General features: G+C 67.3%; 57 protein-coding genes and 4 tRNA genes. 36 read left to right on the top strand and 25 right to left on the bottom strand.

Features of this window, described 5'->3' with window-relative positions; all coding sequences use genetic code 11:
- Positions 1-195: 195 nt before the first annotated feature.
- From VFG40_RS02605 to VFG40_RS02575, 7 genes are all read right to left on the bottom strand, one after another.
- Entirely contained in the window at positions 196-387 is a 192-nt protein-coding gene (locus VFG40_RS02605) for a hypothetical protein (protein WP_324894589.1), read from the bottom strand.
- Positions 388-1,148: 761 nt separating this feature from the next.
- Complete coding sequence (locus VFG40_RS02600) at positions 1,149-1,793, bottom strand: hypothetical protein (protein ID WP_324894587.1); 645 nt, start codon at positions 1,791-1,793, stop codon at positions 1,149-1,151.
- 479 nt (positions 1,794-2,272) lie between these two features.
- The gene (locus VFG40_RS02595) at positions 2,273-2,545 is read right to left on the bottom strand and encodes a hypothetical protein (RefSeq protein WP_324894585.1); all 273 of its coding nucleotides are present in this window, start codon (positions 2,543-2,545) and stop codon (positions 2,273-2,275) included.
- Positions 2,546-2,614: 69 nt separating this feature from the next.
- Entirely contained in the window at positions 2,615-3,097 is a 483-nt protein-coding gene (locus VFG40_RS02590) for a hypothetical protein (RefSeq protein ID WP_324894583.1), read from the bottom strand.
- 392 nt (positions 3,098-3,489) lie between these two features.
- Positions 3,490-3,906, bottom strand: a complete 417-nt coding sequence (locus VFG40_RS02585; RefSeq protein ID WP_324894581.1) for a PH domain-containing protein — start codon at positions 3,904-3,906, stop codon at positions 3,490-3,492.
- Between the two features lie 419 nt (positions 3,907-4,325).
- Positions 4,326-4,775: a hypothetical protein gene (locus tag VFG40_RS02580; protein WP_324894579.1), complete on the bottom strand. Its 450-nt coding sequence runs from the start codon at positions 4,773-4,775 to the stop codon at positions 4,326-4,328.
- 67 nt (positions 4,776-4,842) lie between these two features.
- A complete protein-coding gene (locus VFG40_RS02575) occupies positions 4,843-5,163 on the bottom strand; it encodes a hypothetical protein (RefSeq protein ID WP_324894577.1) in 321 nt (106 codons plus the stop codon).
- Between the two features lie 1,400 nt (positions 5,164-6,563).
- Here VFG40_RS02575 and VFG40_RS02570 point away from each other — a divergent pair.
- Positions 6,564-7,571, top strand: a complete 1,008-nt coding sequence (locus VFG40_RS02570; protein WP_324894575.1) for an integron integrase — start codon at positions 6,564-6,566, stop codon at positions 7,569-7,571.
- 135 nt (positions 7,572-7,706) lie between these two features.
- Here the strand turns inward: VFG40_RS02570 and VFG40_RS02565 are convergent, their stop codons facing one another.
- Positions 7,707-7,982, bottom strand: coding sequence for a flagellar biosynthesis protein (locus VFG40_RS02565; protein WP_324894573.1), 276 nt, complete (start codon positions 7,980-7,982; stop codon positions 7,707-7,709).
- Positions 7,979-9,211, bottom strand: a complete 1,233-nt coding sequence (locus tag VFG40_RS02560) for a flagellar hook-length control protein FliK (protein ID WP_324894571.1) — start codon at positions 9,209-9,211, stop codon at positions 7,979-7,981. The genes VFG40_RS02565 and VFG40_RS02560 overlap by 4 nt, the downstream gene beginning before the upstream one ends.
- Before the next feature lie 92 nt (positions 9,212-9,303).
- Between VFG40_RS02560 and VFG40_RS02555 the strand changes: the two genes are divergently transcribed.
- The 13 genes from VFG40_RS02555 to VFG40_RS02495 all read left to right on the top strand — a co-directional run bounded on the left by VFG40_RS02555 (position 9,304) and on the right by VFG40_RS02495 (position 22,467).
- Entirely contained in the window at positions 9,304-9,723 is a 420-nt protein-coding gene (locus VFG40_RS02555) for an STAS domain-containing protein (protein WP_324894569.1), read from the top strand.
- A gap of 13 nt (positions 9,724-9,736) precedes the next feature.
- Complete coding sequence (locus VFG40_RS02550) at positions 9,737-10,099, top strand: response regulator (RefSeq protein ID WP_324894566.1); 363 nt, start codon at positions 9,737-9,739, stop codon at positions 10,097-10,099.
- A 17-nt stretch (positions 10,100-10,116) separates the two neighbouring features.
- A complete protein-coding gene (locus VFG40_RS02545) occupies positions 10,117-12,108 on the top strand; it encodes a chemotaxis protein CheA (RefSeq protein WP_324894564.1) in 1,992 nt (663 codons plus the stop codon).
- A gap of 141 nt (positions 12,109-12,249) precedes the next feature.
- Positions 12,250-13,947: a methyl-accepting chemotaxis protein gene (locus tag VFG40_RS02540; RefSeq protein ID WP_324894562.1), complete on the top strand. Its 1,698-nt coding sequence runs from the start codon at positions 12,250-12,252 to the stop codon at positions 13,945-13,947.
- A 115-nt stretch (positions 13,948-14,062) separates the two neighbouring features.
- Entirely contained in the window at positions 14,063-14,569 is a 507-nt protein-coding gene (locus tag VFG40_RS02535) for a chemotaxis protein CheW (RefSeq protein ID WP_324894560.1), read from the top strand.
- A 271-nt stretch (positions 14,570-14,840) separates the two neighbouring features.
- Entirely contained in the window at positions 14,841-15,347 is a 507-nt protein-coding gene (locus VFG40_RS02530; RefSeq protein ID WP_324894558.1) for a chemotaxis protein CheW, read from the top strand.
- A gap of 12 nt (positions 15,348-15,359) precedes the next feature.
- Positions 15,360-17,093, top strand: coding sequence for a methyl-accepting chemotaxis protein (locus VFG40_RS02525; RefSeq protein ID WP_324894556.1), 1,734 nt, complete (start codon positions 15,360-15,362; stop codon positions 17,091-17,093).
- Positions 17,094-17,096: 3 nt separating this feature from the next.
- Positions 17,097-18,002, top strand: a complete 906-nt coding sequence (locus tag VFG40_RS02520) for a CheR family methyltransferase (RefSeq protein ID WP_324894554.1) — start codon at positions 17,097-17,099, stop codon at positions 18,000-18,002.
- Entirely contained in the window at positions 17,999-18,667 is a 669-nt protein-coding gene (cheD, locus tag VFG40_RS02515) for a chemoreceptor glutamine deamidase CheD (protein WP_414649230.1), read from the top strand. Before VFG40_RS02520 ends, cheD begins: the two co-directional genes overlap by 4 nt.
- Positions 18,668-18,924: 257 nt before the next feature.
- The gene (gene cheB, locus VFG40_RS02510) at positions 18,925-20,016 is read left to right on the top strand and encodes a protein-glutamate methylesterase/protein-glutamine glutaminase (protein WP_324894552.1); all 1,092 of its coding nucleotides are present in this window, start codon (positions 18,925-18,927) and stop codon (positions 20,014-20,016) included.
- Positions 20,017-20,030: 14 nt separating this feature from the next.
- Positions 20,031-21,203: a methyl-accepting chemotaxis protein gene (locus VFG40_RS02505; protein WP_324894550.1), complete on the top strand. Its 1,173-nt coding sequence runs from the start codon at positions 20,031-20,033 to the stop codon at positions 21,201-21,203.
- A 10-nt stretch (positions 21,204-21,213) separates the two neighbouring features.
- Positions 21,214-21,519 (top strand): STAS domain-containing protein, encoded by a 306-nt coding sequence (locus VFG40_RS02500; protein ID WP_324894548.1) that lies wholly within the window; start codon positions 21,214-21,216, stop codon positions 21,517-21,519.
- A gap of 123 nt (positions 21,520-21,642) precedes the next feature.
- Positions 21,643-22,467 (top strand): hypothetical protein, encoded by an 825-nt coding sequence (locus tag VFG40_RS02495; protein WP_324894546.1) that lies wholly within the window; start codon positions 21,643-21,645, stop codon positions 22,465-22,467.
- 74 nt (positions 22,468-22,541) lie between these two features.
- Here the strand turns inward: VFG40_RS02495 and VFG40_RS02490 are convergent, their stop codons facing one another.
- The 5 genes from VFG40_RS02490 to cdd all read right to left on the bottom strand — a co-directional run bounded on the left by VFG40_RS02490 (position 22,542) and on the right by cdd (position 25,623).
- Positions 22,542-22,889 (bottom strand): hypothetical protein, encoded by a 348-nt coding sequence (locus VFG40_RS02490; RefSeq protein WP_324894544.1) that lies wholly within the window; start codon positions 22,887-22,889, stop codon positions 22,542-22,544.
- Positions 22,890-23,003: 114 nt separating this feature from the next.
- The gene (locus VFG40_RS02485) at positions 23,004-23,582 is read right to left on the bottom strand and encodes an NUDIX hydrolase (RefSeq protein ID WP_324894542.1); all 579 of its coding nucleotides are present in this window, start codon (positions 23,580-23,582) and stop codon (positions 23,004-23,006) included.
- A gap of 82 nt (positions 23,583-23,664) precedes the next feature.
- On the bottom strand, positions 23,665-24,564 hold the full coding sequence (locus VFG40_RS02480; RefSeq protein ID WP_414649229.1) for a 5'-3' exonuclease: 900 nt from the start codon (positions 24,562-24,564) through the stop codon (positions 23,665-23,667).
- Positions 24,561-25,148: a nitroreductase family protein gene (locus tag VFG40_RS02475; protein ID WP_324894539.1), complete on the bottom strand. Its 588-nt coding sequence runs from the start codon at positions 25,146-25,148 to the stop codon at positions 24,561-24,563. The genes VFG40_RS02480 and VFG40_RS02475 overlap by 4 nt, the downstream gene beginning before the upstream one ends.
- Positions 25,149-25,206: 58 nt before the next feature.
- Positions 25,207-25,623 (bottom strand): cytidine deaminase, encoded by a 417-nt coding sequence (cdd, locus tag VFG40_RS02470; protein ID WP_324894537.1) that lies wholly within the window; start codon positions 25,621-25,623, stop codon positions 25,207-25,209.
- Positions 25,624-25,801: 178 nt separating this feature from the next.
- Here cdd and VFG40_RS02465 point away from each other — a divergent pair, with 178 nt between their 5' ends.
- A complete protein-coding gene (locus VFG40_RS02465) occupies positions 25,802-26,902 on the top strand; it encodes an NAD(P) transhydrogenase subunit alpha (protein ID WP_324894654.1) in 1,101 nt (366 codons plus the stop codon).
- A gap of 60 nt (positions 26,903-26,962) precedes the next feature.
- Here VFG40_RS02465 and VFG40_RS02460 read toward each other — a convergent pair whose 3' ends face one another.
- The 3 genes from VFG40_RS02460 to VFG40_RS02450 are packed head-to-tail and all read right to left on the bottom strand — an operon-like array spanning position 26,963 to position 28,487.
- Positions 26,963-27,472 carry a DUF3106 domain-containing protein gene (locus tag VFG40_RS02460; protein ID WP_324894535.1) on the bottom strand — a complete coding sequence of 170 codons (510 nt, stop codon included), beginning with the start codon at positions 27,470-27,472 and terminating at the stop codon, positions 26,963-26,965.
- Complete coding sequence (locus VFG40_RS02455; protein ID WP_324894533.1) at positions 27,469-27,852, bottom strand: hypothetical protein; 384 nt, start codon at positions 27,850-27,852, stop codon at positions 27,469-27,471. Before VFG40_RS02455 ends, VFG40_RS02460 begins: the two co-directional genes overlap by 4 nt.
- Entirely contained in the window at positions 27,849-28,487 is a 639-nt protein-coding gene (locus tag VFG40_RS02450) for an RNA polymerase sigma factor (RefSeq protein ID WP_324894531.1), read from the bottom strand. Before VFG40_RS02450 ends, VFG40_RS02455 begins: the two co-directional genes overlap by 4 nt.
- Positions 28,488-28,580: 93 nt before the next feature.
- Here VFG40_RS02450 and VFG40_RS02445 point away from each other — a divergent pair, with 93 nt between their 5' ends.
- Positions 28,581-28,892 carry an NAD(P) transhydrogenase subunit alpha part 2 gene (locus VFG40_RS02445; protein ID WP_324894529.1) on the top strand — a complete coding sequence of 104 codons (312 nt, stop codon included), beginning with the start codon at positions 28,581-28,583 and terminating at the stop codon, positions 28,890-28,892.
- Positions 28,892-30,325 (top strand): NAD(P)(+) transhydrogenase (Re/Si-specific) subunit beta, encoded by a 1,434-nt coding sequence (locus VFG40_RS02440; RefSeq protein ID WP_324894527.1) that lies wholly within the window; start codon positions 28,892-28,894, stop codon positions 30,323-30,325. Before VFG40_RS02445 ends, VFG40_RS02440 begins: the two co-directional genes overlap by 1 nt.
- Position 30,326: 1 nt before the next feature.
- Here VFG40_RS02440 and VFG40_RS02435 read toward each other — a convergent pair whose 3' ends face one another.
- Positions 30,327-30,767, bottom strand: a complete 441-nt coding sequence (locus VFG40_RS02435) for a hypothetical protein (RefSeq protein ID WP_324894525.1) — start codon at positions 30,765-30,767, stop codon at positions 30,327-30,329.
- Between the two features lie 201 nt (positions 30,768-30,968).
- Between VFG40_RS02435 and sufT the strand changes: the two genes are divergently transcribed.
- The 3 genes from sufT to VFG40_RS02420 all read left to right on the top strand — a co-directional run bounded on the left by sufT (position 30,969) and on the right by VFG40_RS02420 (position 34,265).
- Positions 30,969-31,526 (top strand): putative Fe-S cluster assembly protein SufT, encoded by a 558-nt coding sequence (gene sufT / locus VFG40_RS02430; RefSeq protein WP_324894523.1) that lies wholly within the window; start codon positions 30,969-30,971, stop codon positions 31,524-31,526.
- 29 nt (positions 31,527-31,555) lie between these two features.
- Entirely contained in the window at positions 31,556-31,795 is a 240-nt protein-coding gene (locus tag VFG40_RS02425; protein ID WP_324894521.1) for a hypothetical protein, read from the top strand.
- Between the two features lie 304 nt (positions 31,796-32,099).
- Entirely contained in the window at positions 32,100-34,265 is a 2,166-nt protein-coding gene (locus tag VFG40_RS02420) for a M4 family metallopeptidase (RefSeq protein WP_324894519.1), read from the top strand.
- A gap of 130 nt (positions 34,266-34,395) precedes the next feature.
- On the opposite strand, the gene VFG40_RS02415 is transcribed toward VFG40_RS02420, so the two are convergent.
- The 4 genes from VFG40_RS02415 to wrbA form a co-directional block, all read right to left on the bottom strand.
- Positions 34,396-34,884, bottom strand: a complete 489-nt coding sequence (locus VFG40_RS02415) for an asparaginase domain-containing protein (RefSeq protein ID WP_324894517.1) — start codon at positions 34,882-34,884, stop codon at positions 34,396-34,398.
- Between the two features lie 91 nt (positions 34,885-34,975).
- Positions 34,976-36,616 (bottom strand): acyl-CoA dehydrogenase family protein, encoded by a 1,641-nt coding sequence (locus VFG40_RS02410; protein WP_324894515.1) that lies wholly within the window; start codon positions 36,614-36,616, stop codon positions 34,976-34,978.
- A gap of 205 nt (positions 36,617-36,821) precedes the next feature.
- Entirely contained in the window at positions 36,822-37,175 is a 354-nt protein-coding gene (locus VFG40_RS02405) for a DUF2069 domain-containing protein (RefSeq protein WP_324894513.1), read from the bottom strand.
- Positions 37,172-37,774 carry an NAD(P)H:quinone oxidoreductase gene (gene wrbA, locus VFG40_RS02400; protein ID WP_324894511.1) on the bottom strand — a complete coding sequence of 201 codons (603 nt, stop codon included), beginning with the start codon at positions 37,772-37,774 and terminating at the stop codon, positions 37,172-37,174. The genes VFG40_RS02405 and wrbA overlap by 4 nt, the downstream gene beginning before the upstream one ends.
- Before the next feature lie 102 nt (positions 37,775-37,876).
- Between wrbA and VFG40_RS02395 the strand changes: the two genes are divergently transcribed.
- Genes VFG40_RS02395 through VFG40_RS02385 form a run of 3 tightly spaced genes read left to right on the top strand, consistent with a single transcriptional unit; the run spans position 37,877 to position 39,896 of the window.
- Positions 37,877-39,157 carry a YihY family inner membrane protein gene (locus VFG40_RS02395; RefSeq protein ID WP_324894509.1) on the top strand — a complete coding sequence of 427 codons (1,281 nt, stop codon included), beginning with the start codon at positions 37,877-37,879 and terminating at the stop codon, positions 39,155-39,157.
- Entirely contained in the window at positions 39,154-39,630 is a 477-nt protein-coding gene (locus VFG40_RS02390; protein WP_324894506.1) for a TlpA family protein disulfide reductase, read from the top strand. The genes VFG40_RS02395 and VFG40_RS02390 overlap by 4 nt, the downstream gene beginning before the upstream one ends.
- Positions 39,630-39,896, top strand: a complete 267-nt coding sequence (locus VFG40_RS02385; protein WP_324894504.1) for an acylphosphatase — start codon at positions 39,630-39,632, stop codon at positions 39,894-39,896. Before VFG40_RS02390 ends, VFG40_RS02385 begins: the two co-directional genes overlap by 1 nt.
- 3 nt (positions 39,897-39,899) lie before the next feature.
- Here the strand turns inward: VFG40_RS02385 and ppk2 are convergent, their stop codons facing one another.
- The 3 genes from ppk2 to hemA form a co-directional block, all read right to left on the bottom strand.
- On the bottom strand, positions 39,900-40,667 hold the full coding sequence (ppk2, locus tag VFG40_RS02380; RefSeq protein ID WP_324894502.1) for a polyphosphate kinase 2: 768 nt from the start codon (positions 40,665-40,667) through the stop codon (positions 39,900-39,902).
- Between the two features lie 61 nt (positions 40,668-40,728).
- Positions 40,729-41,811 carry a peptide chain release factor 1 gene (gene prfA / locus VFG40_RS02375; RefSeq protein WP_324894499.1) on the bottom strand — a complete coding sequence of 361 codons (1,083 nt, stop codon included), beginning with the start codon at positions 41,809-41,811 and terminating at the stop codon, positions 40,729-40,731.
- Between the two features lie 87 nt (positions 41,812-41,898).
- Positions 41,899-43,191 (bottom strand): glutamyl-tRNA reductase, encoded by a 1,293-nt coding sequence (hemA, locus tag VFG40_RS02370; RefSeq protein WP_324894497.1) that lies wholly within the window; start codon positions 43,189-43,191, stop codon positions 41,899-41,901.
- 97 nt (positions 43,192-43,288) lie between these two features.
- Between hemA and VFG40_RS02365 the strand changes: the two genes are divergently transcribed.
- The 13 genes from VFG40_RS02365 to tuf form a co-directional block, all read left to right on the top strand.
- Complete coding sequence (locus VFG40_RS02365) at positions 43,289-45,043, top strand: tetratricopeptide repeat protein (protein WP_324894495.1); 1,755 nt, start codon at positions 43,289-43,291, stop codon at positions 45,041-45,043.
- On the top strand, positions 45,040-45,663 hold the full coding sequence (gene lolB / locus VFG40_RS02360; protein ID WP_324894493.1) for a lipoprotein insertase outer membrane protein LolB: 624 nt from the start codon (positions 45,040-45,042) through the stop codon (positions 45,661-45,663). The genes VFG40_RS02365 and lolB overlap by 4 nt, the downstream gene beginning before the upstream one ends.
- Positions 45,664-45,738: 75 nt before the next feature.
- Positions 45,739-47,145 (top strand): 4-(cytidine 5'-diphospho)-2-C-methyl-D-erythritol kinase, encoded by a 1,407-nt coding sequence (gene ispE / locus VFG40_RS02355; RefSeq protein WP_324894491.1) that lies wholly within the window; start codon positions 45,739-45,741, stop codon positions 47,143-47,145.
- Between the two features lie 3 nt (positions 47,146-47,148).
- Positions 47,149-47,225, top strand: a tRNA-Gln gene (locus tag VFG40_RS02350).
- Between the two features lie 34 nt (positions 47,226-47,259).
- Positions 47,260-48,216, top strand: coding sequence for a ribose-phosphate diphosphokinase (locus VFG40_RS02345; protein WP_324894489.1), 957 nt, complete (start codon positions 47,260-47,262; stop codon positions 48,214-48,216).
- A 145-nt stretch (positions 48,217-48,361) separates the two neighbouring features.
- Entirely contained in the window at positions 48,362-49,006 is a 645-nt protein-coding gene (locus VFG40_RS02340; protein ID WP_324894487.1) for a 50S ribosomal protein L25/general stress protein Ctc, read from the top strand.
- 54 nt (positions 49,007-49,060) lie between these two features.
- On the top strand, positions 49,061-49,642 hold the full coding sequence (gene pth, locus VFG40_RS02335; protein WP_324894485.1) for an aminoacyl-tRNA hydrolase: 582 nt from the start codon (positions 49,061-49,063) through the stop codon (positions 49,640-49,642).
- Between the two features lie 96 nt (positions 49,643-49,738).
- A complete protein-coding gene (gene ychF / locus VFG40_RS02330) occupies positions 49,739-50,830 on the top strand; it encodes a redox-regulated ATPase YchF (RefSeq protein WP_324894483.1) in 1,092 nt (363 codons plus the stop codon).
- Positions 50,831-51,053: 223 nt separating this feature from the next.
- On the top strand, positions 51,054-51,548 hold the full coding sequence (locus tag VFG40_RS02325) for an acyl-CoA thioesterase (RefSeq protein WP_324894481.1): 495 nt from the start codon (positions 51,054-51,056) through the stop codon (positions 51,546-51,548).
- A 185-nt stretch (positions 51,549-51,733) separates the two neighbouring features.
- Positions 51,734-51,819, top strand: a tRNA-Tyr gene (locus VFG40_RS02320).
- A 30-nt stretch (positions 51,820-51,849) separates the two neighbouring features.
- A tRNA-Gly gene (locus VFG40_RS02315) sits at positions 51,850-51,923 on the top strand.
- Between the two features lie 25 nt (positions 51,924-51,948).
- A tRNA-Thr gene (locus tag VFG40_RS02310) sits at positions 51,949-52,024 on the top strand.
- An 84-nt stretch (positions 52,025-52,108) separates the two neighbouring features.
- On the top strand, positions 52,109-53,238 hold a 1,130-nt coding region (tuf, locus tag VFG40_RS02305), incomplete at its 3' end, for an elongation factor Tu (protein WP_324894479.1).

The following is a 53,238-nucleotide window of genomic DNA, read 5'->3' as shown; positions in this document are numbered from 1 at the left end:
GACGATGAGTCCACAGGCGACTAGTGCAAACGCCACAAAAAAACGAAAGCCGACGACGCGCCACCAAAAGCCGCGGACGGCCTGGTGGAGAAGTGGTTTGTCGTAACGGAGTATTGTGCGATGCATTGGCTAACGCTGGAGTTGAGCGGCGGCGTGGCTGTCTGCATCAAACGAATTGTTAGCGCACATCGGTAATCATCCCAGCTTGTCGAGAAGCTCAACGATAGCCTTCGATTCAGGGTCATCGCAAACCTGCGGGTTCCCAACCCGGACCGCGAAATACTTGTGCTGACGTACGCCCTCAATAAACACCACGCCGCCATCAAATGCGGGACAATTCCATTCTTCACGGCTGAACGACGGCAGCGCGCGGATAGCCTTGTCCACTGCCGCCGACCCGGGAGATGGACTGCATCTGACGCGCCCCACAGTGATCGAACCCTCCGGGTAGCTGGAAGAAGCGCTGCATGATTTTGCGGCAGTCTTGGTAATGATGTACCCGTGGACTTGCCCGAGCATGGAGTCACGCGTCCACACCCGCAACGCGTCTTCGTCCGATGGGCCAAGTGGCGACAGATGCGCCACACGAGCGTAGGTCCGAAGCACCACCTGAGGCCCAGCACTCGTCGAATAGTGGTCACTAGCCGCAGCTGCGAAGGGTATGAGCATGAGGAAGTAGATATGTCTCATCATGGGCGCTAACGCTGGAGTTAAGCCGCGCCGCGAAGCGGCGTCGGCTTGGACGAATTGTTAGGCCCCAACCTGCGACATAGCGCGTGCGTTAGCAACGCCACGATGCTCCCAGCAACGAGGGCCCAGAAGGCAAGGTTGAGGTCTGCCAATAGGAATATCAATGCCGGCCCTGCGCCTATGGCAAGCGCGTAGTTCCAGCGGGCCAGACCCTTTTGAAGCAGCAGCCAGTAACTTGGTGCCCCGAACAGCACCACCGGCATGAGGCCAAGGATGCAGGTATAGGCGAACGTGACCCAGGCAGCAGAGCCTGGGCCGAGAATGGCGGCCGAGTTCGTAGCAGAGTCCGATGCTGCCACCGCTGCCATCGCGGCCGCGAATAGGGCTAGAGCGGCTAGCGCCGTGGCTTGCACGATTAGGAGCTGCCGGAACTTACCCATTGGGGCCTAACGCTTGAGTTAAGCGGCGCGCGGCGTTTCGCGCGTCCGCTTGGACGATTGGTTAGGTGCTTCGCTTTTCGGAGCGCACATATCCCCTTTTACGCTCGTCGAAGCACCAGACGACCAAGTGATTTCCTTACCCACGTACGGTGCGAGGCTCTGTATAGAGTCGTAGATGGCTTGGAAACCATCCACATTATCGACAGCGTGACACTCATCGAACAGTGTAGTGGAAGATGATGACCCGCTGTTAAATTTGATCGAATAGCGCCCAAAGTCATAAGCAATATAGCCTTTCCTAAGGACGGTATGAATGCATTCCGGAGGCCATTTCGCGAGCGTTTTGGCGACCCGTTTCATCTCGGCTTGAGGAATAGTTACGGTTTTGGTGGTTGGCTTTTTCTTGTGCTGCTCGACCGTCACTACGGCTTTGCCGTTACTGGACAACAAGAGAATAATCGTCCCAGTTCCCGGCATGATTCCACCACCAAAGCTGTACTCAAGAATCCAAGGTTGACCAGCAGCTATCGATGTTGCAGTACAAGCCGAACTCTTTTCCCCCTCAGCTTGCGTCATCTGCTTTGCACGCGCTCCCTCCGCACAGGTGATGCCGAGAAGAATGGCTAGGATCGAAGTCACGTAAAGCATGAGCTGCGATGTCATGGTCGATTCCAAAGTCTAGCTGCCTTTTCAGATACGCCGAGGTCAGAAGCACCTAACGCTGGAGTTAAGCGGCGCGCGGTACGCGCGTCCGCCTTGAATGAGAGGTTAGGCTACTGACCATAGTGCTCCTGTAGCAACGCACCTTGAGACGAAAAGACATAGATCCTGTCGGCTCCTGAGACGGCCACACCTGTGCCTTGAGCATCTTTGTAGATGGAGTGAACTATGACGCCCCACGTCTTGCCGTCGAAATCTGCCGAGTACTCACAACCGACCTTGGTGTAAGGCCCGAGCATGGTCCGACTGCAGTAACTGACGGCCCGGTCTTTTGCCAGCTTGATGATCTCTGCCTTAGTAAGCGGCGCCACTGCAGAGGAGAGCTGCGCGAGGGCGAGAGCAGCGAAAAGAATGATTATCTTTCTCCAAGGGCCTAACGCTTGAGTTGAGCGGCGGCGCAGCCGTCCGCCTCGAACGACATGTTAGGCGCCAGAGTAGCCGAAGACACGGAGCCACAAGTGACACCCGAACTGGTGCTTTGCAAATACGGCCGTGTCGGCACAGCGCCAAGAATTAACCTTGCCAATGTCCTCGATGCCCTGGCCAGCCTTGCGTGGAGTCGGGCCAAGCCAACCAGCACTTGGCGAGTTAACCGGATAGCCAAATAGCTCGAAGGTAAGCGCAAAACGCGCCGGGAAGTAGAGTAGTGCAACAAGCACGATGGGACCAAGAATTGAAAGATATTTGGATTGCATGGCGTGCCTGCTTCTGGAGCCTAACGCTGGAGTTAAGCGGCGGCGAAGCCGTCCGCCTTGAACGAGATGTCAGGCTGCACCGGAGTCACCGTACGGCGACCGGAGTGGCTCCACGAATAGACCTAGGCTACTAGCCAATTGCTCCGCTCTGGAGCAACGTACTGGCACGCCAACGTACATATAGTAGTCGTACCCAATGTGGATGAACGAATTGGGCCCCTCGAACTTGCACCAGAACTCTTCTCGCAGCACGCCGGGAAGCATGATCTTGAGCTGCTCAAGCGAGAGGTTGGATCCCTCGCCAACTGTCAGCAGCGCCCCGCGATGATTCTCAAGCATGCGAACGGCAAGCGCTGACACTGCGGACTCACGAAGAAATTCAAGAGCTGAAGCGCTATAGGCGTTTTCAACCTGAAGATATTCAGCTTCAGACAGCGGTGATCCATTGAACGTGCAGCCAACGTCGCTAAACGAGGTCCACTCGGAACAAGTGTAAGCACCCTGGGCATCACGCAAGGTCGGGGAATACTTGGTTACGCGATACTCGACCATGGGTTTTTTGCGGCCTAACGCTTGAGTTAAGCGACGGCGTAGCCGTCCGCCTTGAACGAATTGTTAGGTGCTACCCGTGCGCCAGCCATGCACCGCGAGCCCCAGCATAAACAAGCCCCCTGCCAGCCAAAGCGCGACAGCTACACAAAACGCGACTGGCTGCGAGGCGAGTGTAATAGTGCCATGGTTGAAGCGGCTGAAAGTTTCGACTTCGCGTGATGCGATACCCGAGCCGCCGAGGTAAACCGAATAGGCACCCAGCCCAGCCACTAGCGCGTACGCCGTAGACCACACGACACCTAGGCCTTTCCTGCGATGCTTGCCTCGGTGCTGCATCTCTCACCTAACGCTGGAATTGAGCGGCGGCGCAGCCGTCCGCCTCGAATGAAATGTTAGACCGCACCGGCGCGTGCAGCTTCAATGTCTTTAACGAACTGCTCTTTGTCGCGCGGAGAGATCATGACCGAATTGCCAACGCCATAGTCTATACGTAGCCGATCCAATGAGAGCGCCGGGCTGGAAATTGGACTGGACGCAGGCGCGATAGTCGTGATCTTTGCGACAGGTATGCACCACTTGAACGGGCCGCTCAGAATACGTAACTGGCCTTGGCCGAGTATGTACCGAGTGGAAAGTAGCAGCCATACCGGCAACCCCACCCCAACGATGGCAATGAACGCGGCAACCACCCAAGCTGCCGACGGCCCCATTGACAACACTACGAACGCGCCTGAAAGGGACGCGATCATGGCGAGTGCCAAGAGCGCGACAAGCCATAGATCGGTTTTTGAGCGGTACACAGTTTCCATAACGGTTCCTTGGCGGCCTAACGCTTGAGTTAAGCGGCGCGCGCTTTTTGCGCGTCCGCTTGGACGAGTGGTTAGGCGCCAGGTGTTGCGCCCGAAGAGGATTCACTGCTCATTTTGCGCTTCATGCGAGGGATTGGGACTTGCCCGCCGGCCACTTGCCTAAAGGTAACAACGTCGTCGGAAGCCACGCGGTGCTGGAGCCAGTCATAGAAATAGTTTGCCCCATCCTCGGAGCACACCGCACTAGCGAAGACCTCCGGACCATCCGGTGTGACCATGACCGAGAGATGCATGTTCTTGACGCCAGGGTGACCAAAGACGCCAAGCGATACTCCATTGACACAAATTTCGTAATACATCGCGGGTAAGCCTAACGCTGGAATTGAGCGGCGGCGTAGCCGTCCGCCTCGAATGACTGGTTAGCGCCCGCTGCCAATTAGCTGGCAATTACTAGATGAAAATTTGTTGGACGCTGCCAACTCCTGCTCTTTCTCGGAGTTGAAGTGATCTCCAACATTGTAGATGTTTTTGAGTGCGTTGCTTTGGGCGGACTCATAGATGCGCCCAAGAATAAAATCTGGGGTTGGACCCTCCATTAGCCACATAACCCCAGCGGGAACGTTATTTGATAGATCCGTGCGCTCGATTTTCCCGGATTTTAGGGCGGCAATGAAAGCCTTGCCCTGGCTATATCCGAACTCGAACAGTCGCTCTTGGTCTGCTGGCTTTTTTAGCTTAGAGGCGAGCGCGGAACACTCAAATGCGCTCCAAGTTGCCTTGCCCATCTGGGCATAGGCAGAAGAATCTTGAGCCAGAGACGTTGATGAGATCAGGAGCGCCAGTGCAGCAGTCAAAACTTTCTGTATCACGAGTGCCTCCCTAGGGTGCTAACGCTGGAGTTAAGCGGCGGCGAAGCCGTCCGCCTTGAACGAAATGTTAGGCGCCGCGCTCGATTTTCGAGCGGAACACCAACATGACTAGCTTAAGGCCAAGGAGGACGCCGGCGGCCATGGCCAGAGGCACCAGTGCCTCAACATAGAACGAGGTTTGTGAGAAGACCAGGCGAACTAAAACGACAAGTGCCTGTGCCAAGCAGACGTAGGTGCCCAAATGGAAGAACTGAAGGGGCTGCCGAAAGTTGAACGGGTTGAGGTGCCATGAAGGGCGAAGCCACGCCTTTGCCGAGCGTGGGTTGATGACTTGAAGTCCGAGAACGAACAGCAGGCCGATTGGGCAGAAAGCGAAGATGGCCAGCAACGCGCCCCACCCGATGGGTGGCGATGCTTGAGGACCAAGTGGCACGAAGAATGCACCAACCGCTGACGCAGTAATGAGTGCCCATCGCACAATTAGCCAAACACGCATGCTTCTAACGCCTAACGCTGGAGTTAAGTGGCGCGCGTCAGCGCGTCCGCCTTGAACGAATGGTTAGGTGCCACGGACTGGCGCCTCTTGTCCCCACACCACCCCTTGAGCACTTACCGAGAGACAAACAACTCGCCGCAACTCTTGCCAGGGCCGCAGGGAGGTCTCGTACTCGATGATCACGTAGTTGCGGCCGCAAGTCTGCCAGCTCTTGCATGGCGCAACGTTGGGCTCGTGATCCCAGGGGATTGTCACCAAGTGGCGCAATGCCTCCCATGCGCTATCCAAAGACGGATGCTCGCCGATTTGCTCAGCGTGGCTCTCGTCCTCGATTACGAAACACTTTGGCATGGCACCTAACGCTTGAGTTAAGCGGCGCGCGGTACGCGCGTCCGCTTGGACGATTTGTTAGGCCTGGGTGGGCGTCGCCGCGTGAGAACGAGCAGCAACGCCGCCTGTGCCAGACCGCAGAACGTGATCCAGCCAGTCTGAGCGAAAGGCTTGGAAAAGAAGCCCGGCCATGTGTCGTACATGGCGACGAGAGACAGGGATGAAGGTAGGGCCACGACAAAAGAAGGAAGATCAGGAAAGACGTCACCGCGCGTTGAGTGGAGCAACGATGCGTCGAGGTATAGCGCCATGCCAGCCGAAAGTACGATGGCTGACGAGTAGATGATCGCTAGGTGGCGGAGTGTCGGCATTGGGCCTAACGCTGGAGTTAAGCGGCGCGCGGTACGCGCGTCCGCTTGGATGAGTGGTTAGGCGCGAAGCACGCCGAACGAGCTGTTAGGCTCGCAGCCTAGCTTTCGTAGCAGGCGCCAACAACTGCCGAAGTTCCTTAGTGGCGGGGCCGCGGCCCAAATGCTCCAAAATGCAGGTGGCGACGGCGTTCTCCCGGTTGCCGCCGGCGGCAACCTCTTGGTTGAATAGTGTGGCCAGTGCGGCGAGCTGTTGATGGCTCATGCGCTCTGGGTTCACGTACGGCCAAAACGCTAAGTAGACGGCATGAAGTGACCCGCTTGGATACGGGTCTTCAGCGACGAGGGATTCCCACTCCTCATGGAAGCTTGGCGCAACCGCCGCTAGGCGAGCAACCAGTTGGGACTGCGTGAGTGTTTCCATGTCGCCTAACGCTTAGTAGACCCCATTTCGGGGCATATGCAAGGAGCCTGCGGTGCGTCGGGTGCCTTCGTCAAGAGCGAAATTCCTACGTGCCATCAGGTGGTTGGCGGATGTGTCGCGCTTGCCGGGTAGGGATGATGGGCTTTGCATAGATCACGAAGTGGCTCGCTATGTCTTATTCGTCCAGGAATGGCGAAATAAACCGTATGGTCAGCGGGATCCCGGCGCCGCGGCTGCTGGATGAGATGCGGCGGGTGCTGCGTTTGAAGCACTACAGCATCCGCACGGAGGCGGTGTACGTCGGCTGGGTCCGGCGATTTGTGCTGTTCCACGGCAAGCGGCACCCGCGAGAGATGGGGGCCGCGGAGGTTGAGCAGTTCCTGTCTGCACTGGCCGTGCAGGGAGATGTTGCGGCGAGCACGCAGAACCAGGCGCTTTCCGCGTTGCTGTTTCTGTATCGGGATGTGCTGGGGGTCGAGCTGCCCTGGCTGGACGGGGTCATCCGGGCAAAACGTCCGTTGCGGGTTCCCACCGTATTGTCGCGGGACGAGGTGACGCGCGCATTGGCATGCATGGATGGACGGCCGTGGTTGCTGGCATCGCTGCTTTACGGCACGGGCATGCGGCTGATGGAGGCCTTGCGCCTGCGTGTGAAGGATGTCGATTTCGAGCGCGGCGACATCGTCGTGCGTGACGGCAAGGGCGGCAAGGATCGCCACACGATGTTGCCCCGTGTGCTGGTGGAGCCGATGCGTCGGGAGATCGAGCGGGCTGCGGCCCTGCACGCGGCGGACTTGGCGGCCGGTTTTGGCAAGGTTTGGCTGCCGTTTGCCCTGGCCCGGAAGTATCCGACCGCGGCAGGCGAGTTTGGATGGCAGTACGTGTTTCCCTCCACGAGGCGGTCCATGGATCCACGAAGCGGGGAGGAGCGCCGGCATCATTTCGATGCACGGATACTGTCGCGGGCGCTCAAGCGCGGCGTGCGTGAAGCAGGCATCGTGAAGCCCGTCAGCGCGCATACCCTGAGGCATTCGTTCGCCGCGCACCTGCTTGAAGCGGGGCAGGACATTCGTACTGTGCAAGAGCTGCTGGGCCACAAGGATGTGGTCACCACGCAGATCTATACGCATGTGCTCAACCGGGGTGGGATGGGGGTGGTCAGTCCGCTTGATCGGTGAGGTTTGCGTGTGGCTGGCGCGGGCGTTCGGATTCGTTGCGGTAGGAGCCCGCTCGCGGGCGATGCTTTTGCTTTCGATGTGGCGTCAGCGCGAGAGGCAGCGCCCGCGAGCGGGCTCCTACGACGGCGATTGGGCCTAGAGCTTTTCGCCGGAGGCTTCGTAGACGCAGGCCAGCACCGAGGCGGCGGCCGCGTAGAGGGTGCCGGGCACGTCGTCGCGCAGGCGCAGGGCGGCGAGCAGGCTGGCGATCTGGGTATCCGGGTGCAGCGGAATGCCCTGGTCGCGGGCGCGGGCGAACAGCAGGTCGACCGCTTCGGCCGGCGCCCGTGGCGAGCTGGCGGGGGCATCGCCGCTGCCGCTGGTGAGCTTGAGCGTCACGCGGCGCTGCGGGGAGGGCAGGTTCTGGGTCATGCGGTGGCCTTCAGCAGGTTGGCGCTGTGCCGGCCGTGCGCCTGAGGCACGCCGGTCTGGCAGGTCAGCTGATCCAGCAGCAGGCCGCAGGCGGCGAGCCGGTGGCGCAAGGCGGTGAACTGCTGTTCCAGCCGCTCGGTGGTGCTGGCGCGCTCGGCCCACAGCCGCACCGACAGGCGCAGGTCGTGCAGCTGCAGCTCGCCCTGTACCGCGCCGAGCGTGGGCAGGTCGATGGCGAAGCCCAGCGTCCATTGCCGCGGACCGTCGCCGCTGGCGTCGGGCGCGTGGTCGAGCTGCAGTTGCAGCACGTCCTTGCCGTCGCGGCTCTTGATGGGGATTTCCACCATCCACGCCGGCACGGTGGTGGCTTCGAGCTGGGCCACTTCCACCCGTGCCAGTGCCGCGCGTACGGCGGTATGCAACTGGCCGAGCAGCGGGCCGGCGTCGTCGTCGGCGGCCATGGCAGCGAGCGTGGCGAGCTGTGCTGCGCTGCCCTCCGCCCGGCCCTGCGGTTGCAGGCCGCGCTGCAACAACGGTGGCGGGGTCTCGTTGCCGCTGCTGCCCTGGCCGGGATTGAGCGGGCTGCCGCGGGGCGGGGCGTAGCTGTCGAGCAGGCTGGAGAGTTTCAGCAGCACGGCTTTCCAGTCCTCCTCGCCCACGCCCGCGGCCAGCGCCGGGTTCTGCGCCAGGCTCGACTCCATGAACAGGCCGCTGCGGGCGATCGCCTCGCGCAGGCCGGCGCCGGTGGTGACGTCGGCCGGGCTGCGCATGGCCTGTTCGAGCTGAGCCAGCACCGGCCGCAGCGCGGCGGGCAATTGGCGCATCACCGGGCGCTGCGCCAGCGCCTGCACCGTGGCCAGCAGCGGGGCCAGCCCGTTCTGCTGCGGCAGCCGCTCGCGCAGGGCCACCTGCGCCATCGACTCGCTGGCCTGGGGCAGCATCACCTCCAGCGTGGGCTGGCTGCCCAGGCTGAGCACGCGTACCTGGAACTGCGCCGGCAGCGGCGTCTGGGTTTGGCCGGGCAGCAGCGGGTTCTGCGCCGAGCCGTGGCCGCCGAGCGCGTCGGCCTCCACCGTCATGCCGCCGATCTGCAGCACCATCTTGCCCTGGTCACTCACTCCGAGCGGCCGCGCGGACAGCACCACGCCGATGCGCCAGCTCTCGGCGGTAGTGCCCGAGGCAGCGCCGAGCCAGGTAAGGGCGGCGAGGCTGGTTGGCTGGATGATCATGCGAGGCTCCTTCGCCCCACGGCGACGGTCGTGCCGGATACACGACGACTTGTCGAAGCCTAACGGCCACGCGCGGGGAAACTTTAGCGGAGGTGTCGCAGCGCACGAAAACGCCGCTAAAGCACGCGCCGGATGCGCCGATAAGCCCCTCGAACCAGATACCGGCCGCAACGGCCACGGGGAGTGCGATGGGCAGCAAATCACCAGCAAAGGGCAAGGCGGAGCCTGTCGTCGCCGGCATCGTGCTGCCGGCCGACTGCCGCCTGGCCGCGCTGGACGAGCTGCTGCCGCGGCTGCGCGCCGCCGCCGGCACGCCCGCGGCCACCCTCGACGGCGCCGCCGTGGAGCGGCTCGACGGTGCGGCCATGCAGCTGCTGGTGGCGTTTGGCCGGGCCGCCGCCGCGGCCGGCTGTGCGGTGACCTGGAGCGGCGTCAGCGACGTGCTGCGCGAGGCAACCGGGCTGCTCGGACTGGGCAATGAACTGAATCTGCCGGCACCCATGCCGGCCTGAAACGAGGTGGAAGATGGCAAAGATTCTTGCAGTGGACGATTCGGCGTCGATGCGCGGCATGGTGGCCTTCACCCTGCGCGGTGCCGGCCATGACGTGAGCGAGGCCGAGAATGGCCAGCTGGCGCTGGACCAGGCCAAGGGCAGCAAGTACGACCTGGTGCTCGCCGACGTCAACATGCCGGTGATGGACGGCATCTCGATGGTGCGCGAGCTGCGCACCCTGCCCGAATACAAGGGCGTGCCGATCCTCATGCTCACCACCGAGTCGCATACCGACAAGAAGATGGAAGGCAAGGCCGCCGGCGCCACCGGCTGGCTGGTCAAGCCGTTCGATCCCGAGCAGCTGCTGGCCACCGTCAACCGCGTGCTCGGCTGAGCCGGAGAGAAGCAGTCATGGCCAACGTCAGCATGGCGCAGTTCCACCAGGTGTTCTTCGAGGAGAGCCTGGAGGGTCTGGACAACATGGAAACGGCGCTGCTGGCGCTGGACGAGGGCGGCGACAAGGAGCTGGTGCACACCATCTTCCGCGCCGCGCACTCGATCAAGGGCGGTGCGGCCACCTTCGGTTTTCCCGAGATGGCCGCGTTCACCCACGAGGCCGAGTCGCTGCTCGACGAGCTGCGCGACGGCCGCCGCGCCATCGACAAACCGATCGTGGAGCTGCTGCTGCGCACGGTGGACTGCCTGCGCGGCATGTTCGCGCGCGCGCAGGCCGGCCAGCCGTTGAACGACGAGGGTGCCGAGGCGCTGCGCGGCGAGCTGGCCGCGGTGATGGGCCGCGCCGCGGACACCCAGCTGAAGGCGCGCCGCGCACGCGACCAGGCCGACGCGTGGAAGATCACCTTCCGCCCGCACCCGGGCATGGCCGCCAGCGGCAACGACCCGCTGCGCCTGCTGCGCGAGTTGAAGGCGCTGGGCGAGCTCAGCGTGGTGGCCGAGCTGGACAAGCTGCCGTCGCTCGATGCGCTGGATGTGTCGCAGTGCCATGTCGGCTGGACCATGGAGCTGCGCGGGCAGGTCACGCGCGAGGCGATCAAGGGCGTGTTCGACTGGGTCGAAGACGAGTGCGATCTTGCCATCGAGCCGCTGCACGTGGTGGCCCCACCGGCACCTGCCGAGGCGCCAAAATCCGAAACAGGCCGGGCCACCGTCACCGACGCGGCCACGGCGCGTGCGGCGCGCGAGTCGGCGCCGGCCGCGAACGCCGAGTCAAGTTCAGTGCGCGTGTCGATCGACAAGATCGACAGCCTGATCGACCTGGTCGGCGAGCTGGTGATCACCCAGTCGATGCTCGACCAGTTCCGCGAAGAATTCGATATCAACAAGCTCGCCCTGCTGCAGGAAGGCCTGACCCAGCTGGCGCGCCACACGCGCGAGCTGCAGGAAAGCGTGATGGGCATCCGCATGTTGCCGATCGGCTCGGTGTTCAACCGCTTCCCGCGGCTGGTGCGCGACCTCAGCGGCAAGCTGGGCAAGAACGTTCGCCTGGACATGCATGGCGAACACACCGAGCTGGACAAGACGGTGCTGGAGAAGATCGGCGATCCGCTGGTGCACCTGGTGCGCAACGCGATCGACCACGGCCTGGAAATGCCCGACAAGCGCCGCGCCGCCGGCAAGCTGGAGCAGGGCACGCTGCGGCTGGAGGCATTCCATCGCGGCGGCTCGATCGTGGTGGAAGTGGGCGACGACGGCGCCGGCCTGAATCGCGATGCGATCGTGGCCAAGGCGATCCAGCGCGGGCTGATTTCCTCGGGTGAGGGCATGAGCGACGACGCGGTGGCGGAGCTGATCTTCCAGCCCGGTTTCTCCACCGCGGCCGTCACCACCGACCTCTCCGGTCGCGGCGTGGGCATGGACGTGGTTCGCCGCAACGTGTCCGACCTGGGCGGTACGGTCACCATCCGCACCACGCCGGGCAAGGGCAGCACTTTCACCATCGTGTTGCCGCTTACGCTCGCCATCATCGACGGCCTCACCGCCGCGGTGGGCCAGGAGTGCTACATCGTGCCGCTGGTTTCCATCGTGGAGTCGGTGCAGCTGAAGGCCGATGCGGTGCGCAGCGTGGTGGGCGGCGGCGAGCTGTTCCGCTTCCGCGGCGAATACCTGCCGGTGATCCGGCTGCACGAGACCTTCGGTTGCCCCGGCGCCACGCAGGCGATCGAGGACGGACTGATGATCGTGGTCGAAGGCGACGGCACCCGCGTGGGGTTGTTCGTCGATGGCCTGGTGGGCCAGCAGCAGGCGGTAGTGAAGTCGCTCGAGGCCAACTACCGGCGGGTGTCGGGCGTGTCCGGCGCGACCATCCTGGCCGACGGCTCGGTGGCCCTGATCGTCGACATCGCCGGGCTGATCCGCCTGCAGGCGCGCCGCAGGGCCGCCTGATCGCGCCAGCGAGGCAACACAACGCGGCACGGGGGTGTCGCGGCAGTGCCAGGGGGAGTCGCCACCGGAGGTGGCGGATGTGTTTCGAACAGGAATCCACGCGGGCCGCGTGCCCGCACCCTTTGCATCCAGGTACATGCCATGCGTCTCGCCCCCCGTTTTTTTGATCGTCTGAGTCTCAATGCCCGCGTCTGGCTGGTGATCGCCCTGGTCATTGCCGGCCTTGCCGCGCTCACCGTGGCCAGCGCCATGGAGACGCGCCATCAGCAGATGACCGCGCTCACCGACAACCTTGCCAACCACGCCGCCAGCGCGGTGGCGATCGCCGACAGCTTCCGCGCCCGCGCCGCCGCCGGCGAGTTTTCCGAGGAGGAGGCGCGCACGCGTGCGCTCGCGGCGATCCAGGCGATGCGCTGGGATGGCGGCACCGGCTACCTGTTCGCGATCGACTCCAAGCTGGTGCTGCGCATGCACCCGATGCGCGTGAAGGACATCGGCAAGTACGTGGGCGACGAGCACGACCGCGACGGCACCCAGCAGTACCGGTTGATGCTGGCGGCCGACCAGAAGGACGGCCACGGCCTGACCAACTACGTGTGGCCGATGCCCGGCACCAAGACCATCGAGCCGAAGGTGTCCTACAGCGAGTGGTACAAGCCGTGGGACCTGCATTTCGCCACCGGCGCCTACTACGTCAAGGTCAACGCCGACTACCGCCACAACCTGATGTCGCAGCTGCTGCGCGCCGGCATGATCGGCCTGCTGGTGATCCTGGTGGTGTGGCAGTCGATGCGCTCGATCCGCAACAGCATTGGTGGCGAACCGGCGTTTGCGGTGGGCATGGCCTCGCGCATCGCCGACGGTGATCTCGGCCGTGGTGCGGACGAGCCGGACTTCGCGCCGCAGAGCCTGCTCGGTGGGCTGCAGCGCATGCGCGACAAGCTCACCGGCATCGTCAACGAAGTGCAGCGCGGCTCGCAGGTGGTGTCCACCGCGGCGCGGCAGATCGCCAGCGGCAACGACGACCTGAGCCAGCGCACGCAGGAGCAGGCCAGCTCGCTGGAAGAAACCGCCGCCTCGATGGAGGAGATGACCTCCACCGTCAAGCAGAGCGCCGAGAACGCCAGCCACGCCAACCAGCTTGCCGCCAGTGCGCGCAAGCAGGCCGAGCACGGTGGCGAGGTGGCCTCGCGCGCCAGCGGTGCGATGCGCGAGATCGAGGCCGCCAGCCGGCAGATCACCGACATCGTGCAGCTGATCGACGAGGTCGCCTTCCAGACCAACCTGCTGGCGCTCAACGCCGCGGTGGAAGCGGCGCGGGCCGGCGAGCAGGGCCGCGGCTTCGCCGTGGTCGCCACCGAGGTGCGCAACCTGGCCCAGCGCAGCGCCGCGGCGGCCAAGGACATCAAGGCCCTGATCAACACCACCGTGGACAAGGTGCACGCCGGCAGCGCGCTGGTGGACGAATCGTCCGCCGCGCTGGGCGAGATCATCGGCGGGGTCAAGCGGGTCACAGATATCGTGGCGGAGATTGCCGCCGCGGCGCAGGAGCAGTCCACCGGCATCGACCAGGTGAACCACGCCGTGACCCAGATGGACGAGGTCACCCAGCAGAACGCCGCGCTGGTGGAGGAGGCGTCCGCCGCCGCGCGCGCCATGCAGGAGCAGGCCGACGCGCTGGCCGAGCAGATGCGCTATTTCCGCGTGCACGGCGAAGGCGAGGCGGCTGCACCGGCGCCCGCCGCTGCGCCGCCGCGTGCGGTGCGTCCGGCGGCGGCACTGGCCGCGCGCGGTCCGGCGCTGAAGCCCGTCACGGCCGGCGCCTGGCAGGAGTTCTGATGGCGTCGCCCGCTGCGTGCCGCCGTTGCCGCTGCCGCATCTTCCTGCGCGCCGGCACGGTGCCGCCACCGTGCGAGCCAAGGCGCCGCTCCCCGACACAGCATCCGAGGTTGCCATGACCGTTACTGCCGAGAGCACCCACACCCAGTACCTCACCCTGCTGCTGGGCGACGACCTCTACGCGCTGCCGCTGGGCGCGGTGAAGGACATCCGCGCCAGCGGTGGCGCGCAGCCGCTGCACGGCGTGCCCGCCTACGTGAAGGGACGACTGGCACATCCGCTGGGCAGCCTGCCGCTGGTGGACCTGCGCGCGCGTATCGGCCATCCGGCCGCCACCGGCGAAGTCGGCGGCGTCACCGTGGTGATCGAGCGCGCCGGTGCACTGCTGGCCGTGCACGCAGACGCGGTGGCCGAGGTGGTGGACCTGGGTATTGCCGACGAGCCGCCGACAGGCACGCCGGACCAGCCGGACGTCCGCGCTGATCTCGCCTGGCTCAAGGGTGCCGCTGCGGCCGGCGAAAAGATGGTGCTGATGCTCGACGCGGACCAGCTCATCGCCGGCGCCGACCGGGCCGCCGTGCACGCCGCCCTGGCCGACGCACAGACGGCGCAGGCCGCCTGAGGCGTTAATCTGCGTGATCGCTGTGCCCCTTGCCCGCGCCAGGCACGCAGGCAACGGAGAGCCTTTTCCCGAACACCCCTGACCGTGCCGTCGCCGGCGCCGGGTCAGCGGTGTCGTGTCCGCCGGCCTCGCCGGTCTGGGCCGAGCCCGCCTTCACTGCAGCCGGAGACGCGTAGATTCGACGCCTGCAGCACTCAAGTTTCCCCGCACGCGGTCGATCTGCTGGCTGACAGCGAGCGCCGCGCGGTGCTCTCTCTGAAGAGGCCCTTCCATGTCCGATGCATCTCCCCACGACGCCCCGCCGTCGCAGTACCTCACCCTCAACCTCGCACACGAGGAATACGGCGTGGACATCCTCGCCGTGCGCGAGATCCGCGGCTGGACGCCGGTGACGCGCATTCCGCAGGCCCCGGCCTACGTGCTGGGCGTGCTCAACCTGCGCGGCGCCATCGTGCCGGTGATCGACATGCGCCTGCGTTTCGGCCTGCCGCCGGAGCAGTACACCGCCAGCACCGTCACCGTGATCGTCACCGTCGCCGGGCGGCACTTCGGCGTGGTGGTCGATGCCGTCTCCGACGTGCTGGACGTGAGTCCGGCGGACGTGCGCCCGGTGCCGGACATGGGCACCACCGTGGACACCGAATATCTCAAGGGCCTCACCGCCGTGGACGAGCGGATGGTGCTGCTGCTTGACGTGGACAAGCTGTTGCAACCGCAGGACGCGCAGATGCTCGAAGCCGCCCTCCCGGCGGTCGCCGAAGTAAAAGCCGTTGCCTGACAGGACCTGCAGATGAAATTGCCCAAGCTGACCTTCACCATTCCATCCCTCAGCGTCCGCTGGCGCCTGCGGATCGTGCTCGGCATGCTCATGCTGATGCTGCTCATCGGCGCGGCGATCGGCTTCGGCTCGATGCAGCTGCAGAACGAAGGGCTGCGCCGCGTGTACGAGGACGAAATGGTCCCGACCACGCTGGTGTCGCGCATCAACAACAAGTCGTTGCTCGCCTTCATTCTGATGAGCGAGGCCAGCACGATGGTCAGCAAGCCGGACCAGCTCAAGCAGAAGATGGTCGAGTACACCGCGCTGCAGGCCGAGCTGAAAGACCTCAAGGCCGAATTTGCCAAGCTTCCCAAGAGCGCGGCGGTGCAGGCCCAGTACGACAAGTACAAGGCCTTCGACGCCGACTACGCGTCGGCACGCAAGGACATGGAAGACGCGCTCAACCAGGCCGACGAGGGCGCGGCGGACGTGCTGGAGATGGAGGTGCGGCCGATGCTGCTGGCGCGGCAGGACGTGCTGACCAAGCTGATGGAGGCCCAGCGCGAAGAGACCAAGAAGATCTACGACGACCAGGTGGCCCGCTTCAAGCTGGTGCGCATGGTCAGCATCACCGCGCTGAGCCTGGGCTTGCTGCTGGCGATCGTGATGGCGCTGGCGCTGAGCCGCTCGATCCTCAACACGCTGGCCTACGCCGGCAAGATCGCCCGCGAGATCGCCCAGGGCAAGCTCGGCCACGACATCCAGGTCAACAGCAAGGACGAACTGGGCGACTTGCTCGACGCGTTCCGCACGATGGACCTGCGCCTGTCCGCGATCGTCAGCGAAGTGCGCAACGGATCCGGTGAAGTGAGCACGGCCGCGCAGCAGATCGCCCGCGGCAACGACGACCTCAGCCAGCGCACGCAGGAGCAGGCCAGCTCGCTGGAAGAAACCGCATCGTCGATGGAGGAGATGACCTCCACCGTGAAGCAGAACGCCGAGAACGCCAGCCACGCCAACCAGCTCGCTGTCAGCGCCCGCCAGCAGGCCGAGCGCGGCGGCGAGGTGGTGACCCAGGCGGTGGTCGCGATGAAGGCGATCAACGACTCCAGCCGCAAGATTTCCGACATCGTCAGCCTGATCGACGAAATCGCCTTCCAGACCAACCTGCTGGCGCTCAACGCCGCCGTCGAGGCTGCCCGAGCCGGTGAGCAGGGCCGCGGCTTTGCCGTGGTCGCCACCGAAGTGCGCAACCTGGCCCAGCGCTCCGCTGGCGCGGCCAAGGAGATCAAGGGCCTGATCAAGGACAGCGCCGAGAAGGTGCAGAACGGCACCAGCCTGGTCGACCAGACCGGCAAGTCGCTGGCCGAGATCGTCGACAGCGTGAAGAAGGTCACCGACATCGTGGCCGAGATCGCCGCGGCCAGCGCCGAGCAGTCCGCCGGCATCGACCAGGTGAACCACGCCGTGGCGCAGATGGACGAGATGACCCAGCAGAACGCCGCGCTGGTGGAAGAGGCCGCCGCCGCTGCCCGCGCGATGCAGGAGCAGGCCGGCGAGCTGACCCAGCAGGTGGGCTTCTTCCAGCTCGACGAGACGATGTCCCACGTGGCGCCGTCGGTGACCACGCGGGCGAAGACGGTGGCAGCCGAGGCCGAGGCGGTGTTTGCCGCGGTGCGCAGCACGCCGGCCCAGCCGGCCGCGCCGAAGCCCGCGCCGCGCCAAGCCGAGACGGCCGATGCCGGTGCCTGGAAGGAGTTCTGATCGATGAGCGCGCCCGTCATGAGCGATGACCGTGTGGCCATGGCGGGCCCGCAAACCGGTGCAGGAGCCTCCGCGAACAACGGTCCGCAACTGCGCGATACCGAGTTCGAGTTCCTGCGCCAGTTCGTCTACCAGCAGTGTGGCATCGCGCTGAGCGAGCAGAAGCGCCAGCTGGTGCAGGGGCGCCTGCTGCGGCGCCTGCGCGCGCTGCGCCTGCGCGACTTCGCCGACTACTGCGAGCTGCTGCGGCGCGATCCGGATGCCGAGCTGGGCGAGCTGGCGAGCGCGATCAGCACCAACGTCACCTCGTTCTTCCGCGAGATGCACCACTACGACCTGCTGGTGAACGAACTGCTGCCGGCGTGGCTGGCGGCCAAGAAGGCGTCCGGCGAACGGCTGCGCATCTGGTCGGCCGGCTGTTCCACCGGCGAAGAGCCCTATGCGCTGGCGATGGTGCTGGCCGAGGCGATGGAGCGCAGCAACAGCACCGTGGACGCGAAGATCCTCGCCACCGATCTGTCGCCGCAGGCGCTCGAGCAGGCGCGCCGCGGCGTGTATGCGCACGATCGTCTGGGCGGCGTGAGCGACGAGCGCCGCAAGCGCTGGTTCCTGCGCGGGCAGGGTGAGTACGACGGGCTGGTGTCGGTGCATCCGCGCCTGCGCGAGCTGGTCTCCATCCTGCCGCTGAACCTGCTGCACGACTGGCCCATGCAGGGCCCGTTCGACGCCATCTTCTGCCGCAACGTGGTGATCTACTTCGACAAGCCGACCAAGGAAAAGCTGTTCACCCGCTACGCCCGGCTGCTGCCGGTGGGCGGCTACCTGTTCCTCGGTCACTCCGAGTCCATGCACGGGCTGAGCAACGATTTCGACCTGATCGGACGCACCGTCTACCGGAAGCGCGCGTGACCGCCGCGGTGCCCGCGCTGCCGGCGATGCAGGGCTTCGACCCGCGCCTGGTGCTGCCCGGATTCGAACACATGCGGCGGTTCTGGGATCCCGCGCAGTCGCGGGTCACGGTGAAGGTATTGCCGGGCGAGTACTACGTGAGCGTGCAGGACGAGATGGTCTCCACCGTGCTCGGCTCGTGCGTGTCTGCCTGCATCCACGACCGCCGCCTGAAGCTCGGCGGCATGAACCACTTCATGCTGCCCGAGCCCTCGGGCGAGCGCGGCGCCGAGCGCGACAGCTGGTCGGCCACCGTGGGCCGCGCGGCACGCTACGGCAACGACGCGATGGAACACCTGATCAACGCCCTGCTCAAGGCGGGCAGCCGGCGCGAGGACTGGGACGTGAAGGTGTTCGGCGGCGGCCGCGTGCTGTCGCAGATGACCGACGTGGGCAGCCGCAACATCGAGTTCGTGCAGCGCTACCTGCGCACCGAGGGCCTCGCGGTGACCGCCGCGGATCTGGGTGACGTGTACCCGCGCCAGGTGCAGTTCTTCCCGATCACCGGAAAGGTGCGCGTGCGCCAGATGCGCGGCCGCGACGAGTTCGCCCTGGTGGCGCGCGAGAAGCAGTACCTCAAGCAGTTGGCAAACGATCCGATAAAGGGAGAGGTGGAGTTGTTCTGAGGTGGTTTGCTCGCGCCTTTGCGCGAGGCGGACCGGCCGCTACACCGCGAGATGGGTTCAGGGCGAACGTCATTCCCGCGAAAGCGGGAACCCATTTGGCTCTGATGCAGCACGAAGAATGGATGACCGCGTTCACGGGAATGACGGCCAGAAGAGGCCGGGTGCTGTGGTCGCCCACGCAGCGCGCAAAAGCACCATCAAGGGCCACCGCAAATCCGTGGCGACAGTTGAAAGAGCAGGCAGAGAGAACGCACGAGATGGAAAGAGTACGCGTCCTGGTGGTCGATGATTCCGCACTTGTGCGGAAGCTGATGTCGACCATGCTCTCGGTCGACCCGCGCATCGAAGTGGTGGGTACGGCGGCCGATCCGCTGATTGCCCGCGACAAGATCAAGCAGCTCAACCCCGACGTGCTCACGCTGGACGTGGAGATGCCGCGCATGGACGGCATCACTTTCCTCGAGAACCTGATGCGGCTGCGGCCGATGCCGGTGGTGATGGTGTCCACGCTGACCGCCGAAGGCGCCGACGTGACGCTGCGCGCGCTGGAGCTGGGCGCGGTCGACTTTTTCACCAAACCGGGCAACGACCTCGCCAACACTTTCGCCGACGGCGCCCAGGAAATCTGCGCCAAGGTGATTGCCGCCGCCGGCGCCAAGCCGCGCATGCGCACCGAGGTGCGCAAGCTCGACGTGCCGCCGCGGCTGTCCGCCGATGCGGTACTGCCGCGCGCTACCGGTGCGGGGACCCGCGCGGGCAGCCCGATCATCGCCATCGGCGCCTCCACCGGCGGCACCGAGGCGATCCGCGTGGTGCTGGAGCAGATGCCGCCGGATGCGCCGCCGATCCTGATTACCCAGCACATCCCCGCCGCCTTCAGCGGCCCGTTCGCCGCGCGCATGAACAACTGCTCGGCGATGCGCGTATGCGAGGCGCAGGACGGCCAGCCGATCCAGCCGGGGCATGCCTACATCGCGCCGGGCAGCCAGCACCTGCTGGTGATGTGGGACGGCGCCAAGCACGTGTGCCGGCTGCACGACGGCCCGGCGGTGAACCGGCACAAGCCCAGCGTGGATGTGCTGTTCCGTTCGATGGCCGCCAGCGCCGGCGCCGCCACCGTCGCCGCGCTGCTCACCGGCATGGGCGACGACGGCGCCCGCGGGCTGCTGGAGCTGAGCCAGGCCGGCGCCGCCACGCTGGTGCAGGACGAAGATTCATCGGTGGTGTGGGGCATGCCCGGCGCCGCCTGGAAGCTGGGGGCGGCGCGCGAGGCGCTGCCGCTGGACCGCATTGCCGCACGCCTGCTCACGCTGGCGCGCCAACCCCTCAAGAGCGCCGCTGGCGCGTGACCGAGCACTAGACCATGGCTGCCATCTTCTCCTTTTTCCAATCGCGCCTCGTCGCCGGCCTGCTGGCCAGCACGGGGGCCCTGCTGCTGTGCCTGATCTGGCACCCGGTGTGGCTGGCGCCGCTGCTGGTGATTGCACTGACCGGCGTGTGGATCATCGAAAGTCGCCGCGTGCCCGCGCCGGAACCGGTGACGGTATCGGCGGTGGACCATGCCGCGCCGGTGCGCGAGGCGCTGGAAGACGTGCGCGGCGCGCTGGTCGACGAGCTCGGCCACGCCACCCGCGAGCTGCACCAGGCGATGGACCTGCTGCGCGATGCGGTGCTGGAACTGGGCGGCGGCTTCGACGGCCTGTCGCGCAAGACCGGCCAGCAGCAGTCGCTGCTCAAGCAGATCATCGGCGTGCAGAACGGCGAGGTGTCGGTGCAGGATTTTGCCGGCCGCACCGCCGACCTGCTCGAGCACTTCGTCGGCATGATCGTGCACATGTCGCGTGAGAGCCTGCGCATCGTCTACCGCATCGACGGCATGGCGAAGGAGATGGACGCGGTGTTCGGCCTGCTGAAGAACGTCAACACCATCGCCGAGGAAACCAACCTGCTCGCGCTCAATGCCTCGATCGAGGCGGCGCGTGCCGGTGAGGCCGGCCGCGGCTTTGCGGTGGTGGCCGGCGAGATCCGCAACCTGGCCAGCCACTCCAACCAGTTCAACGAGCAGATCGGCAGCCACGTCGAACGTGCCCGCGGGGCGATGGAGCAGCTGCGCGGCCTGGTCGGCGCAATGGCCTCGCAGGATCTGAACGTGGCGCTGTCGGCCAAGGGCGGTATCGACGCGATGATGGCGCACGTCACCGAAAGCGACGCGCGCACCACCGCGGTGGCCGACCAGGTGGTGGAGATCAACCGCGGCCTGGGCAGCGACGTGGCCACCACCGTGCGCTCGCTGCAGTTCGAGGACATTCTCAGCCAGCTGATCAACCAGACCCGCACGCGCCTGGTCGAGCTGCAGGAAGTGACCGCCGAATGCACCCGCGACATCGAAAGCCTGGCCAGCAACCCCGTGGACGCCGCCGCCCGCGCCGAGCAGGTGCGCAGCCGCCTGGCGATCCAGCGCGAGAAGGCGCGCCTGCGTGCGCGCGGTCCGGCGCTGCAGAGCTCGATGGAAGCCGGCGAAATCGAACTCTTTTGAGGACTGACCCATGAGCCTGACCGTCCACCACGACAGCGAAAACGACTGCCTGACCCTGCAACTGGGCGAGCGCTTCGACTTCACCGTGCACCGCGATTTCCACGACGCCTGCCTCGCTGCCGAGGGACGCGCGCGCAGCTACATCGTCGATCTCAGCGACGTCACCAGCATGGACAGCTCCGCGCTCGGCATGCTGCTGCTGCTGCGCGAGCACGCCGGCGCCGATCGTGCCGAGATCCGCATCGTCAACGCCGGCAGCGAGCTGCGTAACACCTTCAAGGTGGCCGGCTTCGACAAGCTGTTCGTGCTGCACTGAGGCGGCTTAGGTTCCGGCACGCCCAAGCGCTGGCGGCGCCCGGTGAGCTCTGGCATGGTGCGAGATGCCGAGGCCAGGGCAGGCAGTGTGCATTTCCGGCGCCGCGGATCAGGGAGGTATGCGATGTCCCGATTCACATGGCTGGCCAGCCTCGTGCTGGCCTTTGCTTTTTTCGCCGCGCGTGCCGGTGAGGCTGCGCAGCCGGTACGCATCCCGATCGTGCTGAAGGGTGGCCTGCCGACGGTGCGGGCGACGATTGCGGGACAGCCCGTCACGCTGGTGCTGGATGCGGGCAACTATCAGGTCGTGGGGCTGAAGACGGCCGTGCTGGGGCGGCTGCCGATCCAGTTCACCGGCGACGCGGAGTCGTTTGCCGATGCCGATGGCCGGTTGCTCACTTCGCGCCTCTTCCACGCCGAACATCTGCAGGCGGGCGGGCTCGTCGCCACGCAATTCGACGGCAACGAGCTGGCCGGCGCGCACGGCAAGGCGGCGCTGCCCGCCGACGGGCTGATCGGTTTCGGGCTGCTGGGGCGCTACCAGATGGTGTTCGACGAAGCCGGCGGCGAGCTACGGCTGTATCCGGCCTCAGTCCCGGGCGTGCTGAAGGCGGAGTGCGGCAACGAGGGAGGCCCGCTGCGCATGGAGCGGGGCGTGATGGTGTCCGACGTGCAGACCGAGCTCGGCCCGTTGCGCGTGCAGTGGGACAGCGGCAGCGCCGCGAGCGTGCTGCGTCCGTCGGCGGTAGCTGGGCGGGTCAAGGACGCTGACCTGCTGCGTCGGCTCAGCTTCCGCCAGTTCGACGTGGCCGGGCAGCCTGCCGGTGCTCATGGGTTTGTGCTGCGGCAGTTCCAGGCGCCGGACGTGGATGCGGTGCTGGGCGCCGGCTTCTTCTCAAAGCACATCGTGTGTCTGGATCCGTCGCGCGGGCGCGTCGCATTCCGCTGAGCGGGTGCTGCACGGCAAAAGAAAACGGGGCCTCGCGGCCCCGTTTGCTACTTGGCAGTGGTGTTGGCGTTGGCTTACCAGCTACGCACCGACGCGATGCTCACGGTGTAGGTGGCCATGTCGGACGAGTAGCGGAACAGGCGGCCCAGGTCGAACTCGACCGTCTGGCCCGGCGCAATGTTGGTGGTGCCGGCGGGCCAGCCCTTCTTTTCCTGGATCACGCGGCCGTTGGCATCCTTGGCGGCGATGCTGATCTGCGCGGCGGCAGCTTCGGCGCAGTGGTTCATCACCTGGCCCTTCATGCTCATGCGTGCGCCCTGGACGACCTTGAAGTCCTGGATGGCGAAATCGGTCGGCGCGCAGGCGGCGTGTGCAGCGAGCGGGGCCAGCATCAGCACGGCGGAGGCGAGCAGGGTTTTCATGGGCGGGGTTCCCTCGGGTGATTGGAGTCGATGCCCTAGGAATCGACCCCACCCGCGATTTCTTTAGGCCGGGATCACCTGTCGCATGTGATGCACATCACATTTTGGCGGCTCTCAGGCCGGCGTATCGCCGCGGCCGTGGTCGAGGAACCACAGCCCGGCGAACAGCTTGGGGTCGATCGAATAGCCTTCGGCGGCGCGGGCGAACAGCCAGGCGCCGGCCTCGCGGCGCGGCACCTCGTGCACCACGATGTCCTCGCTCGCGTCACCGCCGCCTTCGCCCACCTTGACCAGGTCCCAGGCGCGCACGAAGGCAATCATCTCGGTGCTCATGCCGGACGACGACGGCCCGGCGTGCAGGAACTCCACCCGTCCGCAGCGATAACCGGTTTCCTCCTCCAGCTCGCGTACTGCGGCGATCATCGCACCCTCGTCGGCCTGGTCTGCCAGGTCGCCGACCAGCCCGGCGGGCATCTCGATGGTGTGCTGCAGGATCGGCACGCGGTACTGCTCGACGAACAGGATGCGGTCCTCGGGCGTGACCGCGAGGATGATCACTGCGCCACCGGGATTGTTGCGCTCGGCATATTCCCAGCGACCGCGCTGGCGCAGGCTCAGCCAGCGGCCCTGGTGCAGGGTCTGCACGGGATCGTGCGCGTCGGCCGGGACGCGGCGGGTGGTGGGATCGTTCATTCCTCGGGCTTCCGGTGGCGGCGATCCCGGCATGGTGGCGCGCGGACGCGGCAACGACAACCGCGCGCGCCGTTCGCCCACGTCAGCCGGTCAGCGCACGCAGTCGCGCCCGCGTCAGCGGACCGAAGCGCAGCTGTTCGCACAGCATCTCCAGCGCATCGGCGCGGCCGCCCTGGTGGCGCAGCGCATCGGGGTGGGGCGGTACTGGGGCATCCAGCGCGATCCGCGTGAGCCGCCGATACAGCAGTGCCTGCTGTCCGTGCTCGCGCAGTCGCAGCGCGCAGGCGGCGGCACCGCGCAGGCGCAGGAACGGCACCTCGTCGATGCGCTCGAGCAGGCTTTCCAGGTTGCCGAAGTGGGCCAGCAGGCTGGCGGCCGTCTTGGCGCCGATGCCCGGTACGCCGGGGATGTTGTCCACGGCATCGCCGCACAGCGCCAGGTAGTCCGCTACCTGGTGTGGGTGCACGCCGAGCCGCTCGTGCACGCCGGAGGGTCCCCAGCGCACATTGCGGGCGAAGTCCCACTGCTCGTCGTGCTCGCCCAGCAACTGGCCGAAGTCCTTGTCCGCCGAAACCACCACGCTGGGCACGCCGTGGCTGCGCAAGGTCCACAGGGCGCTGCCGATCAGGTCGTCGGCTTCGTAGCTGTGGTCGATCATCACCGGCACGCCAAGCGCCTCGGTGATTTCGCGGCAGCGGATGAACTGGCGTTCCAGATCCGGTGGCGGCAGCTCGCGGTTGGCCTTGTAGGGCGGGTAGATCGCATTGCGGAACGAGCTGGTGAGCGACGCATCGAACGCCACCGCCACGCGCGCCGGACGTACCTTCTCCAGCAGCTCGCACAGGAACCGGGTGAAGCCGTGCACGGCGTTGACCGGGTGGCCGTCGACGTCATGGAAGGCGTCCGGCATCGAGTGCCAGGCGCGGAACACGTAAAGGCTGCCGTCGATGAGGTGGGCCGACGGGTGGCCGTCGGCGCTCAAGGCGATTCGGCCCACTCGGTGAGCAGCGAGGACACCGGCGGGCGATCGCGGTCGGGTACCTCCAGCTGCGGCGTGCCGACATGCACGAAACCGATCACCTGCTCGTTGGCAGCCAGCCCCAGCAGCGCGGCAACCACTTCGTCATAGGCGGCCCAGCCGGTCAGCCACTGTGCGCCGAAGCCAAGCGCACTGGCCCCCAGCAGCAGGTTGTAGGCGACGCAGCCGGCGGTGAGCTGCTGTTCCACCGGCGGCACCGAACTGCCCGCGTCGATCCGTGCCACCACCACGATCACCAGCGGGGCGAAGGTGTAGCGGCCACGCTCCTTCTCGCGCTTGGCCTCGGACAGATCTGGTTGGCGCTCAACCGCCCGCGCCGCCAGCCGTTCGCCGAAACGCAGCTTGTGGCGATCGCGCAGGGTGATCAGCCGGAATGGCACCAGCTTGCCGTGGTCGGGCACGCGCACCGCCGCCTCGAGCAGCGCGGCCAGCGCGGCTGCATCGGGTGCCGGCTCGCCGAGTTGCCGCGACGGCGCCGAATGACGCTGGTGGAGCAGGGCGAGGGCGTCGGTCGGAGATGGGTTCATGCGTGACTCGTGATGGTGGGGCGACGGGCGGTACCCGCGGCGGCGCGCGGCGCGCGGATCAGCGGTGGCCGGGCAGGGTGAACGAGCCGGGCAACAGCGCGGCCACCGTGGTGTGCTCCACGTCGCCGGCAAGGTTGCCCAGCAGCACCGGCATCGCCGCGTCGCACAGCTCGGCCATCACCTGGCGGCAGGCGCCGCAGGGGCTGACCGGGCCGGGCGTGTCGGCGATGACGGCGAGGCGGGCGAAATCGCCGGGGCGGCAGCCGGCAGCCACGGCACTGAACAGCGCCGTGCGCTCGGCGCAGTTGCACAGTCCGTAGGCCGCGTTCTCCACGTTGCAACCGGCGAAGCGGCGGCCGTCGTGGGTTACCGCCACGGCGCCGACCTGGAACCGGGAGTAGGGCGCGTAGGCAAGCTCGCGGGCATCGCGGGCGGCAAGCAGCAGGTCGTCGACAGGCAGGATCGTAGCGGCCATCTGGGTCTCCGGGTGACCCCGCGGGCGGCCTCGCCGGTCACCGTTGGCGGGCCAGTCTACTGCGCGGCGGCGGGCGGTTCATACCGCCGCGGGCGGGCGCTGCAGGGCGCCGGGAGGCAGTCGCCAAGCGCCGGGTGGCGCACTACGATGCCCGGACTTATCCAGCGGGGAAAGCATGATGCCGATCACTGTGGCCGCTTTGCGCGAGACTGCCGCCGGCGAACGGCGGGTGGCGATCACCCCGGAGATGGCAAAGAAGATGCACGCCCGCGGCTGGCGCGTGATGCTGGAGCGCGATGCAGGCGCCTCGGCCGGGTTCCCCGATGGCGTCTACGCCGACGCCACGTTCGGATCGGCTGCCGAGGTATGCGCCCAGGCCGACGTGCTGGCCTGCGTGCTGCCGCCGCAGGATGCCGTGTTCGGCCAGTTGCGCGAGCGGGCGACGGTGGTGGGGCAGCTGCGTCCCTACGGCGCCGACGCGCGCTTGGCCGCCATGGCCGCGCGCGGGCTCAGCGCCTTTTCGCTCGAACTGCTGCCGCGGACCACGCGCGCCCAGGCGATGGACGTGCTGAGCTCGCAGGCTGCGGTAGCGGGTTACCGCGCCATGCTGATCGCCGCCGAAGCGGCACCGAAGTTCTTTCCCATGCTGACCACCGCGGCCGGCACCATCCGTCCGTCGCGGGTGCTAGTGATCGGCGCGGGCGTGGCCGGGCTGCAGGCGATCGCCACCGCGCGCCGGCTGGGCGCGCAGACAGAGGGTTACGACGTGCGCCCGGAAACGCGCGAACAGGTGGAGTCGCTGGGAGCGAAATTCCTGCAGGTGGGCGTGAGTGCTGCGGGTACCGGCGGTTACGCACGCGAGCTGTCGGCCGAGGAGCGCGCCGCGCAGCAGCAGGCACTGGCCGAGCACCTGAAGGTCTTCGACGTGGTTGTGAGCACGGCGGCCGTCCCGGGCCGGCCTGCGCCGAAGATCCTCACCGCTGCCATGGTGCAGGGCATGAAGCCCGGCGCACTGATCGTGGACCTGGCCGCCGAAAGTGGTGGCAACTGCGAGCTGACGCGCCCGGGCGAGCGGGTGGAGCACGGCGGCGTCACCATCATCGGACCGTTGAACCTGCCGGCCGGTGCGCCCCTGCACGCGTCGGAAATGTACGCGCGCAACGTGTTCAATTTCCTCGAGCTGCTGGTCAAGAACGACGCGCTGGCGCCGGACTACGACGACGAACTAGTCGCCAAGAGCTGCCTGACCCGCGACGGCACGGCGCAGTTCACCGGCTGAGCCGGACCCGCCCGGCACCGGACTGACGCCCCGGTTTGCGGGGCGTTTGCGGTTACGCGTTCAGGGTGTGTCGCCCGCGGGTGCGGTGTAGCGGTTCTCGCGCAGCCACTGCTGGCGCTGCTCGATGGTCTGCGAGCGCCATTGCCTGAGCAGCCGCTCGCGCTGTGCCGGCGGCAGCTGCTGAAAGCGCTGGTAGGCCTGGTGCAACTGATCGCGCTGCGCTGGCGGCAAGCGGTGGAACTTGCGCATGTTCTCGCGTGCCAGCTTGCGCTGTCCCGGCGTCATCTGGTGCCAGCGTGCGATCCGCTCGCGGATCTTGTCGCGCTCCGTCGGCGGCAGCGTCAGCCAGTGGCGGCTCTTGTCCAGCATGTGCGATTGCTTGCGTGGCGGCAGCGCATCCCAGTCCGCCCGCAGCGGCGCGAGCAGCTCACGCTGTTCGGCGGACAGGCTGCTCCACGGCCGCGCGGACGCAGCCGCCGGCGCTTGCTGCGCGCTGGCCGGCGACAGCGCGCCGGCCAGCGCCAGCACGGCCAGCAGAACGAAGGCGCCAACGCGGTGCGGACGGATCATGGCTTCGGCCGCGCCGGTGGCGGCCGATCGTTTGCCGCCAGCCAGCCGTAGAAATCGAGGTTCTGGTAGAGCGCCGGATCGGCACTATCCGCGTCCGGCGGGAGCTCGTTGTCTTCGCCGGTCGGGTTGGTGGTCACGACCGGCTGCGGCGCGGCGCTGCGGTGCCGCGGCGGCCACGCCATCAAGCTGGCCAGCGCCAGCACGGCGAAGGCGCCGGCAGGCAGCAGCAGCCGCGTCAGTCGTGGGCCGGGCACGGCCGCAGCCAGCGCATCGCGCCGGGCCTGCGCCAGGCGTCGCGCCATGGCCGGATCGAGCTCGCGGCCGGCCTGCCGGTAGGCGGCGCGGGCGCGCTGCTGGATCGATGTGTCGGGCGAAGTCATCGCCATTCCTCCAGTTGGTCGCGCAGGTGGTGCATGGCGCGCGACAGATGGGTTTTCACGCTGCCTTCGGAACATCCCATGGCACGGGCGGTGTCGGCCACGTCCAGCCCTTCGAGCACGCGCAGCATGAACGCTTCGCGCTGGCGTCGGGGCAAGCCCTTCACCGCGTGCGCGATGTCGCGGTAGGCCTGCGTATCCTGCAGCCGGTCCGCGGGCCCCGGCGAGCGATCCGCCGGCTCCCACGCCGGCAGCTCGTCGCCATCGCCGTCGCGTCCGCCGCCGAGCCAGCCGACCACGATCGAGCGCACCTTGCGTCGGCGCTGCAAGTCGACGATGCGCCGGCGCAGGATGCCCCAGAACAGCGGGCTCCATTCCGCCGCGGGCTTCTCGCGGTAGTGCCGCACCAGTCTCAGCATGGCGTCCTGCACCGCGTCGAAAGCGTCCTCGCGGTGCCCCAGCTGCAACTCCGCCATGCGGAAAGCGCGCCGCTCGACGTCCGCCAGAAACGCATCGAGCGATACCGGCAGCGGACGCGCGGCCGCTTCGCCTGCCACGGTGCCGTCACCCAGCGCGGTGGCGAGGCTGTTCACGGGCGCGGCCTGCGCGCGGTCCGCTGGCTCATGGTCGGTGTCCATCGGTTCGATTCCAGCACTCAACGCGGCAGGCTCGCACGCGTTGACGGGCGACCGTATGATGCGGAAACCACGCCGTTCCGGCAGGGAGGGGTCATGATCGACGGGTTCCTGGCGCTCTACATCTTCATGTTGGCGGCGTTCACCGGGTACGAAATCATCGCGCGGGTGCCGGTGATCCTGCACACGCCGCTGATGTCCGGCTCCAACTTCATCCACGGCATTGTGCTGGTGGGCGCGATGATCGCGCTAGGGCACGCGCAAACCACATTCGAGACCGTCATCGGCTTCATCGGCGTGCTGCTGGGCGCCGGCAACGCCGCCGGCGGCTACGTGGTGACCGAGCGGATGCTGGAGATGTTCAAGTCGAGCAAGCCCGGCGGCAGCAAGTCCGGGGGGAGCCACTGATGACCTGGCTGCCGACCCTGATCAAGGCGTGCTACTTCGTGGCCGCGCTGCTGTTCATCCTGGGCCTCAAGCGCATGAGTTCGCCGCGCACCGCGCGCGGCGGCATCGTGTGGGCCGGCTACGGCATGTTGCTGGCCGTGCTGATCACCTTCGCCCTGCCGCAGATCCACAATCGCGCACTGATCGGCGTGGCGGTGCTGCTGGGCGTGTCGGCGGCCTGGTGGACCGGCAAGCGGGTGGCAATGACCGACATGCCGCAGATGGTGGCGCTCTACAACGGCATGGGTGGTGGTGCGGCAGCGGCGATCGGTGCGGTCGAACTGGTCGGCTACGCCGGCAGCGCCGTGGTGCTGCTGGATGGCGCCCACTTCAGCGCCGATCCGGCGGCGACGCCGGCCACGGCACAGCTGGCACTGGCGGTGCTCGGCGCATTGATCGGTGCGGTGAGTTTCTCCGGGTCGCTGATCGCCTTTGCCAAGTTGCAGGGCTGGCTGGACCGGCGGTTCGTGTTCGCTGGCCAGCGCGTGATCAACATGGTGGTGCTCGCGCTGGCGGTGGTCTGCGGCGCGATGCTGGTGGCGGGGCACCTCACGGTGCCGTTGATCGCGGCGTTCTTCGGGTTGTCGCTGCTGTTCGGGCTGATGATGACGCTGCCGATCGGCGGCGCCGACATGCCGGTGGTGATCTCGCTGTACAACGCCTTCACCGGGCTGGCGGTGGCGTTCGAGGGGTTCGTGCTGGGCAACGAGGCGATGATCATCGCCGGCACCGTGGTCGGCGCGGCCGGCACGCTGCTCACCCAGCTGATGGCCAAGGCAATGAACCGCTCGATCGGCAACGTGCTGTTCGGCAGCTTCGGCGCCGCCGCCGGCGGCGAGGCACAGGCAATCGCCGGCAGCCAGAAGGCGATCGAGGCCAGCGACGCGGCGGTGATGATGGCGTACGCCGAGCGCGTGGTGATCGTGCCCGGCTACGGTATGGCCGTGGCGCAGGCGCAGCACAAGGTATGGGAACTGGCCAAGCTGCTGATCGAGCGCGGGGTGAAGGTGCGTTTCGCGATCCATCCGGTGGCCGGGCGCATGCCCGGGCACATGAACGTGCTGCTGGCCGAGGCCGGCGTGCCGTACGACCTGATCGTGGACATGGAAGACATCAACCCGGAGTTCCCCAACACCGACGTGGCGCTGGTGATCGGCGCCAACGACGTGGTCAATCCGCTGGCCAAGACCGATCCGGCCTCACCGATCTACGGCATGCCGATCCTGGACGTGTCGGCGGCGAAGAATGTCATCGTCATCAAGCGCGGGCGCGGCACCGGCTTTGCCGGTATCGAGAATGCGCTGTTCTACGCCGACAACGCGCGCATGCTCTACGGCGACGGACAGGCGGCAGCGGGCGAGCTGGTGGCGGCGCTGAAGACGCTGGAGAGCTGACTCAACCCCTGATGGTGCGGGGGCGGCGGCAGCGCCAGGCCAGTGCGGCAGAGATCGCCGCGCCGCTGGCCACCCACAGCAGTTGCCCCGCGGTCAACGACAGCCGCGTGAGCGACCAAAGCATGGATGCGCCGGCGACGCGCATGGCCTCGGTCAGGCCCAGATCCATGTTGCCCGCCAGCTTGGCCGCCACGATCAGCACGCTGACGTAAGCGGCCGCAAGCACGGTCGCACCGGCAGCCAGCCACGGCGCCCAGACGCGCGGCGTTACCCAGCGGGCGACCGCCCAACCCAGCAGCGCGCCGAGTGGCCAGGCCAGCCACGGCAGGCGCGTCTGCAGGTAGGCCGTGGGCAACATCCACAGCGCGCCCGCGGCAAGGCCAAGCATGCCCGCGCTGAGCAAGGCGAAGATCGCGGCAAAGGCGGCGCGCAGCCGCGTCACGGGGCGCGGCGCCGGGGCTGAGACTGCGTCACGGCATGGGTCCGGGGCAAAACGCACATGATAGCGCGCCGCTCCCGCGCCTTGATTCCCGCCTGCGGCAACCCGACGTGATGCGATGGTCGATCCGGGCGGCGTGGCGCCGCGGCCGGGCATAATAGGCATCCGGCGCCCTCCGGGCGTGGACGCATCAACAGGATAGGCATGAGCGGTTTCAGTCTGAGCAGCGAACCTTTCACCCTCGAGCGGGACTGCAACGCCGTGATGGTGCCGCAGGGCGAGATCGTGGTGCTGCCGGCAGGCCAGATCGGCTACATCACCCAGGCGCTCGGCGGCAGCTTCACCGTGTACGTGGAGGGCAACCTGTTCCGTATTGCGGGCAGCGAGGCCGACGCTCTGGGCAAGGAGCCGCCGCCGGCGATCGAGCTGCCGGCCAACGCCAGCGACGACGATGTCGAGCAGCTGGTGTGGCAGCAACTGCGTACCGTGTTCGACCCGGAAATTCCGATCAACGTGGTGGAGCTGGGGCTGGTCTACGACGTGAGCCTGGAGAGCGCTGCGCAGGATCAGCGCAAGGTGTACGTCAAGATGACGCTCACCGCGCCGGGGTGTGGCATGGGCGACATCCTCGTCGACGACGTACGCACCAAGATCGAGCTCATCCCCACGGTGGCCGAGGCCGACGTCGACCTGGTGTTCGACCCGCCGTGGAACCACTCGATGATGTCCGACGCCGCCAAGCTCGAGACCGGCATGCTCTGAGCACGCTCCTGGCGCGCGTGGACACGGCGTTGCGCGCTCCCAACGGGCGCAAAGGTTTCTTCGGCAGCGGCCTTCCAGGCGGCATTGGCATGTGCTTTCTGCGCCTGGGCAGGCGGCAGCGCCGCAAGAATTTGCCGCTGCTTGATCACGATCACACTTCAGCGCGCCGTTCGGCGCCGCAAGGTTTTGCGTCGCAGGAAATCAAAAGCCTGCAAGACCTTGTCTTGGCTTGCGCCGGCACCGGTGCCGCCACGCGGGCAGGGCGTTAAGTCGCTGCCCCCATAGGAATTATTCACCTTGTTGCTGTCCTCCGCGGCGCCTATGGTCGGTAGGTCCGTTGGCGGGGAGGTTGACGGATGATCCTGTGGAGGCCGTAGGCGTTTTCTGGCTTCCGTTCGGTGATCCATCGCAGCCCGGGCAGGAAGCGACGGGGGGAGGCCGCGGTAGATCGACAGGCATCGCTCGACAAGCCAAGCGAACTAGGAAGCCACGCTGGGAAGTGTGGCAACTCATAAATGGAGCTGATGCAGCCGGTGCACGGTCGTCAGTTCCGATAATGTCCAGGAGTCAGCAATGCAGAGCAGTCTTCGTTTGAAAGTACTGGTCGCCGCGATCGGCATGGCCACGGCGTCCGTCGCCACCGCCGCCACCACGCACAGCCTTCACGCCCAGAATCTTGCCGGTGTCCCCGCAGCGTCGCTGTCGGCCCATTTCGGCCTCGGCGCCAATAGTGCGCTGGTCGCGCGCAGCTCGGTCGCCATCGCCAACGGTCGCCACGTGGTTCGCCAGCAGCAGATGTATCGCGGCGTGCCGGTGTACGGCCGCAGTGTCGCCGTGGTGCAGGACGCCAACGGCCATGCTCTGCGCGCCACCGGCGAGCTGGCACAGAACCTGGATTCGGACCTGGTGTCGGTGGTGCCGCACCTGACCGGCGCCAAGGCGATCAGCGCACTCCAGGCGCATGCCCACACCTCGCTGGCGGGCGGCGCCCGCATGAGCAACCCGCAGGCCGACCTGTTCGTCTACCCGCAGGACAACGGCCCGGCCCGCCTGGTCTATCGCACCTCGTACGTGGTCAGCGGCAACGGCCAGCCGTCGCGCCCGACCGCGATCATCGACGCCAACACGGGCGAGGTGATCCAGAGCTGGAACGGCCTGACCTACGCCAGTGCTACCGGCCCCGGCGGTAACCAGAAGACCGGCCAGTACACCTACGGCACCGACTACGCAGCGCTCGACGTGACGCAGTCCGGCAGCACCTGCACGCTCAACAACACCAACGTGGTGACGTACAACCTCAACCGCGGTACCAGCGGCGGGTCGATCGTCAGCTTCACCTGCCCCAACAGCAACACCGACGCAGTCAACGGCGCCTACTCGCCGGTGAACGACGCCCACCACTTCGGTGGCGTGGTGCACGACATGTACCAGGCCTACACCGGCGCGCCGCCGCTCAACATCAAGCTGCGCATGAACGTGCACTACAAGAGCAACTACGAGAACGCGTTCTGGGACGGCACCGCAATGTATTTCGGTGACGGCGCCAGCACCTTCTATCCGCTGGTGTCGCTGGACGTGACCAGCCACGAGATCAGCCACGGCTACACCGAGCAGAACTCGGGCCTGCAGTACACCGGCCAGTCCGGCGGCATGAACGAGGCGTACTCGGACATCGCCGGCGAAGCGGCGGAGTTCTATGACCGTGGCGCCGCCGACTTCCTGGTGGGTCGCGACATCGTCAAGACCAGTGCCGGCATTGGCGACGCGTTGCGCTACATGTGCAACCCGCCGCAGGACGGTGGCTCGATCGACAACGCCGCCAACTACAACTCCGGCCTGGACGTGCATTACTCGTCGGGCGTCTACAACAAGGCGTTCTGCCTGCTCGCCAAGACCAGCGGCTGGGACGTGAAGAAGGCGTTCCAGGTGTTCGCGCTGGCCAACAAGTCGTACTGGACAGCCACCTCCACCTTCAACTCCGGCGCCTGCGGCGTGGAGTCGGCGGCGACCGATTTGGGCTACAGCGCGGCCAACGTGGCCACGGCGTTCTCCGGCGTGGGCGTGACCTGCCCCAGCGGCGGTGGCGGCGGCGGTGGTGGCGGTACCACGGCCGAGCTGCAGAACAACGTGGCAGTGACCGGCGTCAGCGCGGCCACGGGGGCGGACAACGACTTCTTCATCACGGTGCCGTCGGGCGCGACCAACCTGGTGATGTCGATCTCCGGCGGTACCGGTGATGCTGACCTGTACACCAAGGCCGGCAGTGCGCCGACCACCTCCAGCTACGACTGCCGCCCGTATAAGACCGGCAACTCCGAAAGCTGCACGGTGGCCTCGCCGGTGGCGGGCAAGTACTACCTGAAGGTCCACGGCTACGCCGCGTACTCCGGTGTGACGGTGAAGGCTTCCTACACCGCCGGCGGCGGTGGTGGCGGCGGTGGCACCGGCGGCTCGGTCAGCCTGCCGACGGTGAGCACGGGTGGTGTTTCCACCACTTACACCCAGGCCGTCTCCGCCGGTCATACGGTGACCATCTCGATCTCCGGTGGTACCGGCGATGCGGATCTGTACGTGAAGGCGGGCAGTGCACCGACGACGTCCAGCTACAACTGTCGTCCGTACAAGACCGGCAACAACGAGAGCTGCACGTTCACGCCGAGCAGCAACACCACGTACTACATGAACGTGCGTGCGTACCAGACGTACTCGGGCGTCACCCTGACCACGACGGTCAATTGATCCTCACGATCCGCATGTGAGGTGCAGACGGAAAACCCCGGCTTAGGCCGGGGTTTTCTTTTTCCTGAGCAGGAAGATTTTCTCGTGCGCGACCGCGCGTCATGCGGCCAGCCGCGCCCGCGTGACGGATTCAGCCGACGGGTTCGAACCGATTTGCGTCGCGGTTCTTGCGCACCTTCGAAGGATCCCAGACGCGCCCGTTCATGGTGATGTACACGCCGTCCGGCAGGGTCTGCACGGCGGCGACGGCGCATCCGATATTGAACACCGCATCGGAGCCCTGGAAGCGGGCCGGATTCAGCGCGCCGGTGAGCACGATCACCTTGCCCGGCACGCCCGCCAGCACCTGGGCGGTTTCCACCATGGTGTCGGTGCCGTGGGTGACCAGCACGTGTCGATGCGGCTGGGCCTCGATGGTGGAGCGGATCAGCGCGCGGTCCTCCTCGGTGACATGCAGGCTGTCCTTGCGCAGGATCGGGATCACGTCGTACTGGAACGCGACGCCAAGCTGGCCGAGGATGTCGCCGATCTGTGGCGCGCCGATCTTGTAGTCCGACTTGTCGTCGAAGTAGATCTTGTCGATCGTGCCGCCGGTGGTGACGATGGTCAGATGCTGCATGGTGGAGGCCGCTGGAGGGAATCGCGGCATTTTAGCCCGGCTGGTGCCGCCGACCCCAGACTATCACCGGCCAGCCCGGCGCGATGACTCTTCACCGCTGCAGCAGCAGCGCATCGTCCGCGGCGTCCGGGCGGCACAGGCGGTCCAGCCCGTGCTGGACGAAACGCCGCAGCGCGGCCGCCGCGCGGACCTGCCCGAGCGCACGCTCGTGGCGGGCCTGGCGCACCAGCAGGGCCGCGGCGGCACAGCGCGCCAGGGTCAGTGCGAGTCCGCGTGCACCACTCTCCAGCGCGGCACGATCCGCTCCGCGCGACTGCGCGCAGGCGGCGGCGCTGGCCAGCGTCGCAGTCACCATGGCGGCGCATTCGGGCTCGCAGGCGTCAGTCATCCACTGCCTGGTGGCGGTGGCCAGCGCGTCCAGGCCGTGGTCGAGGCCGCGCAGGGTGTCGAGCGACAGCACGTTGGTGGTGCCTTCCCAGATGGCGTAGACCTGGGCGTCGCGCAGCAACTGCGGCAGCCCGGTGTCCTCGATGTAACCGGCGCCGCCAAAGCACTCCAGCGCCTCGGAGCACAGCCAGATGGCCAGCTTGCCCGTCCACAGTTTCGCCAGCGGCGTGAGCAGGCGCAGGAGCGCCACCTCGTGCGGTGCGGCCGCGCCCTGTTCGACGCGGCCGAGCAGATGCGCCACCTCGAACGTCAGGGCGAACGCACCGGCGAACTCCGCCTGCATGTCGGCCAGGGTGCGCGCGTGCAGCGGCTGGTCGATCAGCAGTTGCCCGAACGCCTGGCGTCGCCGGGCGTAATCGGTGGCCAGCGCCACGGCCCGGGCCATGCTCGCCACGGCGCATACGGCGTTCCATGTGCGCGTCACGTTGAGCATCGGCGCGATGTGCCGCACGCCGTGCGCCAGGTCGCCCACCGGCCAGGCCGGCAGGCCGTCGAGATGGATCTCCGCGGTGGGCAGTTCGTGGGTGCCGAGCTTGTCCTTGAGCCGGTCGATGATCAGCTGCGGCTTGCGCGATGGCCCGTCCATGGTTTCGACGTAGAACAGCGCCAGCGCCCCGGTGCCCGTAGCAGCCCCCTCGGGCCGGGCCAGCGCCAGCGCCGCTTCACCGACCACGGCCGAGCTGAACCACTTGCGCCCGTGCAGGCGCCATTGACCGTCCTCGCCCAGGCGCGCGGTGGTCTCGGTGCCGCCGACGTCCGAGCCGCCGGCGGTCTCGGTCATCCACTGGCCGCTGAGCCAGAACGTGGCGGGGTCGCGACTGAGGAAGTGCGGCAGCGCCCGCGCCATCAGCGCATTGTTGCCGGACGCCTTCAACGCGGTGGCCGCTCCGTCGGTCATCGCCAGCGGGCAGGTGTAGAACTCGCTGGCGAGGTGATACAGGTAGACCCGCGCAAACGCTTCCAGCCGGGCAGTGGGCGCAGCGTCGTGGCCGGCTGCCAGGATGCCGTGGCCGGTGGTGAGCGCAGGTCCCTCGCGCCATGCGGTGGTCAGTTCGATGCGGTCGACCCGGCGGCCCCAGGCGTCCCAGTTGGTGAGCCGCGGCTTGTGCCGGGTGCTCTGGCTGGCCCGTTCCCACGCCTGCACGGCATAGTCGCCCAGCGCGTCGAGATCGCGATCCAGCGCAGCCCGGCGGTCGGCCGGTACGGTGCGGTCGAGACAACCGCGCAGCCACGGGTCGGCGCGGTAGGGATGGTCCAGTCTAGGCGCTTGTTGCAGGAAGGCCACGGTGCGCTCCTGTCGGTCAGATCGGCAGTATAGGCCCGCATCGCCGCCCGCTCTCGAGGTCACGGTGTCGGCGCTTACAGCGACCCGGGCTGGTCGAACCGTGCCAGCCACGACGTTGATTTCGCTCAGGACATCGAGCCGGCAACGCACAGCACGCACACCTGGTCGCTGGTGCGATTGCCCTGCGGCCCGCCGCGTCGACGGTTCAGCCCTTCCTGCGCGTGACGCCGGCGCCGAGCGCGCCGATCAGCAGCACGGTGAGGGCAATCTCGCCTGTCCCCAGCCAGCGCTCGCTGGGCGAGCTCCAGGCTTCGGCAATACCGTGCGAGAAGTAGAACAGGCTGAGTACGCCGACCCACAACAGGGCGCGACGCACGTTGCGCAGGGCGGTCAATGGCAGCAGCAAGGGCAGCACGGTGATTGCCAGCACCAGCGCAAGCGGCATCCGCTGCGGCGGGACCAGCCACGCGTGCCAGATCAGCTGCAGCACGGTCAATGCGGCCCAGGCGGCGAGGCCGACGCGGTAGACCGGGCGCAGCGGGGCCGTCGCGTCGGTCATGCGCTCGCCGCCAGCTTGCGCGCCGTATCGGCGAGGCGGCGGCCCAGCGCGCGGGCGAGCTCGCGCTCGTGGTCGCTGATCGGATGGTCGCCGGCCGGGCCGGCGACGTGGCTGGCGCCGTAGGGCGAGCCGCCGGTGAGCGTCGCGCTCAGCGCCGGCTCGGTGTAGGGCAGGCCGAGCAGCAGCATGCCGTGATGAAGCAACGGCAGCGCCATGCTGAGCAGGGTCGATTCCTGGCCACCGTGCATGGTGCTGGTGGAAGTGAACACCGCCGCCGGCTTGCCGACCATGGCGCCGCTCGCCCACTCCGCGCCGGTGCCGTCGAGGAAGTGCTTCAGCGGGGCGGCCATGTTGCCGAAGCGGGTGGGGCTGCCCAGGGCCAGGCCCGCGCATTCGATCAGGTCCTGACGGCTGGCGTATGGCGCGCCGTCCTCCGGTTCGGGCGGCTGCGCCACCTCGGTCACCGGCGACACCGGCGGCACCTGGCGCAGGCGCGCTTCCATGCCCGGCACCTCTTCCACGCCGCGGGCGATCAATCGGGCCAGCTGGGCGGTGTGGCCGGTGCGGCTGTAGTAGAGGACGAGAATGCTCGGGGTCATGCGCCTGGGCGGTTCAGTGGTGATCCGTTAGTGTAACGTTCGCCCCCGGCACGGGCGCTGCGCCAACGCGCCGCGCCCTGTCCGCCCAGCCAAGGGACCCCGATGGCCAAGCCGTTCAACCGCGACCGCACGCTGACGTTCGCCCGCTTCATCTGGCAGCGCTTCGTCGACGACAAGTGCTTCGAGACGGCCGGCGCGCTCTCCTACACCACGCTGGTGTCGCTGGTGCCGTTGATGGTGGCGGTGTTCGCGATGTTCTCGGTGTTTCCGGTGTTCGCCGGCGCGCGCGACACGCTGCTGTCGTTCGTGTTCAACAACTTCGTGCCGGCAGCGGGCGAAAAGCTGCAGCGGGCGCTGGAAAGCTTTGCCAACAACGCCAGCAGCCTCACCGGCCTGAGCATCCTGGTGATGCTGTTCAGCGCGCTGTCGATGATGGTGAGCATCGAGGACCGGCTCAACCGGATCTGGCGCGTGCACCATCCGCGCGGCTGGGGCTCGCGGCTGCTGCTCTACTGGGCTGCGCTTACGCTGGGTCCGATCCTGGTGGTGGGCGGCCTGGCCACCACCTCGTACGTGACCGCGCTGCCGCTGCTGCAGCAGGCGGCCGGGCAGTTCGACCAGGGATTCGGGCAGCGGCTGCTGGGCCTGCTGCCGTTCGTGGTCACCTACATCACGCTGTGGCTGATGTACGCGGTGATACCGAACCGCCCGGTGGTGCTGCGCGACGCGGCCATCGGCGCGCTGATCGGCGCGATCCTGTTCGAGATCGCGCGCTGGGGCTTCACCGTGTTCGTGCGCAACGCGCAGACCTACGAGCAGATCTACGGCGCGCTCGCCGTCATCCCCACGTTCCTGCTGTGGATCTACCTGTCGTGGGTGATCGTGATCCTCGGTGCATCGGTGGCTGCGTCGATCAACGCGTTCGAGTACCACCCGCCCGCGCATGCGCTGCCCGAAGGGGCGGAGTTCCTGGGCCTGCTGGTGGTGCTCAAGCATTTCGTCGAGGCGCAACGGCAGGGCGACTGCATCGACCCTGCGTCCGTGCAGCTGCTCGAGCCGTATCTGCGTTCCAGCCAGGTGAGTTGCTACTTTGACGACCTGCAGCGCGCGGACCTGATCCAGCGCAGCGAAAGCGGCGGCTGGTTGCTGGCGCGCAGCCTGGATAGCACCGACCTGCTGCGGGTGTACACCAACACGCAATACCGACTGCCGATGCGCCCGGCCGAGGAAGTGCGCGAGCTGGGCATCGCACTGCCAGCGGTCCTGATCGACCTGCTGGCAGCGGTTTCCGAGACGCTCGACACCGCACTGGGCACGCGGCTGGACCGCATCTATCCCCCGTCTGCCCTGCCGGCAGGCGACATCGAGGAACCGACCCCATGAAACTGTTTGCCTTCGCTGCGCTGATCGCCGCCGCCACGCTGTCGCCGCTGTGCGCCGAGGCGGCCATGCCCGACAAGCCCGCACTCACCGTCACCACGCTGGACGGCAAGGTCTACGACCTGGCTGCGCAGCGCGGGCACTGGGTGGTGGTGAACTACTGGGCCACCTGGTGCGTGCCGTGCATCAAGGAGATGCCCGACATCTCCGCCTTCGTGGACGGGCGCAAGGACGTCAGCGCGATCGGGCTGGCCTACGACGACAGCGACCCGGCCGACATCCGCGCATTCGTGGCCAAGCATCCGGTCAGTTATCCGATCGCGCAGGTGACGCTGGACAATCCGCCCATGGATTTCGACGAGCCGCGCGGGCTGCCTACGACCTTCCTGATCGCGCCGGACGGACGGGTGGCCAAGCGCTTCGTGGGCCCGGTGGACGGCGCGGCCATCACCGCGGCGATCGACGCGGCACGCTGATGCCTGCCGCGAGGTTCCTGGTCAGCGGCGTCGTGCAGGGCGTGTTCTTTCGTGCCAGCACGCGCGAACAGGCCGTGGCTCTGGGGCTGTCGGGCGCCGCGCTCAACCTGCCGGACGGGCGGGTCGAGGTCATCGCCCGCGGTGATGGCGCGGCGCTGGATCAGCTCGAGCGCTGGCTGCAGCAGGGGCCGCCGGCCGCGCGCGTCAGCGCGGTGGCGCGGGAGCCTTACCAGGGTGCGGTCGACCCGGGTTTCGTCACCGGCTGAAGATCATTCGTGCAGGGCGATCCAGAAACTGGCGTCGGCCAGCTTTTCGCGCTTCGGCTTTCCGCGCAGCTTGGGCAGCTTGACCTTAGTGTCCGGCACGCTGACGTCCGGAAGCTGGTCGAGCAGGTGGCGCATCAGCGTGAGCCGACCCTGCTTCTGGTCGTTGTAGTCGGCCACGAACCACGGAGCGTGGGCGGCGTGGGTGCGCTCCATCATCACGTCGCGCAGGTGCCCGATCTCGGCGTACTTGGCCCGCGCCGCGAGATCCACCGGAGACAGCTTCCAGCGCTTGAGCGGGTCGGCGGCGCGTTCGGCGAAGCGTGCCTCCTGCTCGGCCTGGTCCACCGCCAGCCAGTACTTGAAGATCATGATGCCGCTGTCGGCGAGCATGCGCTCGAATGCCGGGCAGTCATCGAGGAACCGGGCGTACTGGGCCTGGCTGCAGAAGCCCATGGCTGGCTCCACCACGGCGCGGTTGTACCAGCTGCGGTCGAACAGTACGAGCTCGCCGGCGGCCGGCAGATGCGCCACGTAGCGCTGGAAATACCACTGCGACGCCTCGCGCTCATCGGGCTTGGATAGCGCCACGGTGCGCACGCCGCGCGTGTCGAGCTTGTCGGTGATGGCCTTGATGGTGCCGCCCTTGCCGGCCGCGTCGCGCCCCTCGAAGATCACCAGCAGCCGCTTGCCGCTGGTGCGCAGCCAGCGCTGCACGCCGATCAGCTCGATCTGCAGCGCTTCGAGCTCGTGTTCGTAAGCCTTGCGTTTCATCGGTGTACTCCGGCGGCGTGGTCGCCAGAGCCTACGCGCTCGTGCGCTCGCACGTCACCGGTCAGCTGCCGGTGGTGAGCGCCTTGAGCTGGTCGGCCTGATCCTCGCGCATCAGCGCTGCGACCAGTTCGTCCAGGTCGCCCTGGATGATCTCCGGCAACCGGTACAGCGTGAGGTTGATGCGATGGTCGGTGATCCGGCCCTGCGGGAAGTTGTAGGTACGGATGCGCTGGCTGCGGTCGCCGGAGCCCACCTGCAGGCGGCGCGACGCGGCCTCCTCGGCGCTCTGGCGGGAGCGTTCGGCGTCCAGCAGCTGCGCCTTCAGGCGCTTCATGGCCTTGTCCCGGTTCGCGTGCTGCGAGCGCTCGGTCTGGCACTCCACGACCACGCCGGTGGGCAGATGGGTGATGCGGATGGCCGAGTCGGTCTTGTTCACGTGCTGCCCGCCGGCGCCGGACGAGCGGAAGGTATCCACGCGCAGGTCGGCGGGCAGGATCTCGATGTCTTCGATCTCTTCCACGTCGGGGATGATCGCCACCGTGGCCGCCGAGGTGTGGATGCGTCCCTGCGACTCGGTCGCCGGCACGCGCTGCACCCGGTGCGTGCCCGACTCGTATTTGAGCCGCGAGAACGCACCCTTGCCTTCGATCCGCGCCACCGCCTCCTTGTAGCCGCCGTGTTCGCCGGGGTGGGCCGATTCCAGCTCGGTCTTCCAGCCGCGCTGTTCCGCGTAGCGCAGGTACATGCGCATCAGGTCGCCGGCAAAGATCGCGGCCTCGTCGCCGCCGGTGCCGGCGCGCACTTCGAGAAACAGGTTGCCCTCGTCGCGCGGATCGGTCGGCAGCAGCAGGATCTGCAGCTCGTCGTCCAGTTCCGACAGGCGCTGTTCGAGCCGGGCAACTTCGTCCACCGCGATCTCCCGCAGCTCCGGGTCGGCCAGCATGGCGTGCGACTCGGCCAGCTCGCGCTCGGCATCGTCGTGTTCGCGCAGCGAGCGGGTCACCGGCTCGAGCTGGGCGTACTCGCGCGACAGCTCGCGGAAGCGCGCGTTGTCGGCCAGCACCTCGGGCTGGGACAGCAGCAGGCCGATTTCTTCGTGGCGTTCAGCGAGGGCTTCGAGCTTGGCGCGGATCGAGGGAGTCATGGTGTCCGGAACGGAGCAGGGCGAGGGGCGTGCTCCCGCAAGTGCGGGCCGCGGTCGGGCAGGGCGAGCGGCAGCCAGCCGCCCTCGCTAGCGATCAGCGTCGGACAGCGGGTCGCTGGCGTCGGCGGCCTGGTCCAGCCCGTACAGCCGGCCAGCGGCGTGCAGCAGGTCGAGATCGCCGCTCAGCGCCGCCTCGCGCAGGCGCGCGCTGGGGTGGTGCAGCAGCTTGTTGGTGAGCGTGTTGGCGAGAAACGCCAGCGCCTCGTCGGCGGACTTGCCGCGCGCCAGCATGCCGCGCGCCTTGTCCAGCACCTCGTCGCGGTAGACCTCCGCATGGTGGCGCATGTCGACCGCGGGGTTGCGCACGCCCAGCGCACGACGCCACGCCATGTAGCGCTCCACCTGCAGGTCGATGATGGCGCCGGCCTCGCGGGCGGCCGCCTCGCGTGAGCGCAGATTGTGATCGATCACCTGACGCAGGTCGTCGATGCCGTAGAGGAACACGTCCTGCAGCTGGCCGACGCTGTCTTCGATGTCGCGCGGCACGGCGATGTCGACCATGAACATCGGTTTGTGCCGTCGCAGCGCTACCGCTTTTTCCACCATGGCCCGCGTCAATACCGGCTGGCGCGCGGCGGTGGACGAAATGACGATATCCGCCTCGGCCAGATGCTTGGGCAGGTCGGCCAGTGCGATCGCATAGCCGCCGTAGCGGCTGGCCAGCTCCTGGGCCGTCTCCAGCGTGCGGTTGGCGACAATCAGGCGCCGCACCTTCTTCTCGGCCAGGTGGCGTGCCGCCAGTTCGATGGTGTCGCCGGCGCCGATCAGCAGCACGCAGGCCTGCTTGAGGTCGGCGAACACCTGCTCGGCCAGGCGCACCGCGGTGAACGCGACCGAGACGGTGTGCGCACCGATGCGCGTATCCGTGCGCACCCGCTTGGCCACGGCAAACGTGTGCTGCATCAGCCGGTCCAGCGGTGCCTTCAGCGCCTGCGCCCCGCGCGCCTGCTGGTAGGCGTCCTTTACCTGGCCCAGGATCTGCGGCTCGCCCAGCACCATCGAATCCAGCCCGGTGGCGACGCGGAACATGTGTCGCACCGCCTCGTCCTCGTCGTGCCGGTAGAGGAACTCGTCCAGCTTGCCGGGGGTCAGACGGTGATGCCGGTTCAGCCACTGCTGCGGCACGTCCTCGGCGCCCGCGGCAACGCCCACGTAAAGCTCGGTGCGGTTGCAGGTGGAGAGGATCATCGCCTCCTCCACCCCGGGTTCGCGCGTGAGCTCGTGCAACGCCTCGCTGGCGGCGTCCGCATCGAACGCCACCTGTTCGCGCAGGCTGACCGGCGCGGTGAGGTGATTGAGCCCGAGGGCGATCAGTGGCATGGCGAGACAGGCATTGCGGGGCGGGGTGTCCGGCAGCGTAGGCTAAGCTGGGTGCACGTCGGATGCGACGACAGATACGGCCGAAACAGGCGAACAGATGAACAATAGTGTGATCAGCGGGTCGGCCAAGTTCAAGCAACTGCGTCATTTGGCGGCCGCCGGGGCACTGGCCGCGGCGGTCGCCGGCTGTGCCGGCGCGCCAGCGGTCAAGCCGGCCGCGCCGGCCGCCCCCTCGCCCCAGCCGTTGGCCCGCATGGTGGTGGCAACGCCGGACGCCGACCACGACGTGGTGGCCCAGCTGCTGGCCGGCGAAATGGCGCTTACCCATTCGGATCTGAAGGCGGCTGCGGCCGCCTACGACAAGGCGGCGCCGCTGTCTGCCGACCCGGAGGTGGCCGAGCGCGCCACCGCGCTGGCGCTGGCGGTGCACGACGATGCCGCCGCACAACGGGCGCTGGACCGTTGGCAGCGGCTGGGCGCGACGCCGCCGCAATTGGCGCAGAGCCGCGCCGAACTCGCGCTCGATCGCGGCGATGCCGCCGCGGCGAAGCAGCAACTGGAGCAGTTGCTGGCGACCGGTGGCGACGATGCCTGGCGGCAATTCGGGCGAGTGCTGGTCGGCGCGCGAGACAGCGCCCAGGCCGGCCGGCTGCTCGAGGCGCTGGCGACGCCGGAGCGCCTGCCGGCGGACGAGCGCGCGTGGCTGGCGATGAGCGAGCTGGGCGACCGGCTGGGCCGCCGTCCGTACGCGCTGCAGATCGCCCACGCTGCGGCCGCCCGCTTCCGCACCGCCACCGCGTACGCCTGGGCTGCGCAGCTGACCTTGCGCGCGGGCGACCGCGCCGCCGCACGCGCGCTGCTGGAGAAGGCGATCGCCCGCAATCCGGTCGACACCCACCTGCGGCTGGCCTACGCCACGATGCTGGCGCAGGGCGGGGATTATCCCGCCGCGGCCCGCTTCCTCGGCCAGGGCAAGCAGAGCGCAGACATCTACAACCTGCGCGCGGCGCTCGCTGCGCAGGCGCAGGACCGCGCGACGCTGGCCCGGCTCTACCGCCAGGTGCAGTCCGCGCCGCCGGAGATCCGCCAGTCCAGCGATTTCCTGCTTGGCCAGCTGGCGGAGATGCAGGGCCTGAAGGCCGATGCGCTGGACTGGTATGACCAGGTCGGCGACGAGGATCCGCACGCCTTTGATGCCGACCTGCGCAGCGCGATCATCCTGCACCAGCAGGGCAAGCGCGCCGAGGCGCACGAGTTGCTCGGGCAGCTGCAAACGGCATATCTGGACCAGCCCGAGCAGCTGCGCAAGGCATACGAGGCGGATGCCGATCTGTACATGACCGAGCAGCGCTACCCGCAGGCGGAAATGGCCTTCAGCCGTGCACTGCAGGTGCAGCCGGACGATCCCGGCCTGCTCTACGGGCGCGGCCTGGCCTACGCCGAGTCGGGCGATATCGATCGCGCCGTCAGCGACCTGCGTCGCCTGCTCGAGCTCAGGCCGGCCGACGTCGACGCCAGCAATGCCCTGGGCTACACGCTGGCCGATGCCAATCGAGACCTGGCCGAGGCCAGGCGGCTGATCGAACTGGCGCGCAAGGCGAAACCGGCCGATCCGGCGATCGCCGATTCGTGGGGCTGGCTGCAATATCGCCTGGGCCATCTTGAAGAGGCCGCCGGCGTGCTGCGGCAAGCGTGGAAACAGCGGCCCGACGCGGACGTGGGCGTGCATCTGGGCGAAGTGCTGTGGAAGAGCGGCCAGCGGGACGAGGCCACGCGCGTGTTCGAACAGGTGCGCAAGCTCGACCCGGACAACACGAGCCTGCGCGACACGCTCAAGCGCCTGCAGCCATGAGCGGGAGGTTCCGGAAGCTCGCCCTTTGCCTGGGCCTGGCGGCGTTGTCCGGGTGTGTGAGCCTGCCGCCGCGCGGCAAGACCGTGGCGACCGATGCCGGCTTGGTGGCCGCGCAGGCCGCGCGCGAGGAGGCGCTGCGCCAGGTGCACGACTGGCGCCTGGACGGGCGCCTCGGCATCAGCAACGCCAGCGACTCGCGCGGCAACGGCAGTGGCAGCCTGAGCTGGCAGCAGCGCGGCGACAGCTACGTGTTCACCGTCAATGGCGGCTTCGGCTACGACTACCGGCTCAGCGGCGACTCGCGCGGGGCCGTGCTCGAGGGCGTGGGCAAACAGCCGATCCGCGGCGCCGACGCCGAAGCGCTGATGCGCAAGGCCGCCGGCTGGTCGGTGCCGCTGGCATCGCTGCGTGCCTGGGTGCTCGGCTTGCGCGCCACCGGTGCGCCTGCGCAGATCACCTTCGGTACCGACCGGCTGCCTGCCGTGCTGGAGCAGGACGGCTGGCGCGTGGAGTACCGCGCCTGGGACAACACCCGGCAGCCCGCGTTGCCGACCAAGGTGTTCGCCAGCAAGCCGCCGTACAAGGTCCGGCTCTCGGTCAGCGACTGGACGCTGCGCTGAGGGGGCGCGACTGTGCGGTAGGCTATCGGCCCCGCGCCGCGCCCTGCGCCGGCGTCCGTCACTTTCCGAGCCCTCATGACCGTTCTCATCGAGCGCGCCCGCCCGTCGCAGGTCGATGCCCTCTGCGACATTGAACGCGCCGCGGTGCAGCTGTTTCGTGGCCATCGCGCATGGCGTACCTACAGCGCCATGGCGATTCCGCCGGAGCTTCTGCACGGTGCTGTCGCGCGCGGGCTGGTGTGGGTGGCGATCGAGCAGGGCGAGCCGGTGGGTTTCATCTGGCTCGACGACGATCTGGGCGGTGATGCGGTCGGCATCGGCGAGCTGGACGTGCTGCCGGCCCGCGGCCGTCGTGGGATCGGCGCCGCGCTGCTGGAGCACGCCTGCACGTGGGCGCAGGCGGCGGGCTACCGCCAGGTGTGCCTGGCCACGCTGGCAGACGTGCCATGGAATGCTCCGTTCTACGCGAGGCATGGCTTCACCGCCGTGGACAAGGCCGATCCGGCCTTTGCAGGGGCGCTGGCACGTGACCGGGAGAACGGCTTCCCCGACGAGCTGCGCGTGTTCATGCGCCGGCCGTTGCCGTCGCTGGCGCCCGATGCATGGAGCGCATGGCCCGCGCCGGCCAAGCTGAACCTGTTCCTGCGCATCACCGGTCGCCGCGCCGATGGTTACCACGCGCTGCAGACCGTGTTCCGCCTGCTCGATTGGGGCGACGAGTTGCGCCTGCGGGTGCGTCCGGATGGGCGTATCTGCCGCATCGGCGACCTGGCCGGCGTACCGGCCGAGAACGACATTACCGTGCGTGCCGCGCGGCTGCTCCAGGCCCACGTCGGCACCACGCTGGGCGCGGATATCGCTATCGACAAGCGCATACCGATGGGCGGCGGGCTGGGCGGCGGCAGCTCGGATGCAGCCACCACGCTGCTGGCACTGGATCACCTGTGGGACACCCGGCTGGAGCTGGACGAGCTGGCCGAACTCGGCCGCCAGCTGGGCGCCGACGTGCCGGTATTCGTGCGTGGCCGCAGTGCCTGGGCCGAGGGCGTGGGCGAGGCGCTGACTCCGCTGGCGCTGCCGCGGCGTCACTATGTGGTGGTCGACCCCGGCGAGCAGGTGGCTACGGCGGCGCTGTTTCAAGCAACTGAATTGACACGAAATGCCCCCCGGGCGACAATTTCGTCCTTTGTTTCGGGCGAAACAGCCGAGAACGCATTCGAGCCGGTCGTGCGTGCGCGCCACCCGCGCGTCGCCGCCGCGCTGGACTGGCTCGGCGGTTTCGGGCGGGCGCAATTGTCGGGTACCGGCGGATGCGTGTTTCTGGAGGCGCCGTCCGCGCTGCGAGCGCTGGCCATCGCAAGGCAGTGTCCGCCGCCGTGGCGGGCGCAGGTCGCCGCCGGCGCGGATTGTTCGATGCTGCATCGTGCCCTGGCTCGCCGGGGCAGTGGTACGCGGGCCGGGAAGGCGCGGTTTACAACGTAATACTGGGGCGTCGCCAAGCTGGTTAAGGCACGGGATTTTGATTCCCGCATGCGCAGGTTCGAATCCTGCCGCCCCAGCCATCAACCAAGTCCGAAGGTCTAGAGGAACTGCCAAATGGATACGTCCAGCCCGATGCTCTTCACCGGCAACGCGCACCGCGCGCTGGCTGAAGACGTGGCGCACCGTCTGGGCGTGCCGCTGGGCAAGGCGCTGGTCGGTACCTTCAGCGACGGCGAAGTGCAGATCGAGATCGAGGAGAACGTGCGCCGGCAGGAGGTGTTCGTGATCCAGCCGACCGGCGCGCCGAGCGCGGAGAACCTGTTCGAGCTGCTGACCCTGGTCGATGCGCTCAAGCGGGCGTCGGCGGCCAGCGTGACGGCGGTGATTCCCTACTTCGGCTATGCCCGCCAGGATCGCCGCCCGCGCTCGGCGCGCGTGCCGATCACCGCCAAGCTCGCCGCCAAGCTGATCGGTACCGCCGGAGTGGACCGCGTGCTGACGGTGGACCTGCACGCGGACCAGATCCAGGGCTTCTTCGACATTCCGGTGGACAACGTCTACGCCTCGCCGATCCTGCTGGCCGACATCTGGCGCAACCACGCCATGGACGACCTGATCGTGGTGAGCCCCGACGTGGGCGGCGTGGTGCGCGCCCGTGCCATCGCCAAGCGTCTGGACGACGCCGATCTGGCGATCATCGACAAGCGCCGCCCGAAAGCCAACGTCGCCACCGTGATGAACATCATCGGCGACGTCGAGGGCAAGACCTGCGTGATGGTCGATGACATCGTCGACACCGCCGGCACGCTGTGCGCTGCTGCCGCGGCGCTGAAAGAGCGCGGTGCGCGCAAGGTGATCGCCTACTGCGTGCACCCGGTGCTGTCCGGCGCGGCCATCAGCAACCTGGAGAACTCCCAGCTCGACCAGCTGGTGGTCACCAACACCCTGCCGCTGCGCGCCGAAGCGCTGGCGTGCCCCAAGATCCGGCAGCTGTCGGTGGCCGAGCTGCTGGCCGAAACCATTCGCCGCATCGCCTTTGGCGAATCGGTCAGTTCGCTGTACGTCGATTGAGCATCCGGGCCATCCGTCGATGACGGATGGCCCCAGATCCCCGGTCCGCCGCTTCGGCGGGACGCGGGGACAACCGACTTCCCTGGTCGCGGGGAAGTCACCTGACCGCCGCAAGGCGGTCCATCAAAAACCAAGGTAGTTGAACATGTCCAAGACCCATGAAATCAAGGCGCAGAGCCGCAAGGACGAGGGGAAAGGTGCGAGCCGCCGCCTGCGTCATGCCGCCTTCGTGCCGGCCGTCGTCTACGGTGGCAAGCAGCCGCCGCAGAGCATCCAGATCGAGCACAACACCATCCTGCTCGCCGCCAAGCACGAGTGGTTCTTCTCCTCGGTGCTCGACCTGAACGTCGACGGCACCGTGCAGAAGGTGCTGGTGCGCGACTGGCAGAAGCACCCGTTCAAGCAGCAGATGCTGCACATGGACTTCCTGCGCGTCGACGAGAACGCAGCCATCCGCGTGAACGTGCCGCTGCACTTCCTCAATCAGGAGACCTCGCCGGCCGGCAAGATGTCCGGCGTGGTGGTGTCGCACAACCTGACCGAGCTGGAAGTGTCCTGCCTGCCGAAGGATCTGCCGGAGTTCATCGAGGTGGATCTGGCTGATCTGAACCCTGGCGATATCGTGCATCTGTCCCAGATCAAGCTGCCCAAGGGCGTCGAGGCGCTGGCCCTGCACGGCGGCGCCGACCACGACATCGCCGTCGTCACCGCCAACGCGGTGAAGGTCGAGGTCGAGGAAACGCCGGCCGCGCCCGAGGGCGAAGAGAAGCCGGCTGCCGACAAGAAGTAAGCCGCTTGCCCTGCGCGCGCCCAGGCGCGTGCAGGGCAGTTGCTTTGCTCGCACATGGCAGGCTTGCGACTCATCGTCGGGCTGGGCAACCCCGGTACCGAATATCTCCGAACCCGGCACAACGCCGGGTTCTGGTTTGTGGACGCCCTGGCGGCGTCGCAGGGCGAACGCTTCGCCTTCGACGGCAAACTGCACGGCGAGGCCTGTCGCGTGCGCATCGGCGGCGAGCCGGTGTGGCTGCTCAAGCCGTCCACCTTCATGAACAAGAGCGGCATCGCCGTGGCTTTGGCGCTGCGCTACTACAAGATCGAGCCGTCCGAGTGCCTGGTGGCGCACGATGAGCTGGACCTGCCGGCCGGCACCGTGCGAATGAAATTCGACGGCGGCCACGGCGGCCAGAACGGCCTGCGCGACATTGCCGCGCATCTTGGCCATGGCAAGTACCATCGGCTGCGCGTCGGTATCGGTCATCCCGGCCACAAGGATCGTGTCACCGCCTGGGTGCTCGGCCGGCCCGCGGCGCAGGATGAAGAGGCGATCCTCCTCGCTATTTCCCGCGCGCTGGACGTGCTGCCGCTGGCGGTTGCAGGGCAGTTCGACAAGGCTATGCAGCAGTTGCACACGGTCAGCCCGTGACGGCCGGCCGGACGATCCGCCGGGTCATCCCCCATTACGCGCCGTCGTTCCCGCTTGCGCGGGAATGACGCCAGAAAACACAGCTCCGGAGTCACCATGGGCATCAAATGCGGCATCGTCGGCCTGCCCAACGTCGGCAAATCCACGCTCTTCAACGCGCTGACCAAGGCCGGCATCGCGGCGGCGAACTTCCCGTTCTGCACGATCGAGCCGAACGTCGGCGTGGTGCCGGTGCCGGACCCGCGCCTCAACGCGCTGGCCGAGATCGTCAAGCCGCAGAAGCTGATTCCTACCGCGGTGGAGTTCGTCGACATCGCCGGCCTGGTCGCCGGCGCGTCGAAGGGCGAAGGCCTGGGCAACAAGTTCCTGGCGCACATTCGCGAGGTGGACGCGATCGCCCACGTGGTTCGCTGCTTCGAGCACGGCGACATCGTGCACGTGGCGGGCAAGGTCGATCCGATCGCCGACGTCGAGACGATCGACACCGAGCTGGCATTGGCCGACCTGGAGTCGGTGGACAAGGCGCTCAACCGCGCCGAGCGGGCAGCCAAGGCCAACGACAAGGAGGCGCTGGCGAAGAAGCCGGTGCTGCAGAAACTGTCCGTCGGCCTCAACGAGGGTCGGTCTGCGCGCAGCCTGGGGCTGGACGAGGAAGAGCAGGCACTGGTGCGCGACCTGTTCCTGCTCACGCTCAAGCCGCTGATGTACATCGCCAACGTGCGCGAGGACGGCTTCGAGAACAATCCGCACCTGGACGCGCTGCGTGCACGCGCCGCCAGCGAAGGTGCCGAAGTGGTGCCGGTGTGCGCGGCGATCGAGGAAGAGCTCTCGCAGCTGGAAGACGCCGACCGCGACGAGTTCCTCAAGGATTTCGGGCTGGAAGAGCCGGGCCTGAACCGGGTGATCCGCGCCGGCTACAAGCTGCTGGGCCTGCAGACCTACTTCACTGCGGGCGTGAAGGAGGTGCGCGCCTGGACGGTGAAGAAGGGCGCCACCGCCCCGCAGGCGGCCGGCGTGATCCATACCGACTTCGAGCGCGGCTTCATCCGCGCCGAGACGATCGGCTACGACGACTTCATCCAGTACAAGGGCGAGAGCGGTGCTGCCGCTGCCGGGCGGCTGCGCAAGGAAGGCAAGGAATACATCGTCAAGGAAGGCGACGTGCTGCACTTCCTGTTCAACGTGTAATCCCCGGAGCGGGGCGGCGAGAGCCGCCCCGCTTCATATGGGTGGCGGGCTCACGGCCTGTGGCGTAGTGCGGCGGCGGTGTGCACGGCCCGAGGCGGAGAGCCTCTCGATCTCGCTGCGGCTTGCCTTGTCCCCCACCGGTCGTTGCCGGGAGCCGCTTGCCGGTGTGCCGGAAGCTGCTGCCGGTCGGCATAATCAGCGCTCTCTCCACGCGGATGCCGTCATGCCCGGCCAGCAGAACGAAGTGACTTTCCGCTTCCTCGCCGAACCCACCGATGTCAATTTCGGTGGCAAGGTGCACGGCGGCATGGTGATGAAATGGATCGACCAGGCCGGCTACGCCTGCGCCGTGGCCTGGAGCGGCGCGTACTGCGTCACGGCGTCGGTGAGCGGCATCCAGTTCGTCAAGCCGATCCTGATCGGTGACCTGGTCACGGTGAGGGCGCGGCTGATCCACACCGGCACCAGCAGCATGCACCTGGCGGTCGACGTGCAGGCCAGCGATCTGCGCAGCGGTGAGCCGCGACTGGCGACCAGCTGCGTCATGGTATTCGTGGCGCTGGACCGTCCCGATGGCCGGCCGGCGCCGGTTCCGGCCTGGGTGCCGCGCAACGAGGATGATGTCCGGCTGCAGGGCTTTGCCCAGCGCCTGATGGCCATGTCCAAGGCGATGGAACACGAGGTGGTGGCGCTGCACCCGGTGGCACAGCGAGATTGAGCGCCATCGCACGGAGCGCTGCACGCAATCCCGCTCCCGGATGCGCAACCCTTTCCTGAGCGGGCGCGGATGGTCCGCCTGGGCGGTGCGCAACGCCTCGCGTCGGAGCAGCCCGGCCTGCGTCACGGCGGCGGCAAAAGTGTTGACAGTATCCGGGGGCGTGGCGACAATAGGCGTTCTTTGTTGGAGGGATACCCAAGCGGCCAACGGGGGCAGACTGTAAATCTGCTGGCTTACGCCTTCGGTGGTTCGAATCCACCTCCCTCCACCAGTAAGGTTCCGCGCAGGTTGTTCGATCGAGGCGGGAGTAGTTCAACGGTAGAACCTCAGCCTTCCAAGCTGATGGTGCGGGTTCGATTCCCGTCTCCCGCTCCATTGAACTCGACCTCAAAAAATTTTCGCTCATGTAGCTCAGTCGGTAGAGCACTTCCTTGGTAAGGAAGAGGTCGCTGGTTCGATTCCAGTCATGAGCACCATGTCCTGCGGGAGGCCGGCTTGTCCGGCCTTCTGTGCGGAAGAGATTCTTTCACTTCTATTGACTCCATCGGGGTTTAAAGCGTATGGCAAAGGGTAAATTCGAGCGCACCAAGCCGCACGTCAACGTGGGCACCATTGGTCACGTGGACCACGGCAAGACGACGCTGACGGCGGCGCTGACCAAGATCGGCGCAGAGCGCTTCGGTGGCGAGTTCAAGGCATATGACGCGATCGACGCGGCGCCGGAAGAGAAGGCGCGCGGCATCACGATCTCGACCGCCCACGTGGAATACGAGTCGCCGAACCGCCACTACGCGCACGTCGACTGCCCGGGCCATGCCGACTACGTCAAGAACATGATCACCGGTGCGGCGCAGATGGACGGCGCGATCCTGGTTTGCTCGGCCGCGGACGGCCCGATGCCGCAGACGCGCGAGCACATCCTGCTCAGCCGTCAGGTGGGCGTGCCGTATATCGTGGTGTTCCTGAACAAGGCTGACATGGTCGACGACGCCGAACTGCTCGAGCTGGTCGAGATGGAAGTGCGCGAGCTGCTGTCGAAGTACGACTTCCCGGGCGACGACACCCCGATCATCCACGGTTCGGCGCTGAAGGCGCTCGAGGGTGACCAGAGCGAGATCGGCGTGCCGGCGATCATCAAGCTGGTGGATGCGCTGGACAGCTACATCCCGCAGCCGGAGCGCGACATCGACAAGCCGTTCCTGATGCCGGTGGAAGACGTGTTCTCGATCTCCGGTCGCGGCACCGTGGTGACCGGTCGCGTCGAGCGCGGCGTGATCAAGGTGGGCGAGGAAATCGAGGTCGTGGGTATCCGCGACACGCAGAAGACCACCGTGACCGGCGTGGAAATGTTCCGCAAGCTGCTGGACCAGGGCCAGGCCGGTGACAACGTGGGCCTGCTGCTGCGCGGCCTGAAGCGCGACGACGTGGAGCGTGGCCAGGTGCTGGCCAAGCCCGGTTCGATCACCCCGCACACGGACTTCGAGGCCGAGGTGTACGTGCTGTCGAAGGACGAGGGTGGCCGTCACACGCCGTTCTTCAAGGGCTACCGTCCGCAGTTCTACTTCCGCACCACCGACGTGACCGGCGCTTGCGAGCTGCCGGAGGGCGTGGAGATGGTGATGCCGGGCGACAACGTGAAGATGGTGGTGAGCCTGATCCACCCGATCGCGATGGACGAGGGCCTGCGCTT

This window comes from Dyella sp., from assembly GCF_035685805.1.
Classification (GTDB): domain Bacteria; phylum Pseudomonadota; class Gammaproteobacteria; order Xanthomonadales; family Rhodanobacteraceae; genus Dyella_A.
Note: the sequence above shows the minus strand (reverse complement) of the source record. Positions and strands in the feature narration are given on the sequence as shown.

What these genes read in the sequence shown, in the direction of transcription:
- VFG40_RS02600 (WP_324894587.1), bottom strand. Translation starts at nt 1,793, where the DNA reads ATGACATCGCAGCTCATGCTTTACGTGACTTCGATCCTAGCCATTCTT.
- VFG40_RS02595 (WP_324894585.1), bottom strand. Translation starts at nt 2,545, where the DNA reads ATGCAATCCAAATATCTTTCAATTCTTGGTCCCATCGTGCTTGTTGCA.
- VFG40_RS02590 (WP_324894583.1), bottom strand. Translation starts at nt 3,097, where the DNA reads ATGGTCGAGTATCGCGTAACCAAGTATTCCCCGACCTTGCGTGATGCC.
- VFG40_RS02585 (WP_324894581.1), bottom strand. Translation starts at nt 3,906, where the DNA reads ATGGAAACTGTGTACCGCTCAAAAACCGATCTATGGCTTGTCGCGCTC.
- VFG40_RS02570 (WP_324894575.1), top strand. Translation starts at nt 6,564, where the DNA reads ATGTCTTATTCGTCCAGGAATGGCGAAATAAACCGTATGGTCAGCGGG.
- VFG40_RS02565 (WP_324894573.1), bottom strand. Translation starts at nt 7,982, where the DNA reads ATGACCCAGAACCTGCCCTCCCCGCAGCGCCGCGTGACGCTCAAGCTC.
- VFG40_RS02560 (WP_324894571.1), bottom strand. Translation starts at nt 9,211, where the DNA reads ATGATCATCCAGCCAACCAGCCTCGCCGCCCTTACCTGGCTCGGCGCT.
- VFG40_RS02550 (WP_324894566.1), top strand. Translation starts at nt 9,737, where the DNA reads ATGGCAAAGATTCTTGCAGTGGACGATTCGGCGTCGATGCGCGGCATG.
- VFG40_RS02545 (WP_324894564.1), top strand. Translation starts at nt 10,117, where the DNA reads ATGGCCAACGTCAGCATGGCGCAGTTCCACCAGGTGTTCTTCGAGGAG.
- VFG40_RS02540 (WP_324894562.1), top strand. Translation starts at nt 12,250, where the DNA reads ATGCGTCTCGCCCCCCGTTTTTTTGATCGTCTGAGTCTCAATGCCCGC.
- VFG40_RS02535 (WP_324894560.1), top strand. Translation starts at nt 14,063, where the DNA reads ATGACCGTTACTGCCGAGAGCACCCACACCCAGTACCTCACCCTGCTG.
- VFG40_RS02530 (WP_324894558.1), top strand. Translation starts at nt 14,841, where the DNA reads ATGTCCGATGCATCTCCCCACGACGCCCCGCCGTCGCAGTACCTCACC.
- VFG40_RS02525 (WP_324894556.1), top strand. Translation starts at nt 15,360, where the DNA reads ATGAAATTGCCCAAGCTGACCTTCACCATTCCATCCCTCAGCGTCCGC.
- VFG40_RS02520 (WP_324894554.1), top strand. Translation starts at nt 17,097, where the DNA reads ATGAGCGCGCCCGTCATGAGCGATGACCGTGTGGCCATGGCGGGCCCG.
- cheB (WP_324894552.1), top strand. Translation starts at nt 18,925, where the DNA reads ATGGAAAGAGTACGCGTCCTGGTGGTCGATGATTCCGCACTTGTGCGG.
- VFG40_RS02505 (WP_324894550.1), top strand. Translation starts at nt 20,031, where the DNA reads ATGGCTGCCATCTTCTCCTTTTTCCAATCGCGCCTCGTCGCCGGCCTG.
- VFG40_RS02500 (WP_324894548.1), top strand. Translation starts at nt 21,214, where the DNA reads ATGAGCCTGACCGTCCACCACGACAGCGAAAACGACTGCCTGACCCTG.
- VFG40_RS02495 (WP_324894546.1), top strand. Translation starts at nt 21,643, where the DNA reads ATGTCCCGATTCACATGGCTGGCCAGCCTCGTGCTGGCCTTTGCTTTT.
- VFG40_RS02490 (WP_324894544.1), bottom strand. Translation starts at nt 22,889, where the DNA reads ATGAAAACCCTGCTCGCCTCCGCCGTGCTGATGCTGGCCCCGCTCGCT.
- VFG40_RS02485 (WP_324894542.1), bottom strand. Translation starts at nt 23,582, where the DNA reads ATGAACGATCCCACCACCCGCCGCGTCCCGGCCGACGCGCACGATCCC.
- VFG40_RS02475 (WP_324894539.1), bottom strand. Translation starts at nt 25,148, where the DNA reads ATGAACCCATCTCCGACCGACGCCCTCGCCCTGCTCCACCAGCGTCAT.
- cdd (WP_324894537.1), bottom strand. Translation starts at nt 25,623, where the DNA reads ATGGCCGCTACGATCCTGCCTGTCGACGACCTGCTGCTTGCCGCCCGC.
- VFG40_RS02465 (WP_324894654.1), top strand. Translation starts at nt 25,802, where the DNA reads ATGCCGATCACTGTGGCCGCTTTGCGCGAGACTGCCGCCGGCGAACGG.
- VFG40_RS02460 (WP_324894535.1), bottom strand. Translation starts at nt 27,472, where the DNA reads ATGATCCGTCCGCACCGCGTTGGCGCCTTCGTTCTGCTGGCCGTGCTG.
- VFG40_RS02455 (WP_324894533.1), bottom strand. Translation starts at nt 27,852, where the DNA reads ATGACTTCGCCCGACACATCGATCCAGCAGCGCGCCCGCGCCGCCTAC.
- VFG40_RS02450 (WP_324894531.1), bottom strand. Translation starts at nt 28,487, where the DNA reads ATGGACACCGACCATGAGCCAGCGGACCGCGCGCAGGCCGCGCCCGTG.
- VFG40_RS02445 (WP_324894529.1), top strand. Translation starts at nt 28,581, where the DNA reads ATGATCGACGGGTTCCTGGCGCTCTACATCTTCATGTTGGCGGCGTTC.
- VFG40_RS02440 (WP_324894527.1), top strand. Translation starts at nt 28,892, where the DNA reads ATGACCTGGCTGCCGACCCTGATCAAGGCGTGCTACTTCGTGGCCGCG.
- sufT (WP_324894523.1), top strand. Translation starts at nt 30,969, where the DNA reads ATGAGCGGTTTCAGTCTGAGCAGCGAACCTTTCACCCTCGAGCGGGAC.
- VFG40_RS02420 (WP_324894519.1), top strand. Translation starts at nt 32,100, where the DNA reads ATGCAGAGCAGTCTTCGTTTGAAAGTACTGGTCGCCGCGATCGGCATG.
- VFG40_RS02415 (WP_324894517.1), bottom strand. Translation starts at nt 34,884, where the DNA reads ATGCAGCATCTGACCATCGTCACCACCGGCGGCACGATCGACAAGATC.
- VFG40_RS02405 (WP_324894513.1), bottom strand. Translation starts at nt 37,175, where the DNA reads ATGACCGACGCGACGGCCCCGCTGCGCCCGGTCTACCGCGTCGGCCTC.
- wrbA (WP_324894511.1), bottom strand. Translation starts at nt 37,774, where the DNA reads ATGACCCCGAGCATTCTCGTCCTCTACTACAGCCGCACCGGCCACACC.
- VFG40_RS02395 (WP_324894509.1), top strand. Translation starts at nt 37,877, where the DNA reads ATGGCCAAGCCGTTCAACCGCGACCGCACGCTGACGTTCGCCCGCTTC.
- VFG40_RS02390 (WP_324894506.1), top strand. Translation starts at nt 39,154, where the DNA reads ATGAAACTGTTTGCCTTCGCTGCGCTGATCGCCGCCGCCACGCTGTCG.
- VFG40_RS02385 (WP_324894504.1), top strand. Translation starts at nt 39,630, where the DNA reads ATGCCTGCCGCGAGGTTCCTGGTCAGCGGCGTCGTGCAGGGCGTGTTC.
- ppk2 (WP_324894502.1), bottom strand. Translation starts at nt 40,667, where the DNA reads ATGAAACGCAAGGCTTACGAACACGAGCTCGAAGCGCTGCAGATCGAG.
- prfA (WP_324894499.1), bottom strand. Translation starts at nt 41,811, where the DNA reads ATGACTCCCTCGATCCGCGCCAAGCTCGAAGCCCTCGCTGAACGCCAC.
- hemA (WP_324894497.1), bottom strand. Translation starts at nt 43,191, where the DNA reads ATGCCACTGATCGCCCTCGGGCTCAATCACCTCACCGCGCCGGTCAGC.
- VFG40_RS02365 (WP_324894495.1), top strand. Translation starts at nt 43,289, where the DNA reads ATGAACAATAGTGTGATCAGCGGGTCGGCCAAGTTCAAGCAACTGCGT.
- lolB (WP_324894493.1), top strand. Translation starts at nt 45,040, where the DNA reads ATGAGCGGGAGGTTCCGGAAGCTCGCCCTTTGCCTGGGCCTGGCGGCG.
- ispE (WP_324894491.1), top strand. Translation starts at nt 45,739, where the DNA reads ATGACCGTTCTCATCGAGCGCGCCCGCCCGTCGCAGGTCGATGCCCTC.
- VFG40_RS02345 (WP_324894489.1), top strand. Translation starts at nt 47,260, where the DNA reads ATGGATACGTCCAGCCCGATGCTCTTCACCGGCAACGCGCACCGCGCG.
- VFG40_RS02340 (WP_324894487.1), top strand. Translation starts at nt 48,362, where the DNA reads ATGTCCAAGACCCATGAAATCAAGGCGCAGAGCCGCAAGGACGAGGGG.
- pth (WP_324894485.1), top strand. Translation starts at nt 49,061, where the DNA reads ATGGCAGGCTTGCGACTCATCGTCGGGCTGGGCAACCCCGGTACCGAA.
- ychF (WP_324894483.1), top strand. Translation starts at nt 49,739, where the DNA reads ATGGGCATCAAATGCGGCATCGTCGGCCTGCCCAACGTCGGCAAATCC.
- VFG40_RS02325 (WP_324894481.1), top strand. Translation starts at nt 51,054, where the DNA reads ATGCCCGGCCAGCAGAACGAAGTGACTTTCCGCTTCCTCGCCGAACCC.